50 protein-coding genes and 1 tRNA gene (1 of these 51 only partly in view) are annotated in these 57671 nt (G+C 51.0%); 24 read left to right on the forward strand and 27 right to left on the reverse strand.

From position 1 onward, the window contains the following. Positions 1-68 precede the first annotated feature (68 nt). The 4 genes from GZZ87_RS12130 (at position 69) to rsmH (ending at position 3794) form a co-directional block, all read left to right on the forward strand. Entirely contained in the window at positions 69-701 is a 633-nt protein-coding gene (locus tag GZZ87_RS12130) for an MBL fold metallo-hydrolase (protein WP_162025087.1), read from the forward strand. Then, positions 698-1831: a bifunctional diaminohydroxyphosphoribosylaminopyrimidine deaminase/5-amino-6-(5-phosphoribosylamino)uracil reductase RibD gene (gene ribD / locus GZZ87_RS12135; RefSeq protein ID WP_162025086.1), complete on the forward strand. Its 1134-nt coding sequence runs from the start codon at positions 698-700 to the stop codon at positions 1829-1831. The genes GZZ87_RS12130 and ribD overlap by 4 nt, the downstream gene beginning before the upstream one ends. Positions 1832-2057: 226 nt before the next feature. Then, positions 2058-2663 (forward strand): RdgB/HAM1 family non-canonical purine NTP pyrophosphatase, encoded by a 606-nt coding sequence (rdgB, locus tag GZZ87_RS12140; protein ID WP_162025085.1) that lies wholly within the window; start codon positions 2058-2060, stop codon positions 2661-2663. Positions 2664-2750: 87 nt separating this feature from the next. Beyond that, positions 2751-3794 (forward strand): 16S rRNA (cytosine(1402)-N(4))-methyltransferase RsmH, encoded by a 1044-nt coding sequence (rsmH, locus tag GZZ87_RS12145; RefSeq protein ID WP_162025084.1) that lies wholly within the window; start codon positions 2751-2753, stop codon positions 3792-3794. Between the two features lie 269 nt (positions 3795-4063). Here rsmH and GZZ87_RS12150 read toward each other — a convergent pair whose 3' ends face one another. From GZZ87_RS12150 to GZZ87_RS12160, 3 genes are all read right to left on the reverse strand, one after another. Then, complete coding sequence (locus GZZ87_RS12150) at positions 4064-5401, reverse strand: hypothetical protein (RefSeq protein ID WP_244648215.1); 1338 nt, start codon at positions 5399-5401, stop codon at positions 4064-4066. Positions 5402-5421: 20 nt separating this feature from the next. After that, entirely contained in the window at positions 5422-7221 is a 1800-nt protein-coding gene (locus GZZ87_RS12155; protein WP_162025083.1) for a BCCT family transporter, read from the reverse strand. A 436-nt stretch (positions 7222-7657) separates the two neighbouring features. Further along, positions 7658-8236 (reverse strand): DUF5698 domain-containing protein, encoded by a 579-nt coding sequence (locus GZZ87_RS12160; RefSeq protein ID WP_162025082.1) that lies wholly within the window; start codon positions 8234-8236, stop codon positions 7658-7660. Between the two features lie 179 nt (positions 8237-8415). Between GZZ87_RS12160 and glsA the strand changes: the two genes are divergently transcribed. Continuing rightward, complete coding sequence (glsA, locus tag GZZ87_RS12165) at positions 8416-9567, forward strand: glutaminase A (protein WP_162025081.1); 1152 nt, start codon at positions 8416-8418, stop codon at positions 9565-9567. Positions 9568-9797: 230 nt separating this feature from the next. Here glsA and putP read toward each other — a convergent pair whose 3' ends face one another. Continuing rightward, the gene (putP, locus tag GZZ87_RS12170; protein WP_162025080.1) at positions 9798-11291 is read right to left on the reverse strand and encodes a sodium/proline symporter PutP; all 1494 of its coding nucleotides are present in this window, start codon (positions 11289-11291) and stop codon (positions 9798-9800) included. Positions 11292-11863: 572 nt separating this feature from the next. On the opposite strand from putP, the gene GZZ87_RS12175 reads away from it, so the two are divergent. Continuing rightward, on the forward strand, positions 11864-13039 hold the full coding sequence (locus tag GZZ87_RS12175; protein WP_162025079.1) for an aldo/keto reductase: 1176 nt from the start codon (positions 11864-11866) through the stop codon (positions 13037-13039). Between the two features lie 88 nt (positions 13040-13127). Here the strand turns inward: GZZ87_RS12175 and GZZ87_RS12180 are convergent, their stop codons facing one another. Then, complete coding sequence (locus GZZ87_RS12180) at positions 13128-14873, reverse strand: APC family permease (RefSeq protein WP_244648175.1); 1746 nt, start codon at positions 14871-14873, stop codon at positions 13128-13130. A gap of 65 nt (positions 14874-14938) precedes the next feature. Further along, the gene (locus GZZ87_RS12185; RefSeq protein ID WP_162025078.1) at positions 14939-16417 is read right to left on the reverse strand and encodes an NAD(P)/FAD-dependent oxidoreductase; all 1479 of its coding nucleotides are present in this window, start codon (positions 16415-16417) and stop codon (positions 14939-14941) included. A 146-nt stretch (positions 16418-16563) separates the two neighbouring features. Between GZZ87_RS12185 and GZZ87_RS12190 the strand changes: the two genes are divergently transcribed. Next, positions 16564-17079, forward strand: a complete 516-nt coding sequence (locus tag GZZ87_RS12190) for an adenine phosphoribosyltransferase (protein ID WP_162025077.1) — start codon at positions 16564-16566, stop codon at positions 17077-17079. 156 nt (positions 17080-17235) lie between these two features. Here the strand turns inward: GZZ87_RS12190 and hpt are convergent, their stop codons facing one another. The 4 genes from hpt to GZZ87_RS12210 form a co-directional block, all read right to left on the reverse strand. Further along, positions 17236-17778 (reverse strand): hypoxanthine phosphoribosyltransferase, encoded by a 543-nt coding sequence (hpt, locus tag GZZ87_RS12195; RefSeq protein WP_162025076.1) that lies wholly within the window; start codon positions 17776-17778, stop codon positions 17236-17238. Positions 17779-17801: 23 nt separating this feature from the next. Continuing rightward, positions 17802-19085: an NCS2 family permease gene (locus tag GZZ87_RS12200; RefSeq protein ID WP_162025075.1), complete on the reverse strand. Its 1284-nt coding sequence runs from the start codon at positions 19083-19085 to the stop codon at positions 17802-17804. A gap of 67 nt (positions 19086-19152) precedes the next feature. Beyond that, positions 19153-19788, reverse strand: a complete 636-nt coding sequence (gene upp, locus GZZ87_RS12205) for a uracil phosphoribosyltransferase (protein WP_162025074.1) — start codon at positions 19786-19788, stop codon at positions 19153-19155. 15 nt (positions 19789-19803) lie between these two features. Further along, positions 19804-21021, reverse strand: coding sequence for a uracil-xanthine permease family protein (locus GZZ87_RS12210; RefSeq protein ID WP_162025073.1), 1218 nt, complete (start codon positions 21019-21021; stop codon positions 19804-19806). Positions 21022-21294: 273 nt separating this feature from the next. Here GZZ87_RS12210 and GZZ87_RS12215 point away from each other — a divergent pair, with 273 nt between their 5' ends. The 5 genes from GZZ87_RS12215 to GZZ87_RS12235 all read left to right on the forward strand — a co-directional run bounded on the left by GZZ87_RS12215 (position 21295) and on the right by GZZ87_RS12235 (position 27606). Next, positions 21295-22110: an outer membrane protein OmpK gene (locus tag GZZ87_RS12215; protein ID WP_178106554.1), complete on the forward strand. Its 816-nt coding sequence runs from the start codon at positions 21295-21297 to the stop codon at positions 22108-22110. 211 nt (positions 22111-22321) lie between these two features. Continuing rightward, positions 22322-23104, forward strand: coding sequence for a DUF1080 domain-containing protein (locus GZZ87_RS12220; protein WP_162025072.1), 783 nt, complete (start codon positions 22322-22324; stop codon positions 23102-23104). 70 nt (positions 23105-23174) lie between these two features. After that, positions 23175-23537, forward strand: coding sequence for a response regulator (locus tag GZZ87_RS12225; RefSeq protein WP_162025071.1), 363 nt, complete (start codon positions 23175-23177; stop codon positions 23535-23537). 110 nt (positions 23538-23647) lie between these two features. Then, entirely contained in the window at positions 23648-25474 is a 1827-nt protein-coding gene (locus GZZ87_RS12230) for a metallophosphoesterase family protein (RefSeq protein WP_162025070.1), read from the forward strand. Positions 25475-25656: 182 nt separating this feature from the next. Next, a complete protein-coding gene (locus tag GZZ87_RS12235; protein ID WP_162025069.1) occupies positions 25657-27606 on the forward strand; it encodes a fructose-bisphosphatase class III in 1950 nt (649 codons plus the stop codon). Between the two features lie 157 nt (positions 27607-27763). On the opposite strand, the gene GZZ87_RS12240 is transcribed toward GZZ87_RS12235, so the two are convergent. The 4 genes from GZZ87_RS12240 to GZZ87_RS12255 all read right to left on the reverse strand — a co-directional run bounded on the left by GZZ87_RS12240 (position 27764) and on the right by GZZ87_RS12255 (position 30475). Continuing rightward, positions 27764-28693, reverse strand: coding sequence for a DUF1080 domain-containing protein (locus GZZ87_RS12240; protein WP_162025068.1), 930 nt, complete (start codon positions 28691-28693; stop codon positions 27764-27766). A gap of 213 nt (positions 28694-28906) precedes the next feature. Further along, entirely contained in the window at positions 28907-29404 is a 498-nt protein-coding gene (locus tag GZZ87_RS12245; protein ID WP_162025067.1) for a hypothetical protein, read from the reverse strand. Positions 29405-29531: 127 nt separating this feature from the next. Further along, positions 29532-29771, reverse strand: coding sequence for a hypothetical protein (locus GZZ87_RS12250; RefSeq protein ID WP_162025066.1), 240 nt, complete (start codon positions 29769-29771; stop codon positions 29532-29534). A gap of 257 nt (positions 29772-30028) precedes the next feature. Then, positions 30029-30475 carry a hypothetical protein gene (locus GZZ87_RS12255; RefSeq protein ID WP_162029020.1) on the reverse strand — a complete coding sequence of 149 codons (447 nt, stop codon included), beginning with the start codon at positions 30473-30475 and terminating at the stop codon, positions 30029-30031. A gap of 111 nt (positions 30476-30586) precedes the next feature. Between GZZ87_RS12255 and GZZ87_RS12260 the strand changes: the two genes are divergently transcribed. Beyond that, positions 30587-30988: a DoxX family membrane protein gene (locus tag GZZ87_RS12260; RefSeq protein ID WP_162025064.1), complete on the forward strand. Its 402-nt coding sequence runs from the start codon at positions 30587-30589 to the stop codon at positions 30986-30988. A 63-nt stretch (positions 30989-31051) separates the two neighbouring features. Here GZZ87_RS12260 and GZZ87_RS12265 read toward each other — a convergent pair whose 3' ends face one another. From GZZ87_RS12265 to GZZ87_RS12275, 3 genes are all read right to left on the reverse strand, one after another. Further along, complete coding sequence (locus tag GZZ87_RS12265; RefSeq protein ID WP_162025063.1) at positions 31052-31885, reverse strand: hypothetical protein; 834 nt, start codon at positions 31883-31885, stop codon at positions 31052-31054. A gap of 90 nt (positions 31886-31975) precedes the next feature. After that, a complete protein-coding gene (locus tag GZZ87_RS12270) occupies positions 31976-32506 on the reverse strand; it encodes a peroxiredoxin-like family protein (RefSeq protein WP_162025062.1) in 531 nt (176 codons plus the stop codon). A 30-nt stretch (positions 32507-32536) separates the two neighbouring features. After that, entirely contained in the window at positions 32537-33385 is an 849-nt protein-coding gene (locus GZZ87_RS12275) for a septum formation inhibitor Maf (protein WP_162025061.1), read from the reverse strand. A gap of 331 nt (positions 33386-33716) precedes the next feature. On the opposite strand from GZZ87_RS12275, the gene GZZ87_RS12280 reads away from it, so the two are divergent. Next, positions 33717-34070, forward strand: coding sequence for a RidA family protein (locus GZZ87_RS12280; protein WP_162025060.1), 354 nt, complete (start codon positions 33717-33719; stop codon positions 34068-34070). A 406-nt stretch (positions 34071-34476) separates the two neighbouring features. Here the strand turns inward: GZZ87_RS12280 and GZZ87_RS12285 are convergent, their stop codons facing one another. Beyond that, the gene (locus GZZ87_RS12285; RefSeq protein ID WP_162025059.1) at positions 34477-35151 is read right to left on the reverse strand and encodes a hypothetical protein; all 675 of its coding nucleotides are present in this window, start codon (positions 35149-35151) and stop codon (positions 34477-34479) included. Positions 35152-35743: 592 nt separating this feature from the next. Here GZZ87_RS12285 and GZZ87_RS12290 point away from each other — a divergent pair. Then, positions 35744-36358, forward strand: a complete 615-nt coding sequence (locus GZZ87_RS12290; RefSeq protein WP_162025058.1) for a hypothetical protein — start codon at positions 35744-35746, stop codon at positions 36356-36358. Positions 36359-36564: 206 nt separating this feature from the next. Here GZZ87_RS12290 and GZZ87_RS12295 read toward each other — a convergent pair whose 3' ends face one another. Further along, positions 36565-39468 (reverse strand): vitamin B12-dependent ribonucleotide reductase, encoded by a 2904-nt coding sequence (locus tag GZZ87_RS12295; protein ID WP_162025057.1) that lies wholly within the window; start codon positions 39466-39468, stop codon positions 36565-36567. 323 nt (positions 39469-39791) lie between these two features. Here GZZ87_RS12295 and GZZ87_RS12300 point away from each other — a divergent pair, with 323 nt between their 5' ends. The 5 genes from GZZ87_RS12300 to GZZ87_RS12320 all read left to right on the forward strand — a co-directional run bounded on the left by GZZ87_RS12300 (position 39792) and on the right by GZZ87_RS12320 (position 44395). After that, positions 39792-41024, forward strand: coding sequence for a cysteine desulfurase (locus tag GZZ87_RS12300; protein WP_162025056.1), 1233 nt, complete (start codon positions 39792-39794; stop codon positions 41022-41024). 49 nt (positions 41025-41073) lie between these two features. Further along, entirely contained in the window at positions 41074-41499 is a 426-nt protein-coding gene (gene sufU / locus GZZ87_RS12305) for a Fe-S cluster assembly sulfur transfer protein SufU (protein WP_162025055.1), read from the forward strand. Positions 41500-41700: 201 nt separating this feature from the next. Next, the gene (locus GZZ87_RS12310) at positions 41701-42345 is read left to right on the forward strand and encodes a class I SAM-dependent methyltransferase (RefSeq protein WP_162025054.1); all 645 of its coding nucleotides are present in this window, start codon (positions 41701-41703) and stop codon (positions 42343-42345) included. After that, positions 42342-43358: a hypothetical protein gene (locus tag GZZ87_RS12315; protein ID WP_162025053.1), complete on the forward strand. Its 1017-nt coding sequence runs from the start codon at positions 42342-42344 to the stop codon at positions 43356-43358. Before GZZ87_RS12310 ends, GZZ87_RS12315 begins: the two co-directional genes overlap by 4 nt. A 14-nt stretch (positions 43359-43372) precedes the next feature. Continuing rightward, positions 43373-44395: a 3-oxoacyl-[acyl-carrier-protein] synthase III C-terminal domain-containing protein gene (locus GZZ87_RS12320; RefSeq protein ID WP_162025052.1), complete on the forward strand. Its 1023-nt coding sequence runs from the start codon at positions 43373-43375 to the stop codon at positions 44393-44395. A 3-nt stretch (positions 44396-44398) separates the two neighbouring features. On the opposite strand, the gene GZZ87_RS12325 is transcribed toward GZZ87_RS12320, so the two are convergent. The 6 genes from GZZ87_RS12325 to GZZ87_RS12350 form a co-directional block, all read right to left on the reverse strand. Further along, positions 44399-44644, reverse strand: coding sequence for a dodecin (locus GZZ87_RS12325; RefSeq protein ID WP_162025051.1), 246 nt, complete (start codon positions 44642-44644; stop codon positions 44399-44401). Positions 44645-45118: 474 nt separating this feature from the next. After that, positions 45119-46657, reverse strand: coding sequence for a uroporphyrinogen-III C-methyltransferase (gene cobA / locus GZZ87_RS12330; protein ID WP_162025050.1), 1539 nt, complete (start codon positions 46655-46657; stop codon positions 45119-45121). A 111-nt stretch (positions 46658-46768) separates the two neighbouring features. After that, a complete protein-coding gene (hemC, locus tag GZZ87_RS12335; protein WP_162025049.1) occupies positions 46769-47629 on the reverse strand; it encodes a hydroxymethylbilane synthase in 861 nt (286 codons plus the stop codon). A 126-nt stretch (positions 47630-47755) separates the two neighbouring features. Further along, the gene (gene ilvC, locus GZZ87_RS12340) at positions 47756-48784 is read right to left on the reverse strand and encodes a ketol-acid reductoisomerase (RefSeq protein ID WP_162025048.1); all 1029 of its coding nucleotides are present in this window, start codon (positions 48782-48784) and stop codon (positions 47756-47758) included. A 56-nt stretch (positions 48785-48840) separates the two neighbouring features. After that, the gene (ilvN, locus tag GZZ87_RS12345; RefSeq protein ID WP_162025047.1) at positions 48841-49314 is read right to left on the reverse strand and encodes an acetolactate synthase small subunit; all 474 of its coding nucleotides are present in this window, start codon (positions 49312-49314) and stop codon (positions 48841-48843) included. Between the two features lie 37 nt (positions 49315-49351). Continuing rightward, positions 49352-49428, reverse strand: a tRNA-Val gene (locus tag GZZ87_RS12350). Between the two features lie 243 nt (positions 49429-49671). Here GZZ87_RS12350 and GZZ87_RS12355 point away from each other — a divergent pair. Next, positions 49672-52656, forward strand: a complete 2985-nt coding sequence (locus tag GZZ87_RS12355) for an ATP-binding protein (RefSeq protein ID WP_162025046.1) — start codon at positions 49672-49674, stop codon at positions 52654-52656. Positions 52657-53017: 361 nt separating this feature from the next. Beyond that, positions 53018-53818 (forward strand): nitrilase-related carbon-nitrogen hydrolase, encoded by an 801-nt coding sequence (locus GZZ87_RS12360; RefSeq protein WP_162025045.1) that lies wholly within the window; start codon positions 53018-53020, stop codon positions 53816-53818. A gap of 232 nt (positions 53819-54050) precedes the next feature. On the opposite strand, the gene rpe is transcribed toward GZZ87_RS12360, so the two are convergent. Next, positions 54051-54710, reverse strand: coding sequence for a ribulose-phosphate 3-epimerase (rpe, locus tag GZZ87_RS12365; RefSeq protein ID WP_162025044.1), 660 nt, complete (start codon positions 54708-54710; stop codon positions 54051-54053). A gap of 223 nt (positions 54711-54933) precedes the next feature. On the opposite strand from rpe, the gene GZZ87_RS12370 reads away from it, so the two are divergent. After that, positions 54934-56088: a PEP-CTERM sorting domain-containing protein gene (locus GZZ87_RS12370; protein ID WP_162025258.1), complete on the forward strand. Its 1155-nt coding sequence runs from the start codon at positions 54934-54936 to the stop codon at positions 56086-56088. Positions 56089-56317: 229 nt separating this feature from the next. On the opposite strand, the gene GZZ87_RS12375 is transcribed toward GZZ87_RS12370, so the two are convergent. Continuing rightward, positions 56318-56704 (reverse strand): VOC family protein, encoded by a 387-nt coding sequence (locus GZZ87_RS12375; protein ID WP_162025043.1) that lies wholly within the window; start codon positions 56702-56704, stop codon positions 56318-56320. A 112-nt stretch (positions 56705-56816) separates the two neighbouring features. On the opposite strand from GZZ87_RS12375, the gene GZZ87_RS12380 reads away from it, so the two are divergent. Beyond that, positions 56817-57671: the 5' portion of a MoxR family ATPase gene (locus tag GZZ87_RS12380; RefSeq protein WP_162025042.1), read on the forward strand. It continues 117 nt past the right edge of the window; 855 of the gene's 972 nt are visible here — the first part of the coding sequence; it begins with the start codon at positions 56817-56819; its stop codon lies beyond the right edge, outside the window.

The following is a 57671-nucleotide window of genomic DNA, read 5'->3' on the forward strand; positions in this document are numbered from 1 at the left end:
GATTTCATCCACCCTTATAGCTTCTTCTGGGTTGAAACCCTGCCTCCACACTGCATCGTCAATTGTTTATGATTATCGAATCTCAAGAACTGCCACCGATTGGAACCAATGCATTTGCTCTGATTGAGCCAACGCGCAAAGAATGCGTCATCATTGATGCGCCTCAAGAGGCTTACAGATGGGCCACTCAAGTGGCGCAGAAGCACGGATGCAAAATTGTTGCGCTGATTCTGACGCATGGCCACTGGGATCATATGATCGATGGCAACAAATTCGCTGCAGCCGGTATCCCGACTTATGGGCATGCGGCGGATACTGAAATGTTTGAATCACCCTCGAAGATGGCGAGTTATGCGATTCCTGGCTTGGAAATGTTGCCGGTGCCAATCGATCACTGGATTCGCGGTGGCGATGTGCTCGATTTGCTAGGAGCAAAATTGGAAATCCGTCACGTGCCGGGTCATTGCCCAGGTAATATCATGGTGTATGTCGAAAGTGAGCAGGCGGCCATCGTGGGCGATGTCATTTTTGCAGGTAGTGTAGGTCGCTATGATTTACCTGGTGGCGATATGTCTGTGTTGGAGATTTCTATCAAAACTCAGGTCTATACGCTGCCGGATGCGACAGTCATCTATCCTGGGCATGGCCCAAATACCTCCGTCGCTCAAGAAAAGCGCAGCAATCCATTTGTGCGCGGATGACTCTCGCGGATCAGCCTCACGAAGTCTTCATGGCTCGTGCGCTTGAACTGGCGCGGCGAGCGTGGGGGCAGACGCACCCCAATCCGATGGTGGGTGCGGTCATTGTGGAGCAGGGACAGATTGTCGCCGAGGGCTGGCACCATGCCGCAGGCCAACCGCATGCGGAGATCGAGGCGTTGCGTGGACTGGGGCGGAAGCCAGCAGGGGGCGCAACAATTTATGTAACACTGGAGCCGTGCAGCACTTGTGGACGCACTGGCGCGTGCACAAGTGCGATTTTGGAGGCTGGCATTCGGAAGGTCGTGGTCGGCGCAGTCGATCCGAACCCAGACCATGCAGGGCAGGGGCTCGCATTGTTGCGTGAGGCCGGGGTCGATGTGGTCGAAGGCATCATGGCTTCAGATTGCACCGATCTGAACCTGATTTTTAATCACTGGATCGTGCAGCAGCGTCCCTTTATTGCCGCGAAGATGGCGTTGACCCTAGATGGTAAATTTGCCGCCGCTTCTGGACATTCACAATGGGTGACCGGCGAGGCCGCGCGTGCGGATGTGATGCGCTGGCGACGTTATTTTCCCGCGATTGCCGTCGGTGCGAATACGGTGCTGCGCGATAATCCGAGCCTGACGAGTCGTATCGACAACACGGTCTGGTGCCCGATTCGTTTTGTTTTTGATCGTAGCCTAAAAACGGTGAGCGATGCAGATTGGCCGCAGCTTTATTCTGATGTGCACAAGGGGCGCACGATTGTGCTGTGTGGACCAGCGGCCGATGTCGAACGGCGTGGTCGACTCACAGCGAAGGGTGTGTTGGTGTGGGAATTACCCAAAGCAGCAGGGCATTTGGATTGGGAGGCGTTCCGTAAGCGTTGCGCAGATGAAGGCATCTGTGGCGTTTATGTTGAGACCGGTCCCGTGTTGGCTTCCAGTTTGATCGAACTCGAGCTCGCGGACTATGCATTTATCTATCAAGCTCCGAAGTTTATGAGCGACAGTGAGACGCCAGGCATCGGTAGTGCGCGCGATACACAGTCGATGCGTGAGGCATTCCAGCTCAACGATGTGCGCCACGCAATTTTAGGCGAAGATATTCTTACGCGCGGTAGCCTCTCCTCGTGTGAGGCGAGCTAAGTTCGCCTTGAAGCTGATAACTAGGCAAGTCGGTGTTTGTATCTTGAGGTGTAGGACGTGCCTCTCGAAGAGGGCGCGTTTCAGAGACTCAAGGCATAGGTTGAGTGGTATAAATTCTTATTCGTGTTGATTCGTGTCCATTCGTGGTTCCAACTACGTTTTTTCGGAAAATCCTTATCCACGTTCATTTAACGTTTATTTACGGTTCAACTAATTTGTAATCACTATGTCAAAGCACTCTCTCATTATCGCCACAGGCAACGCTCACAAAGTCGAAGAATTCGAACTGCTCCTCAAGGGGCTAGACTTCGATGTGGTATCGGCGAAGACCTGCGGCGGCATGCCGGAAGTCGACGAAAATGGCTCAACCTTTGCGGCAAACGCGCAGCTCAAAGCCGAGGCGCTACGGGCGCAGGCACCTGCCGATGCATGGGTAATGGCGGACGACTCCGGCCTCGAAGTCGATGCACTTGATGGCGCACCAGGGATTTATTCTGCCCGCTACGCTGGTGTAGATGCCAGTGATGGTGACAATGTTGTCAAACTACTCGACGCCATAAAGGACGTGCCCAAAGAAGCGCGCACTGCGCGCTTTCGTTGCGTGCTGTGTGTGATTGATCACGAAGGCTATATCACGCATTATGATGGCAGTTGCGAAGGACGTATCGATACGGAAGTGCATGGCGACGGCGGCTTCGGCTACGATCCGATTTTCATTCCAGATGGCTATAGCGAGAGCTTCGCGCAACTCGGTGATTCGGTGAAGAGTCAACTCAGCCACCGCGCAAAAGCTGTCGAATGGATGCGCACGATTTTAGCGGAGCGCTCATAGTGCTTCGGATCTACTAAATGTGTGGGTTTGGGCGGGAGGGCCGGCCTCTGGGCTTGCCGCTTAAGAGACGCCGCGCATGTTTGGGGTATGACAAGCGAAGAGACTCCTCAACCACACAAGCGCCGCGTGCGTTATAAGGGCAAGAACCCGCGTCGCTTTGAGGATAAATACAAAGAGCTCAACCCTGAGCGCTACGCAGATACGGTAGCGCATGTGCTCGCTGGTGGTAAAACACCTGCTGGGCAACATGTGCCGATTATGGTCAGCGAAATTATGCAGGCACTTGCAGTCCAATCCGGTGAGCGTGCTGTCGATTGCACGCTTGGTTATGGTGGTCACTCGGCCGAACTCTTGAAAGCGGTGCAGCCCGGTGGTTGCTTGATCGGAGTCGATCAAGATCCCATTGAGTTGCCAAAGACAGAGGCGCGTCTGCGCTTGGCGGGTTTTCCAGAGGAATCTTTGCATTGCGAACGCACGAACTTTGTCGCCCTGCGGGGCGTGCTAGGGAAAGTCGGCTGGCACGAGGGTGCCGATGCCATTCTCGCCGACCTAGGCGTATCTTCGATGCAGATCGACAATCCCGCACGCGGCTTCAGCTTTAAGCATGAGGGCCCGCTCGATATGCGAATGAATCCGAACAAGGGCATATCCGCTAGCACCTTGCTCGAAAAAATCGGCGAAGAAGCACTTGAGGCACTTTTACGTGAAAATGCGGATGAGCCCAACGCGGCAAGTTTGGCCACCGCGTTGGCTGGACAGGTATTTAAGACGACTGGAGCGCTTGCGCGTGCGATCGAGCAGATACTGCCCGAGTCCTTTGATGAAGATAAGGTAAAAGCCACGCAGCGCCGGGTTTTTCAAGCACTGCGTATTGAAGTGAACGACGAATTCAAGGTGCTCGATGGCTGGCTACGTGGGCTACCGAGTTGCCTTCGAACGGGCGGTCGAGTTGCCGTTCTAACCTTTCATAGTGGAGAAGATCGTCGTGTTAAAAAAGCATTCAAAGCGGGATTACAAGATGGGCTCTACAGCGCAATTAGTGAGGAGGTCATCCGTGCCTCCTTCGCTGAACAGCACGATAACCCGCGCGCCTCGTCAGCTAAACTGCGTTGGGCAGTGAAGGCGAGTTAGAGCTGGGCGCATCAAGTATTGTGACTTTCAATATGGCGATCTGATCACCGAGAAGGCACAATCTTCTGGATCTTGAGATTGAAGTCGTAGGCGGCTTCCCGCTTGGAGGTAGTGGTTTCAAGGGCCGTGTCGGTCGAACACCTACATTCGACAGGCTCATGTCAGGCAAGGAACTCGACTACGCTTTTCACCAATCATGATACGCGCCAGTATAGAGCGCGACAATGCGCATTAGTTAAAGTTTGAGTATTCTCGGAGAATCGCCGTTCTCAAAAATAATAGCCAAAGTTGATGTTGAATCGTGACTGCCAATCATTGTCAGGGTTCGCGCCGAAGGTGGTGAATTCATCGCCGCCGACGAAGTAGTTGCCATTGGAGAAGGCGAGGTCGGTATAAATATACCAACCTCCTCTGGCCCATGCGGCCCCGAGGATAAAGAGATCGCTATCGTTGAAGCTGCCTTCTGTTTTCATTAGGCTGCTGTATTCCACATAGGGCGTAATTGAATCAAGCCAATCGATGCGCGAGGTTTCATAGAAATAGCTGAGTGAGACCGCTGGAATCCAAGCCTCAGTAGCAACGGGCCAAGCGAAATTATAAGCACCTAGGTCGATCTCCTCGTCGGTCACGTCGCCTGATTGAACCTGACTTTTGCTCACGTCGTATTTGTAATAGGTGATTTGCGGTGTTAGTTTCCAGTTGTTCCATTGGAAGATCGCATGCAGCGAACCCGCATAGAGTTCACCGTCATCCTGATCGCCATTGCTCTGCAGTTGTCCTGCCTGTAGCGAGGTGCCGAGGTCGGCATCAACCTCACCCAAGGTAGTGGAGTAGATCGCGCGTAGGTTGAATTGATTGCGTTCTTCGTAGCCGTTTCCTGTTTCGTCGACAACGTCGTAGGAATAACGTGCGCTATCTCGACTGGAGCCGCGTCCTTGCCACTCTGCCGAATAATAATATGCGAGGTCGATCGTCCAATCGCCAGGATGCGTCGTGTATTTAATGCCTAAGTCCATGTCGTCCGCTAATCCGACATAATAATGCTGATCGAAGAACCAGCTCTGCGACACTCCGTAAGGGCTCGGGCCGAAGGGCACTCGGTTGAGTCCGACTTGCACTTGCTTGTCATCTTCAAAGTTGTATCCTAACCATCCAGTGTGTAGGAAGTTGTAGCCGTCATAGAAACGATATTCAGCCTTACCAATGACGGGGCCATTTACGTAATCGATATTGATACGGAAGGTGTCTAACTCGAAATTTCCACCATCACCTCCACGGCTTGGACCGTTTGAGTTTGGATAATCTCCGATGACATAGTTCGCGCGTATGGCGCCGCCGATTGTGAAATCTCCGATTTGTATCTTGGTTGGAGTTTTATCCTGCGCTGCGGTTAATTGGATTTCGGCTTGAGTGGCGCGCTCATTTGCCAGTGTTTCGTTGGTGGTTGCCACTTGGAGCGCGCTGCGAGCAGCAGCGAGTTCCTGCTCTAGTAGGCTCACTCGCTCGATGAGCTCTGCTTTGGTTTCGGCTTGGGCTGGCAGGCTAGATAATCCGATGAGTATCAGTAGGGCGATGAGGCATCGCTTGGAGGATTGTGTGAATCGCATATGAGTTTCAGTTGAGTCGGTTATTGATCTGATTGTTTCGTCAGTAATTCATCGTGCACTTCGATGATCGCTTCGGTTATTTTATGTTCCGCATGCACATCTTCTAATTTATCTAGCACCGCATCTTCCATATAAGCTTCTTCGGAGAGGCCCATGTAGAGCGCGTAGACGACCAATAATAAAACGACGGTAAATGGTAAGCCTGTAGAGATCGAAGCGGTTTGCAAAATCGAAAGCCCGCCTCCAAGCAGTAGCACGGCAGCGATGACACCTTCCATGACCGCCCAAAATACGCGCTGTGGCACGGGAGATTTCAATTTTCCACCAGATGTTAAGTGGTCGACGACCAGTGAGCCCGAGTCTGACGAAGTGACGAAAAATACTGTCACGAGCACAATGCCGACCATCGACAGCACTGTGGAGAAGTTGAAGTATTCCAGCATCGCGAATAGTGCCGTGGATACGTTTTCGCTGACTGCTCCGAAAATATTGGCTTCGCCGCTGGCCTGTAGACTAATCGCTGAACCGCCCAGAACGGACATCCAGATAAAGGATAGAATCGTTGGGACTATCATCACACCGAGGATAAACTCACGCACGGTGCGGCCTTTGGAAATACGAGCGATGAACATGCCGACGAAAGGCGACCAAGATACCCACCATGCCCAATAGAAAATGGTCCATGAACCTTGCCAATTCGTATCGCGGAATGTTTCCGTCCACATGCTCATTTCGGGCAGATTCTCAATGTAGAATCCGATGCTCTGCGTAAATCCGCTTAGAATATAAATGGTCGGTCCAGCTATGAGTAGAAATAATAAGAACAGCGCCGCGAGTCCCATATTGAGTTCGCTCAGTCGCTTCACTCCCTTGTCCAAGCCTGTCATGACAGACGCCGTTGCAAAGCCAGTGATCACGACGATTAGTAACACTTGCACGTTTGTGCTGATCGAGACATCGAAGAGGTAATTAAGGCCGGCGTTGATTTGCGTGACCCCCAAGCCCAACGATGTGGCGAGGCCCATTAACGTTGCCAGCACTGACAGCACGTCGATTGCATTTCCCCAGAAACCATAGATGCGATCACCGAGAATCGGGTAGAAAATGGAGCGAATGGTGAGCGGAAGGCCACGATTATAGGCAAAGAATGCTAATCCCAGCCCGACGATTGCATAGATCGCCCATGGGTGTAATCCCCAATGGAAAAAAGTGGTTCCCATCGCCGCTTGAGCTGCTTCTGGAGTGTTGCCTTCGATGCCATTAAACATGGGTGAAGGCGAGTCGTAGTGATATATCGGCTCCCCCACACTCCAAAACATTAGCCCAATGCCCATACCAGCGCTCAAAAGCATGGCATACCATGCGGCTGTTGAGAATTCAGGCTTCGCCTTATTACCGCCTATCCGGATTCTTCCAAGACGACTAAATGCAAAGAATGCTGCCGCCACGATAAATACGTTTGCCGACAGGATAAAAAACCATCCGAAATTCATAGAGATCCAAGCCAACATACCATCGGCAGTGCTGGCTGCTTGGTCTTTAAACATGATCGTTAGGACGATGAAGATCGTCAAAATAAAGACCGATGCAAAAGTGACTTGAGGATGTATGTCGAAGCCGAATCCATTCCAGTTTCGATCGCCCGGTTCGCGCGAGGGTTCACCGTCCAGGAGCGTAGCGGTCGGGCGAATTTGAAGCCCACGAAATTTTTCGCGCTCTTCAATCGCTTTTTTACGAGCGACTTTTTCAGCATGATGCAGCTTTTCTGCCAGCGTCCGCTTCTCAGCCCCTTTCAGGGATGTTTGCTTTTTATCTTTCATGTCAATATTTTGAATGTTTGTGAGTGGTGATCCTACTTCCACATTTTGAAATAGGGCACCACGTGCCACTTAGATGTTGTCGCAAAAGCATCGTCACCATTGAGGATGACGATTTATGCGTGCTGCTATCATTGCGCAGAACTCCCTTTAACACTGGTAGAACCAGCCAAACCGTCGGGCATAATCGAGCCATTTTGTGGACACACTGAAAAGTGTTGTCTGCCCATAGCTCGCCTATGCGAACACCTAATAAATGGCGCTCGTCTGTCTCTACCTTCGCCATTGCGTGAGGTTCGGACTGTTTTAAATAAAAGACGGAATTAAGACTAAGTTAAATGGGTTCGTAGGGAAACGTGTGTTTCAGACTAGATGCTCTATCAAACAGGCGGATAAGGACTTTGCAACCCTCATCATCTGCCGATCTTAGATCAGAAGCTCATTTTCGCTTAATGATTCCACCCACGAATGCGGACTCTGGTCCGGCCATTTGATTGCCAAATCGCCGAACTCTAGTCGGAGTTTCGCAGAGATAGAAAACTTCAGGGTCGATGCTCTGCACGAGCTGCAGCGCTCGCGTCAATAGCTTGCGCTCGCAGACAATCTGTAGTTCGGAGACGGGGCCAGTGGCTCCTGTGCCCTCAAATTGTGTCACACGAAAACCGTCTGCTCGCAGCACTTGTTGTATCTTTTCGGCGTTTTTTCCAGTAATTACGCGTAGGACGGCGTGCCCGAGTGCAAGCTTGCGCTCCAGAATAATGCCGACGACATTGCCTGTGGAAAAGCCGAGCGCATAAAAGATGAGTAGCCATGGTCGGGCGAGCACGGTATTGACCACGGTCGCAATTACGATCAACCAGATCGTCACTTCGAATAGTCCCAAGACAAATGCCAGATAGACGCGACCTTGCACTGTCGCGATCATCCGTATCGTGCCGATCGATACATCCAGCACTCTTGAGAGAAAAACAATAAATGCGAGCACTCCAAAAGGGAGATCGTTAAAATCAAGTTCCATGAATGTCCGAAGCTATGCTGATGTGCATGTGTATGCCAAGGAGCAATCTACATCGATCGACCCATACCTATCGATGGTTTAAGCGCCGGATGCTTTAATCATTCACTCTTTGTTGTCAGCGTTTACAATGATGATGTTTTGACTTTGCCTTAGACTTGAAGGAGTCGTATGCTTGTCACATGAGAATTGCATTTAAACTTCGTCGTATTTCACTTCAAGCAATATGCACCTTGGGGGTGCTTCCGCTGCTTTGCGCTCAATTCGTTCAAGCTGCTTCGGCACTCGATTTCATCAATGCCGTAACTGAAGAGTTGAACGGGCCAGTCGTGGTCGAAGACGTCACTTCTTCCGACCCTGTGGCGCCCGTAGCACCTGTGGCACCTGTGGCGGCCGAAACACATCGACTGCAGCAAGTGGTGGATGCGGCTTACCATAAATATAAAAATTTGAATGAAGGTGCGAATGCGGATTACATTCCAATTCTAACGACAGTGCCGAGTGATCTCTTTGGTATCGTGATCGCCACTCGAGAGGGACAACTGTATACCGTCGGAGATATCGATTACAAATTCTCGATTCAATCGGTCTCCAAGCCCTTTACTGCAGCGCTCGTGATGCAGGAGCAGAGCCCTGAAGCCTTACTCGAAAAAATCGGAGTGGAACCCACGGGCCTACCGTTTAACTCTAAAATGGCTCTGGAGCTCTACCCAGCGCGCAGCGTCAATCCACTGGTGAATGCCGGTGCGATCGCTGCTGTGAGTCTGGTTGAGGCGAATGGCGAGCAGCAACGTTGGTCACGCGTGCACCGTAACCTTGAATTATTCGCTGGAGCCGATCTGCCGCTGTTGGAAGCTGTCTATCAATCAGAATATGATACCGCATGGAGCAACCGTGGTATCGCTAACTTGCTGTATAATTACGGACGGCTTTACTGTGCACCAGAAGAAGCGCTACGCGTTTATACCAAACAATGCTCCGTCGGCGTCAGCGCTAAAGATCTAGCAATCATGGGAGCGACACTCGCCAATAGTGGAACCAACCCGTTGAGCAATCTAAAGGTGCTCGATGCGAAACATGTCCCAGAGTTACTTGCGCTAATGGCAACTGCTGGATTTTACGATGAATCTGGAGAGTGGATGTTTTCCGCTGGTTTGCCAGCCAAGACGGGAGTCGGTGGCGGCATCGTCGCAGTCGTGCCAGGCAAGTTTGCAATCGCCGCCTTTTCGCCGCGTTTGAACGAGGCCGGAAACTCCATCAAAGCCATGAAAGCGATTCGCTATATCGCTGGTGAACTCGGTGTCGGCCTCTATGGGGCAAACCCAGAAGACTGAGTTGCTTTTGGGGAGGGACGCTTCTGCGCCGTTCGCCGAGCTTCAGCACAGAACTAAAGCACCAGCACGCTGCAAGACGAAGCTCGTCCCTCCCGAATGGGTTGAGCTAAAAATCAAGATTCTTGATGCGTGACGGTATCGCAGGAGAAGCATGCACGGTTTCATCGCACTCGGCATGGCTCTGTATGAAATGATAACCTACAGCAGTTCCACTGAATGACGCTGACTCTTTAATCTCGCGGGATAGGACGAAACTCGCCCTCGGTGTGCGTCCTGCGACTGACTAGCACGATGGCCAGCCAAGCGAGTATGAACCCCGGGATAATTTCGTAGATGCCAGGGCCACCCAGAAAGGAACTGCTCCAGCCCATATTGATCCAGGCGATCACCGTCACGGCACCTGTGAGCATACCAGCGACTGCGCCTGTCCCGGACATTTTCTTCCATGTCAGTGATAGGATGATCAATGGACCAAAGGCTGCGCCAAACCCCGCCCAAGCATTGGACACAAGTTTCAAAATTTGAGAATTAGGATCGTCGGCCATGAGTGCAGCAATCACCCCAACCAACACCACGCTGACTCTACCGACTGTGACCAGGTGCCCTTGGCTCGCTTTCTTATTCATGAACAATCGATAGAAATCCTCCGTGAGCGATGAGGAGGAGACGAGCAATTGACTCGAGATCGTTGACATAATCGCGGCTAGCAATGCGGCATAAAGGCAACCAGTGATCAGTGGATGAAAGAGTAAATTGGCCAGCACGATGAAAATCGTTTCACCATCACTGATGGTGATGCCACTGCGCTCAACATAAGCGCGTCCTAAGATGCCTATACCGACCGCACCGAGTAGCGAGATGAACATCCAACTCATTCCGATATTACGAGCTTTGGCTACATCTGCCACTGAGCGAACCGCCATGAAGCGGACGATGATGTGGGGTTGTCCGAAGTAACCGAGTCCCCAGCCGACAGCCGATAGAAACCCAAAGAAAGTCAGTCCGTCGAACAGTGATAAATAGTGCGGATCAATCGCATTCAATTGCTCGACAGTTGTAACGAGTCCATCGTTTTGGCCAGTGGTGAGAATGACTAGTGGCATGATCACTAGCGCCAGCATCATGATGCAGCCTTGGACGAAGTCAGTTAGGCTAACCGCCATGAATCCTCCGATGACTGTATAGACCAGGACAACACCTAGCGTGAACCAAACGCCGAACGTATAGTCGCTCATAAAGCTCAAATTGATCAGATCACCAAATGCGCTTGCAAATAATTTGCCTCCACCAACGAGGCCTGAGGCTGTGTAAACGACGAAGAACACTACGACGATCACCGCCGAAACCGTGCGTAGCGACATCGCCTTAGAGGGGAATCGGTTGGCTAAGAACTGTGGGATGGTCAGCGCATTGTCATAGCGTTCCGTTTGTTCGCGCAGGCGTGGTGCTACCACCATCCAATTTAGCCACGCACCGACCAATAGGCCGATTCCGATCCACGCCTCAATCAACCCGGCCGCAAAGAGCGCTCCGGGTAGTCCCAGTAACAGCCACCCGGACATGTCGGACGCGCCCGCAGATAAGGCCGCCACTGCAGGGTGCAATTGCCGCCCACCTAGCATGTATTCTTCAGAACTAGAGGTTGATTTTCTCGCAGCGTAAAAGCCGATCGCGATCATCAAACCGAAATATAAAAAGAGACTGATCCAAATGCCAACTTCCATGTGTGTTTGTGTTGTTTGACTACTGATAAAGGTGATGACCCTCGCATGCTCTGCGATTAGGAACAAGGGTCTATTTCAGGTTCTTCCTCAAAGGTGGGACAGGTGTGCCATGAAGTATCGTAGCGGACTCGCGCTATACTCACGCGCATCATGATTTGTGAAAAGTGCATTCATGCTATTTCGCTATCTTGCTGTAGGGGCTTTGCTTGCGAAGACCGCGCAAAGGCCACACGCATAGGAAGTTGTAAAACTTTAGCTGCCTTCGCGGGTGCCGCCCTTCGACAAGCTCTGGGCCTTGAGCCTGTCGAAACGGCAAGCAGCACCCCTACGCCAGATTCTTCGATTTCACAAATCACAATACTTGATGCGCGTGAGTATATCTGTCCTCTATCGCTTATCGAGCGACGTAGGAGCGGGGTGGACCACTACAAGGACTCTCGTTCAAAATAGACGAGACTGGCGTCGCATCGCGATCGCTATCTTATATCAGCAGCGAGCTGGAAAAGTTTGAAGTCGAGATGTTCAGATCTAGTTTGCAATGTTTGCCGCTCAGAGTTCTCTCTTTGCTCAGGATGAGTATTAAAAATCAAAAGGCGACGATGCGCTACCGCCGTTTCGGTCAAACGAACCAGTGGCTTTCCACAATCACACTTGGTGGTATGCGTTACCATGATGGTTGGTCTGGGCCTCGCGATCAGCCTTCGACGAAGATGATAGATCAGTGCGCCGATATCGTCACGCGTGCCTTTGCGCAGGGCATCAATCACATCGAAACTGCACACGGCTACGGTAAGAGTGAGCATTGCCATGGCATCGCGCTCAACGACGTGCTCAGTTTGAAGCGTGATAGCTACCATCTGATGACAAAGGGTGCGGCGAATACGGCTGAGGAGATGCGTCGCCTCGTTGAGGAGCAGTTAATCGCTCTGAAGACCGACTTTATTGATCTCTATGGCTGGCACGGTATCAATACGCCTGAGAAATTGGCCATCGCAACGAAATCGGGTGGGCCGGTTGAAGAGCTTCTTAAAATGAAGGCCGAGGGTATTCTCGGTGATGTGGGGTTTTCAACGCACGGGCCGTTAGACGTGATCATCGATGCAATTGCGACAGGGCTGTTCAGTTTTGTGAATCTGCATTATTACTATTTCATGCAGCGCAATCGTGGTGCGGTGGACTATGCGGCCGCGAAGGGCTTGGGCGTGTTTATCATTTCTCCGAACGACAAGGGAGGGAAGCTTTACGAGCCATCTTCAAAATTGTCACAGCTGTGTGCTCCGTTAACTCCAATTCAGTTTAATGCGCGTTGGTGCTTGTCGAACCCTAATATTCATACCCTTAGTTTCGGATTGAGTGAGCCTGAGCATGTCGAGGAGATGTCTGGGATCTTTCCATTTTCGGTGCCGCTCTCTAGAGACGATCAGGCTATCGCACAGCGCATGAATGGCGCGGTGCTCGATGATCCTGAATCTGCATGGGATGGTTACGAACTGTTAGGCGACGCGTCGGGGATCAATATACCAGAGGTGCTCCGCATGCGTCGTATGTGGAAATGCTACGATCAAACCAGTTTTGGTGAGATGCGTTACAATATGTTTGAGGACAAGGGTGATTGGTTTCCTGGTTGCTTTGCTACGCCGGATGCAGTCGATCAAGTCGACCCAAGCCAAACGATAGCAGAAGTCGATGTGAAGCAGTTCCTCAACGAGACGCACGAGCGCTTCTACTCGCCAAAGAAAGAGGAGTAGCGGGGGAGCGGAACCACTTCGGTTTACTCACCCTAGACGTCGTGCTTCCATTCAATTTTAAGTTGGTATGGCGATCTGTTTCTAAACGCTAAATAATTAAACGGACGCCGCCTAGATGGGCTAAGTTGTAGGGGAATTCACTTTCGGGGGATCCGATAAACATCAGGTTCGATGGGATCTGCCATTCCTTCGATAACTCGGCTATCAGTTCAGGGCCGAAGGTGCCTTCCCTTACCACCAATTCAACATCGATTTCGGGGTATGCTTCGTCCAGGAATTGAACGTCTTGTTTTAATTTCTCTGGAGCGTCACCGCCCTTTGCAGTGATATTGACGATCTTGACCCGATTTGTGTGTTCATTTCGTCGGATGTAGAGCATCACCCGATTCAGGTTACACAGATTGTCACCACGAGTGAAGAAGATGATCTGTTGTGATTTAATGGAATCGATTTGTTCATTGATGGTTCCCATGGCGCGACCCATTGTCGATGAAATGGTGGCCATGACCGCACGAATAACAAACAGCCCCAATTCAAATATGGCGACACGGCCGAGCATGAAGCCGACGACAATCAGTGTCGGCACTAGGTATTCGAAAAACACCGCGAGGTAACTCGGATTCAATAGCGCATTACCCACCAGCGCGGAGAGCACGCCGAAGAGGCCTAATAGCACCGAAATCCAACTTGCGCGATGAGGCCTGGCAAGTTTTGCGCGCTTAATTTTTAGCAAAATATTGCCGATCGCAAAGAGGGCCATGACCGCGAGGAATGAAATCGTATAAACGCCAGCTAAGGCCTTCAACTCACCGCCTGTGCTAAAATAGACGGAGATGCAGAGAATGAAAAATACAATCAAGATGCGGTGGGTCGTGCCTCGCTTGTTTGTCTTTAGTAAGAACTGGGGTAGGCAACGGTCTAGCGCCATGCGATGAACCAAGCCATTGACGCCGACAAAGCTCGTCAGCACCGCTCCGCTGAGCACAAGCACCGCATCCACGGATATGACCAACGCGAGCCAATTACCGCTGGCCAATGTGCCGAGGTTAGACAGTAGCGCTTCTTGTTCTTGGAATATGGTATCCATGGGCAAGAGCGACAGCGCCATCAGAGCAATTAGGGGATTAATAATCGAGACCGCGAGCCACATGTTTCGGAGTGTTTTAGGAAACACGCCATCGGCCTGTTCTTCCACGAAATTAGCAGAGCTTTCAAAGCCTGAAATGCCTAACATCGCGGCGCAAAAGCCGAAGAAAATAGCCTGCTTCCAGCCACCTTCGACCGGAATACTCATATTTAGAAACAGAGTTTCCGTGCCGTTCTGAAAGAGCCAGAAGCAGCAGCAAATGATCAACAGTGAAATGGAGAAGAGGTGAAAAAGAAAGATCCCGATCGCGACCTTCGAGGATTCGGCGATGCCCCAAATCGTAAGGAACATAAAGAACGCCAGTAAACCGACCGTGGCGATTTGAATATTAATTGAGCTGAAGATCGTATGCGCGTAATGTGCTGCTTCACTCCCTGAAATGACGGCCGTTGCCATGTAAGAAAGCACGGTCAGGCAAGCAGCGAACGATGCCTTAAACTTGCTGGTGGTATTGAGCAGCGCGTTGTAGGCTCCACCGTTCAAAGGCAACGCTCCGACGACTTCGGCATAGATCGAACGATAAAAATAAAGCACGGCCGAAACAATCAGCAAGGCCAACGGTCCCCATCTTCCAGCATAGAAAATTGCCAATGCCGAAACATAGAGGCAGGAGGATGTGATGTCATTGCCGCAAATGGCAGTTGATGCCATTTGCCCCAGCTTAGTGTGTTCTGCGGCCTTTTTCATTTGTGCTGCAATGTATATTTACTCAGTCGCGATGCAACTAATTGGTTGTGTATTATTGCTAGGCGCTATGCCCTTGACTCGTCTCCTCGAGTCGATCCGCGTGGCATATTGCCCGCTCTTATTGCGACATCGGTGTGCAAGAAGCGTGCTGCGTCTGCCGAGGCTTTCACTTTGATCGCACTTCTGGCTAGCATCTCGACTTTGAACTCGAGTAGGGCTTTTGTGACCGATCCTTTAGTCGTGATGTTTGTCTTGTGAATGGAACGAGCCAATGAGAGGGCATCGAGTAATGCTTGGTTCGCTCCTTGCCCTTTGAAGGGACTCATCGGGTGGGCGGCATCTCCAATGAGTGTCACGTGCGAATTCTCAGGCAACAGGTCACTCGTTAAGAGCTCACGGTCGTAGGCGGGGTAGCCGGAAACCAGAGCCACAGGTGTCTCTGCGATAATTTGAGGGATCGGGGTGTGCCACGCTGGGCATCTGCGAAGCGCTTCCTCTTTGAGTGCTTGGGCTCCTTGTCGGTTGAGTGATTTGGCCTCTGTTTCCGGTAAAGGAAAACTGAGCTGCCACATGATGGTGCTTGCCGAATACGGCATCATGTAAATACGTTCGTTGCCATTGGCGGTTTGAAACACTGTTTCTCCATTCAACAGCGTAGAGTCTTCGATGTTTTCTAAAGGGCAAATCCCCAAAATTACAATGCAATCTAAGTAACGTAGCGGCGTCGCCGCGTCGCCGATCAATTGCTGTCGAACCGAACCACGAATACCATCTGCGCCGACCACTATGTCTGATTGAACCGTTTTGATCGAGTCATCATTCCCCACCTGGAAACGAAGGTTCACATGCGCCTCGCACTCTTGGTAATCCAGGAACTTATGATTCCATTGAACCATGTCATGGCCTCCTAGAGCCTTGAGTAGTTGGTTGCGTAGTGACTGCCGAGGGACGTGCACATTGCGCCGCCTCGGGGAGGTATTTGAACTAGGTTTTCCCCATTTTCTCAATCCCCACTCTCCAACCACTTCACCGTCTGTCTTATGCACGACATGTTTGGTGGAGGTGATGCCTTCTTGCAGTTCAGAGATACCAAAGCCCTCAAGTGCTTTGCTGGCTTGTTGCATCGTCAACCCGTAGCCTTGAGAGCGTTGCTCAAAATGATCATCGCGTTCGTAGATCGAAAAAGGGATGCCGCGGTGTCGACAGGCCACCGCCAGAGCTAGTCCGCCGAGACCACCACCAATGATCGCAATGTTGGGGTAGCTCGTATTCGGTAGAGTAACTGCGCTAGATTCTTTTAGGCCTGCGCCCTGGCATTCATCGCAGTCATCAATGTGATCCACCAGTGGAGTGGGCTGCTCAGAGGCGGTGCCCCCTGCAGCTGCCAGTAGCGCTCGTTTGTAGCGATTTCGAGCTCGTTTCGTAGGTCGATGACTCACTTTCCCTTCTCCATGACAGGCCTGACACACCGTCCAATGGGAGAGGCCTGAGCTATCGGTATCTGATGCGTGGCCGATACTAGGGCACTTCTCGTCGTTGTTCATCTCGTCCCTCATAAAGCAAAGGGCAGATGAATAAGCAAGGGGGCAGACCATTTATCTGGATTGCTACTTAATCTCAATTCGATGGACTTCGTCCTTTATCGGACGAAGTCCATCGCCGTATGCTACATTTTTCTCAGAGATTAATTATGAATATCGAATCCTACATCCGCACGACGCCAGACTTTCCGAAGCCGGGCATCATCTTTCGCGATTTCACGCCTTTGCTCGCTGACGGCCCTGCTTTTAAAGCTTTGATCGATCAGTTAAAAGAACGTTACGTGGGGAAGCCGATCGATGTGGTGGTTGGTATCGAAGCGCGAGGATTCGTTTTAGCGTCTGCGTTGGCCTACGCGTTGGGCGCTGGCACGGTGCTTATCCGTAAGGAGGGTAAACTACCACATGAAACACATGCACAAGAATATGAGCTAGAGTATGGCTCCAGTGTGCTGGAGATCAGTCGCGACGCCTTTCAGGAGGGGCAACGCATCTTGGTGGTCGACGATGTGTTGGCGACTGGTGGCACCGTGGGTGCTGCGCTCAAACTAATCCAAGGCCACTTTTCAGTCGCAATCGAAGCGCTCGTTTTCTTGATGGAACTAGATGATCTAAAGGGGCGTGAAAAATTGTCGGATTTACCGATTCATTCCGTTTTCCACTACTAGGAATCGGCAAGGTGGATAATTTTTTGATCTGATTGGTAGCGTGCAGTTTTAGCGAGCGTTCAGTGCATCGTGCAGATACGATGGACGTTTGCTAAAGTTGCACGCTACGAATTTTGGCAAGTGACAAGGCTCTTGTCCGTGCAGAACGCGCAAGTCCTACTCAACGGGACCTTCGTAGATGCCGATGTAAGGCACGTTGCGGAACTTCTGAGCGTAATCGAGCCCATAGCCGCAGACAAATTCGTCTGGGATATCAATGCCGCAGAAATCGATAGGGACTTCGACTTTTCGGCGAGAAGGTTTATTGAGCAGTGTGCAAATACGTAGCGAAGCAGGGGTGCGACCTTCGAGCATACGGATCACTTTACTAAAAGTGTTCCCAGTATCGATGATGTCTTCCACCAGCAGCACGTCGCGATCGGTAATGGACTCGTCGAGATCCATCACCACTTTTACATCACCTGAGCTGATGGTGTCGTCACCATAGCTGGAGATCGTCATGAAGTCGGTGACCATCGGGCATTTGATTTCGCGCACTAGGTCGGCCATAAATATAAACGACCCACGCAAGAGACCCACGACGATCAGTTCCTTGTCGGAGTCTTTATAGCATTCAGTGATCTCGCTACCAAGCTTTGCTACGATTTCGGCAATTTCTTCTTTTGAAATTAGTGTTTTTTGAAGTCCTTGTTCGCCCATATTCTTTGTCTGTTGAAGGTGTGTTAGTTGGCAACTGTGACGGCCAGATTGATTGCAGATAGTAGGCCGACAACCCACATCACAGGGGAGACTCTTTTCAAGTCACCACAGCAGACGGCAATGATCACATAGGATAGGAATCCTACGGTCAGACCCGTTGCGATGCTGAACGTCAGTGGCATGAGGATCATTGTCAGGAACGCAGGCACTGCGTTTTTGAAGTCGATGAAATCAATCTGCTTGATATTCCGAAACATGAAGACACCGACGATGATCAGCGCTGGGGCAGTGGCAAAGGCAGGCACTGCTCCGATGAGAGGTGCGCAAAACAGGCCTACGAGAAAGAGGCAACCCGTAACGACGGATGCGAGTCCGGTGCGTGCGCCATCAGCGATCCCAGCCGCCGATTCGATGTAGGTTGTCGTCGTGCTGGTGCCCATTAGCGAGCCAGCAATCGTGGCCACAGCATCTGCTTCAAGCACCTTGTCGATATGCTTGATCGTGCCATCTTTTTCGACATGCCCGGCTTCATACGAGCAGGCGACGATCGTGCCGATCGAGTCAAACAAGTCCACGAACATGAACGAGAAGATCGCACCGGCCAGACCCCATTTTAGGGCACCGAGAATATCGAGCTGAAAGGCCAGTGGTGCGAGACTTGGCGGAGCTGAGAAAACACCGTCGAGATGCACCTCGCCCAATAAAATGCCTGCGATAGTCGCCGCAAAGATGCCAATCAATATTGAGCCTTTTACCTTTTTAACTTCTAGAATGGTGATCAGCACTAGGGCGCCAAGTCCAATCAGAACGGGGCAGGTGAGTTGACCGATCGAAACGAGCGTTGCGGGGTTATCGACGACTAAGCCGAGGTTCTTTAAGCCGATGAAAGTAATAAACAGACCGATACCTGCTGCAGTCGCAATACGTAGAGATAATGGAATGGCCGACACCACTTTTTCTCGAATCCCCGCGAGCGTCAGTATCAAGAAGGCGACGCCGGACACGAATACCACGCCCAATGCCGTTTGCCAAGTGAGGCCTTGGCCGAGCACCAGTGTATAAGTAAAGAAGGCATTGAGCCCCATTCCCGGAGCCATGGCAAAGGGCACTTTAGCCCAGAAGGCAACTAACAGCGTGCTAACACAGGCCGCGAGGCAGGTGGCTGTAATCAGAGCCGGTTTATCCATGCCTGCCTGACTGAGGATCATCGGATTGACGAAGATGATGTAGGCCATCGTCAGGAAGGTCGTGAAGCCGCCAATGACTTCTGTTCGAACCGTAGTGTTATTTTCTTGGAGCTTAAACATATCTTTTTTTAGGGATTATCCTCTTACTTTTTTAATACTTAGTATGTTGCATTCATCAATAGTCATTTCAGGTGCCAAACAAGCGGTCGCCTGCATCGCCGAGTCCTGGTAAAATGTAGGCGTCATCGTTGAGCTTATCATCAAGGGCCGCCGCAAAGATTTCGATGTCTGGGTGCGCGTGTTGGAATGCTTCGACGCCCTCGGGGGCTGCCACGAGGCACATGAACTTGATGTTTTTCGCGCCGTTTTTCTTCAGTAAATCGGCAGAGGCGATTGCGGAGCCACCAGTGGCTAGCATCGGATCGACCATCATAAACATGCGCTCTTCTGCATCCGCCATTGGCTTGAAATAATAGGTCACCGGCTTGTGCGTCTCATGGTCGCGATATAAGCCGAGGTGGCAAATCGCGCAGTTTGGAATCAGGTTGAGCACGCCATCTACCATGCCCAAGCCCGCGCGCAGTAATGGCACGAGCACGACCTTGTGACTGTCGATCACATGGCCCACGGTCGTCTCTAGTGGAGTATCTACCTGCACTGTGTGCACTGGCAGGTTTTTTGTGATTTCATACGCGAGCAGTGTGCCGACTTCGTCTACCAGTTCCTTGAATACTTTTTTTGGTGTCGTTTTGTCGCGAATGTAGGTCAGCTTGTGCTGAATCAACGGGTGATTCGAAATCGTTAATGTTGGAAACCTCTTCATAGTCGTGTCCTCGTATTAGTCGTTATCCGGATCGTCCGGTAAGATGATGTGTAGCACTAGATTGGCAATCATACCCACGAGAGCGGCTAGGCCAATACCCTCGATTGTAATGTTGCCGATTGGAATTTGGACGCCGCCAAGCCCGCAGACTAGAATCAGTGCTACGATGATCAAGTTGCGGCTGCGGTTGAAGTCAAGCTGTGCGTTGGAGATGGTGCGGATGCCAACAGAGGCGATCATGCCAAATAGGATGAAGCTGACGCCTCCCATGACCGCCACCGGAATCGTCTGGAGAAAGCTGCCGATGGGGCTGACGATGCCGAGAAGGATAGCAAAGACCGCAGCAATACGAATCACCGCTGGATTGTAGTTCTTGGTTACCGCTAAGACGCCCGTGTTTTCAGAGTAGGTCGTGTTCGGCGGGCCACCAATGAAGCCCGAAAAGATCGTCGCCAAGCCGTCTCCCAGTAAGGTGCGGTGTAAGCCTGGTTTTTTGAAGAAGTCCTTCCCGACCACAGCGCCGTTGGTCGTGATGTCGCCGATGTGCTCCATTACGGAAACGATCGCGATCGGCATAATCGCTAGAATTGCGTTCAACTCGAAGGTTGGAAACACGAAATTATCTGGGCCGATAAACAAGCTGTCAGCGCCTTGCATGGCTGAATAATCCACTCGACCCAATATTGCGGCGACTGCATAGCCCGCAAAGATTCCAATAAGGATCGGCACCAGTTTGAAGAACCCTTTGATGAAGCAAGAGACTGCGATGATCGTCAGTATCGCCACCATGGATAGTAGCCAATCGGACGATGCCATGCTCACGCCTATTGGGGCGAGTGATAGGCCGATCACCATGATTACCGGGCCTGTGACCACTGCCGGGAACAAGCGCTTCATGAATGTTACGCCACCGACTTTGATCACTAGCGACATTAGCAAGTAAACCACCCCTGCGCAGATTACACCTCCCAGTGCTTCCGGTAGGCCGCTGCCATCTGCACCGGCAACCGTCTTAATGGCGCCGATAAATGCAAAACTGGATCCCAGAAATACCGGAACCATGCCTCCTGTTACGCCATGGAAAATAAATGTCCCGATGCCCGCCGCTAGTAGCGCTACGCTCGGATCCATACCCGTTAAGGCAGGCATCAGCACGGTCGCACCGAACATTGCAAAGACATGCTGAATGCCTAGCACCAGCTTCTTGTTCCAACCTATTGTGTTATCATTCATGATTCATTTTTGCTTCGATTGTGGCAGGAAACTAGCGGCTCTGATCGCTTAAGAACAAGTAAACAGATGAATAAGTTGCTCAGATCGGTATTTAATACTCCGGGCTAATGCCACGTATCGGCATACCTTATGTCATGCCAATTTACATGATTGGATCAATTTTGATGATAACTGTGCTTATATGGTTCTGAAGTAGTCGTTAATTGTAATCTTCAAATTTGACAGCCGAACGAATGGGGTTGCCATGGGCGTTCGCGTTGTTCCAGTGGTGGGATGAAAGAACTAAAACAAGTTTGTCGTGTTTCATTATTAATGGCGTTAGGTGCATTTGGAGTGCAGGGGCTGAGCGCGCAGGAAGTCGAGGAGATTGGCACTGACCACAGGCAAGGTTTTTTGTCCGATGTCGTGCTATGGCAGGATGCTAGCCTAACCTACCTTTATGGTAAGGGATTTGAAGTCAATGCAGACGAGCAGCAAACTGCGACCATCGAGCATGCCAGTGGCTTGAGCTTTGGTGATACCTTTCTGTTCGTTGACTTTACTGATTATCGGGATTCAAGTGATGATAGTAGCTATTACGGTGAGTTCTCGCCTCGTTTCAGTGCTAGCAAAATCGCTGATGTCGATGCTAGCTTCGGACCGATTAAGGACGTCTTGATCGCGACCACCTATGAGTTCGGTAAGGGGGATGTCGAGAGTCTTCTCTATGGTCTTGGTGTCGATCTCGATGTGCCTGGATTCAACTATTTCCAACTCAATCTTTACTATCGCGATCCTCAAAATAATAATTCGCGTGGCTGGCAGTTGACGCCGGTGTTCTCCTACACGATGCCAGTGGGCGAGTCCGAGATCGTGATTGATGGCTATATCGACTATGTGTTTGCTTCTGAAAATAACGACTACGAGGAAAACCTACACATCAATCCACAGATCAAATACAACTTGGGTAAGTTGCTCTGGGGTGATGAACACCGTCTCTTTATCGGTGTCGAATATGATTACTGGAGCAACAAATATGGCATCAAGGACAGAAGCTACTTCAAGACGGATCAGAGCGCTTATAGCTTCTTGTTACAATACTACCTGTAAGTCCGTCTCGGCCTTCGGTTGTTCTGCTCCATGAAGTAGGGCAGTCTTCAGATCTTCATTTTTACGTATCTGCCACTGACTCAGCAGATGTTGTGAGTCGACTTGAGTGTCGTCTAACGTGATATTCAACTTGCCGTGATCGTTGGTATGTTGTTTGTTGTGCGCGGATCTGCCAGTCCGGCCTTCAATCTATACCCCAGATATCGAAAATATGAGAAGCATCTGTTTACTACCCCTCTTTCTCGCTCTCTCGCTTTGTGCGGGCGAAGCTGGATTCAAGCCTCTGTTCGACGGTAAAACCTTGAATGGCTGGAAGGCTGCTGGTAGCTCAGGTGAGGGCGATACGGGAGCTTTCTCAGTCAATGCTGATGAGGCGGCGATACATGTATATGCTGGGCGTGAGCAGGGCTCCAAGCAAGTTACAGATTGCTTGGTTTCAGATGCCGAGTTTAGCCATTATATTCTTAAGCTTGAATACCAGTGGCAAGAGCATCGTTTTGCTCCGCGCGTGGATTGGGATCGTGATGCCGGTTTGTTATTTCATGTCCATGGAAACCTCCAGAAAGTCTGGCCGCTGAGTATGGAAATGCAGATTGGCGAGTCTGCTGGCGATAAGCCGGATGCGAAGGGGAGCGCGGGGCGCTTCCATACTGGCGACCTTTTTGTCCTCGGGAAGCAACTGTTCGCTGATACGCCAGCGGTTGGCAAGTTTTACGATTCGGATGTAGCGCCTGTGACGGGGAAAAGTATTCGGACTGGCTTAGGTCAGGAGAAGCCAAAGGGGGAGTGGAATGAGATGGAGATCCGTATTCATGGCTCAGAGAAAGCAACCTTCATCTTGAATGGCGAAGTGGTTTTAGAAACCTTCAACCTAGTTCAGACTCAGAAAGACGGAACCACGCTTCCGCTGAATAAGGGGCATATCGGTTTACAGGCAGAGTGGGCTGAGCTCATGTATCGCAATATTCGCATCAAAGAGTTGCCGCAGGAATAATCTCCATCGATTTCAAGATTGGATTCGTTTGTGCTTTTCTTCTGTTTGTATCTGTCTATCTAAGCTGATTATGAACGTCCTACTACTTGAAGATGAGCCTGACCTATCCGCTGTTGCCTGTGAGCAAATTGAAAGCCGCGGCCACACCGTGTTTCCAGCACTTGATATCGCCCATGCCAAATCGATACTTGAGGACGATAATATAAAGATCGATATTCTGATTGCCGACCAACAGGTGCCAGACGGAAATGGATCTCATTTCGCTATCGAGACCAAGCGGGGGGCTAGTGGCATCAAAGTGGTCGTCGTCTCTGGTCAGTTAAGTAGCACGGATGTCGAACAGCTCGAAGCGCATGGTGTCGATTACTACAACAAGCCATCGCTGTATTCCGATATTGTAGAGGCTTTGATCCGCAAGCACTTCGGATCATAGCAACGAAACTTCGTCTTCAAGCCTGTTTGGCTACAGCGACTTGCATCCTTTTCCGGGGTCTTGTGTCGTTCTAGCTTCACTTCTGTAAATACGTCTCATAGCTTCAGGCTATGATTTCTGGTCTTTTCCCGCGAGCAGGCTTGTGTCTGCTTGTGGCATTCGCTGGCTTGCTTCCTCGCGTTCAGGCGCATGAAGAGCAACCGACAGGGTTGGTGCCTCCGCACAGCACTTGGCTGTTTGATGACGATGGCGAAGCCGACGAGGGGTGGAATACTGATGGCTTCGACGAGAGCGACTGGCAATCAGGAGCGGCTCCACTGGGCTATGGAGAAACATACCTCGCGACCGACACACTCCAGGGGCAGCAAAAGGATTACTTTCTGCGGCATAGCTTTAGTGTTAAAAATCGTAATGCCGTCACCAGCCTTACACTTCGTGCGCGCTACGACGATGCTGCTATCGTCTTTCTAAACGGAGTCGAAATCTGCCGCACTGCACCGATGAAGGGCGGGAAAGTGCCATCCCATGAGGCCAAGAAGTTTGAGACTTTTAGTGAACTACCTGCCGAGGCTCTGCGAAATGGCACCAACGTTCTCGCGGTGCATTTACTAAATATAAACAATAAGAGCTCCGATATCGTATGGGATGCGGCATTACTGGCTGGCTCACAAGAGGTCGCCCCCTCGGACTCGTCGGATGATATCCTGCGCGGGCCTTACCTCCAGAATGCGTCTGAGCACGGTATATCGATTCTCTGGCGCACCAAGCAACCTGCACGCGGTCATGTTCGCTACAAGCAGCAGGGCACGGACGACAGCTTCTTTCGTGAAGAGGCCATTCCGACCACCGAGCACCGCATTCGTTTGGAAGGGCTGCAAACCGGCACCACTTACGAGTATCAAATCGTATCACAAGATGAGACGCTTGCCTCTGGCGTTCACCAGTTCCGCACGCTACCAGCGCAATACCAGGCAGTGCCGACGCGTATCTGGATTATCGGTGATTCTGGCACTGGTAACAGTAATGCCATGAACGTTTACCAGGCTTATCAAGACTTCGCGATAGATCGCCCAGCCGACCTTTGGTTGATGCTAGGCGACAATGCCTACGCACACGGCACTGACCAACAGTTCCAGAATGCGGTGTTTAATATCTATACGCCGATCCTACATAATACCTGCCTCTGGCCTGCGGTCGGTAACCACGAGACCCTGTGGTCCAGGATTGATAAGAATCCTCTCACTAATAATCAGGCTGACCCTTACCTCGCGATCTTTGAAATGCCCACCCAGGGCGAGGGCGGGGGGCTGCCTTCTGGTTGCGAACTCTACTATAGCTTCGACTACGGGCGCACGCACTTCATTTGCCTAGACTCTCAAGTCAGTAGTCGCAGTGCGGACGGCGCAATGTATCGCTGGCTAGAGGCCGACCTCATCGCCGCGACTGATGATAAATACGACTGGATCATCGCCTATTGGCATCACCCGCCCTACACGCACGGCACGCACAACTCGGACACAGAGACACAGCATATCGAAATGCGTGAAGTATTCTTGCCTCTACTGGAAGCGCACGGAGTGGATCTGACCTTTGGTGGGCATAGTCACACATACGAGCGCTCGCTCCTCATGCAAGGCCACTATGGGCGGAGCTCGACTTACGAGCCCGACGTTCATGCGCTTAACGTCGGCGACGGTCGCCCCCATGGTGACGGAGCCTACCGCCAGTCCGAGCACGAAGGGCGCGGCACGGTTTATACCGTCGCTGGTAGCTCCGGAAAAACGGGTCCCTTCCGTGCGCCACACTTGCCCTTTATGGTCGAGAATCACTCTACGCTTGCCTCCGTAATTGTCGATGTGGACGGCCGCAGCCTCCATGTAACGACTCTCAGTGATCAGGGAGAGGTGCTCGATACCTATCGCATGCAAAAGGATTAGAGCCTTTGTTTCGCTATATAGAATCGAGTGAGTGGGGAGCTGTGCTGGGCGGGGAGCCGCTATTTAGGCCTTATATGACTTGCTCTGATTGCAGTTCTATTATGGTATATGCTCACACTCTGTTACTATAATCAAGCTGTTGCCCGCAGCATAGAAACGACTACCCACACTCGCTAGACTCTATGACCAACAAAGCCCTTTCCTTTAAGCGCCCAGAAGAAAACCTATCCTCACTCGAATTACTCGCAGCAGAGTTCTCAAATACGGATGCTGCCATTGCAGAGATCGCCCGCCTCGCTGCGGTGCAAACACTCCCTCGGGGTGCGATTCACATGATTAGTGATATTCATGGTGAAGATAAAAAATTACGGCACGTCATCAACAATGCCTCAGGGACACTTCGTCCGCTTGTTGAGAAAATGTTTGCTAAAAAAATGACGAGCGAGGAGCTCAAGAGCTTTCTGAAAATCACTTTCTATCCCGCAGAGGTCACTGATCAACTGGAACGGGATTTAACTGATCCATTTGAGCTGAAGGAATATGCACGTAAGATTCTGAACCCGCAGTTCGAGCTACTCCGGCATCTGATGGGCAACTACAGCCTGAAGTTGGCGACTGAGATATTACCAGCGGACTACCAGAACCTGTTACTGGAGATATTGCACGCGCCGACACGCGAGCGTGGCAATCAGTTTGTCGAAGCGATTATTGACGAGCTGCAACGCCAAGGACGTGTGCTACACCTCATACATATTGTCGGACGTTTGATTCGTAACCTCGCCGTGGATGAGTTGATCATCGGTGGCGACTGTTGGGATCGTGGGCCACGCGGTGATCGCGTTGTTGATTATCTGCGTTTGCAACCCAACGTATCATTCATTTGGGGAAATCATGATGCACTTTGGCTGGGTGCTGCGCTTGGTAATGACGCACTCATTTGCACCGCCTTAAGAGTGTCACTGCGCTATCGTCGAATCAGTCAGCTGGATGAGGGGTATAGTGTCCCAATGACGCCTCTGGAGCATCTAGCGCGTAAAATCTACTCAGATGACCCTGCCGAATTCTTCATGCCTAAAGGTGACGGCCTCCGTCCCATCGAACTGGTCGCTCGGATGCAGAAGGCGATCGCGGTGATGCAATTTAAATTGGAAGGCCAATTGATTGAGCGTAATCCGCAGTGGAAGCTTGATCATCGTCGACTGATGCATCGCATTGACCTGGACCATGGCACGATCGAGATCGATGGCGTCGTTTACGAACTGCGCGATAAACGCCTGCCTACCGTTGATCCAGAAGATCCATACACCTTGACTAGTGAGGAGCAGGACTGTCTCGATCGCTTGAAAAGTTCCTTCCTCAGTAGTCAGAAAATGAGAGAGCAAATGAGGTATATGGTCGGGCATGGTTCGATGTATTTGCAACGCGGAGACTGCCTTATCTTTCATGGCTGTGTTCCCGTCGATACCGAAGGTAACTTCTTGGATCTTGAAATCGATGGTCAGAACTTTTCGGGTAAAGCCTTGTTCGAAGAGATTGAGGTTGTTGTTCGCAGGGCACTTGAGAAACGAAAAACACCTGACCTCGATTTTCTCTGGTATCTCTGGTGTGGCCCTCGCTCTCCACTTTTCGGTAAAGACCGAATTGCCACACTAGAGAGAGATCTCATTGCGGATAAAACACCTCATCGAGAAAATAAAGATCCTTACTTTGATTTGATACATGAAGTTGGTTTTTGCGATAAAGTGCTTGAAGAGTTCGGCGCCGACGCCGACCAGGGATTGATCGTGAATGGTCACGTTCCCGTTAAGCTAAAGCAAGGGGAGTCGCCGATCAAGCGTAGTGGTAAGGCGATTACGATCGATGGTGCCTTCTCCGAGGCTTATGGGGATCATGGATACACCCTGGTTCTCGAGCCCGGGAGGATTGTTCTCGCAGAGCACCACCATTTCGAATCCATCGAGTCCGCGATCAAAGACGGTGTCGATATCGTTCCTAAGACTCAGGATATACGTGTGTTTGACGATCCGCAGCGAACGCAAGATACCGAGCGTGGTCAGCGTATCAATTACCGTATGAAAGAATTGAATCGTCTCATCGAGGCTTACAGGAGCAATCGACTACACGAGCAGTAGGAGGCGATTGTATCATATGCTAGACGTTCAAGTCGGTGGCTTCCTTTTTGGTTGGCCACCCGTTTAGATGAAACGATGACGGTCGACCATCTACATTCGACAGGCTCATGTCAGGCAAGGAACTCGACGACTCGAATCGTTTCTTTGATAAGGCTATTTAATCCTTATTCAGGAACGTCTCGGCTGGAATGATTTCTTCAAATTCCTTGATCTCAATGTTCTTATAAAAGATCTCAGCAGTTTCCGATTGGAAGCCAATAATTCCAGCGGCTGGATCCAGATTAAATGCCATGTTGACGACCTCGCCATTGAGCTTGTGGATGGCATACTCCCCACCCATTACGATGAGTTCACAAGTGTTCCACTCGTCGTTCAACGCATTGAAGTTCCTTGTGATTTTGGCATTGTGTAGCCATTTTTTCCCCTTGTATGACTTCTGTTTCGTATACAGGACACCACCTTCGTCAGGGTGGAGGTATTCGCTGGTCTCGGTGTTGAAATACCAATCATACGTCTGACCAGGAGGGCGGATTAAGTCGCCTGTGCGGTTGCGATCTTCATTTGGCACATAGTGGATTTGAAATTCTACGCCAGTTGGGAATACTTTATCATCGGAGATGTGGTAATAGACCCCTGCGTCATATTGCCATTTGGCAAAGTAGTTCGCCTTTTTCTTTCCCCACTTATAGTCGAATTTGAGGTGGTATTTGTCGTAAGATTTTTTGGTATACAACATACCGATGGTAGCATCAGTCCCTTCATCTAGGTCGATCTCATCAGGCCAGCTATCATCGAAGACATGAATCATCCCGTCCTCAATTGCGAAAACACGCTCTCCTAAAGCCTGGTCGCCATCTTTTAATTTGATATACCACCCCTCGTAATTCTTGCCGTTAAAGAGAGGGGTGAATGGCGCTTCCACACCCGCAAGTTTATCTGCCTGATATGTTACGTTCTCTTTGACGGCATCAGCTGATGCTTGCGAAGCTCCTAGGAGCAAGGATCCCAAGGAACAGGCAACTACGGATAGGAAATTGTCAGTAGACAGCGTGAAACGGCGGCAGGAGAAAGAAAGGGTGGGGCGCATAGTATATAGTGTGAGGGATATTGGGTGTCGTGTGCTAGCTGCTGACGGCATGACACACGTTGAAATGATCACTCGCGCTCTGATGCTATGCAAGGAAACAAAAAAAGCTCTGTGTGATACACAGAGCCATTGTTATCCCTTGGGACTTATTTCGATATGTTCATCACTGGATTTGAGCAGTTCTGCTCTCGTCGAGGAGGGGGAGCCTCGTGGCTATGCCGCGCCTAACCACGGTTCAGCGTCGAGCAACGCAGCGATTGATGGCCAACCGCCTTCTTGTTGTCCCTGAAGCACGTAGAGATACAGTGCCACTTCTTCCGCAGGATAAGTCTCGCGCATCGCAGTGACGGCACTGTTGAGCAATTCTGTATCCATGACCTCCGGGAATTTTTCAACCATGCCTTCGCCGTCATGGGCGATTTTCATGCGATCCAAGAAATCAATTAACATCGCTTGGCGACCACGCATCAGCCAGATTTCAAGAACTTGCATAGCAATCGGCTCGGCTGGCTTGCGGGCACAGGCAGCTGTCAGTAACTTGACCTGCTTTTCTGGCGACTGCTTCGTAATAAAGACCGGGCGCATTTTCTGCTGCTCAGCGAGGCGCTCAACGACTCCCTTGTAAGACGCACGGTCTTCTTGGCGGAGATAAGTAAAAAGTGTTTCTGCTAGACTAGCTGGGATTGTTTGAAAAATTTGATATGCAAGCATACGCAGAGAACACTTTATCTCGCGGCCCTGCGGCAATGCTAAAATACATCGATTAGTCGTTAATCCCCAAAAGGTCGGGGCCCCAGGAAGTCGCACGGAGCGATTTTCGTCCGACAACTCACTCAGTTTATTGCTTAGCTGCGGCCTCGGCCGCTAGCTCAGCCTCGAACTCGGCCTCCTCTTTTGCGATCATACCTTCTTCAGTTTTATAGAAGGCTTCTAAGGCAGCTGCTTCTTCGGCTGCCTTCGCCGCGGCCTTTTGAGCTTCAAGTTTTTCAACTTTTGCCTCCTCGCGAGCTCTGCGCTTATCTATTTTTTTCTGCTCTCTATCGCGTCGTTTCTGATCTTTGCTCGGTGTGAAGGCCATGGTGTATCTTTTTGAAGTTCTTGTGGCAGATGAATCCTGCTCGATGTAGTGACGGGAGCCGTCATACCGTGTCGGCCGTCTAAAACAAGCGAAAAGAAGAATCGGGCAAAAAATGTGAAGAAAATGGTATCTATGCGGCAGACCAGAACCGTCCGTTAGTCGAGCTGGTGGAGCCGAAAAGGGACATACTGTATTGGCCTGTGATTGGTGGGCGAGTCTCTGCAGTCACTCAGTTACATGAAACCTATGCTCTGATGTCATGCCCGCGTGATCTGGAGTCGTTTCGGCCGTGAGCGTCTGTGTCGTATGAGCTGTAAGCTCGCGATCACAGCAAAGAGAAGGGCGATGCCGACGAGCTTGTTCGCTGGGTGTGTTCGTGCAAAGAATTCTATATACAGCCCCGTCAACATCGTGCCGAGTAATAAGCCGTTCGCCAGCCACAGGAGCCATGCTTTATCTTTTATGAGTAAGACGATGCCGACGATGAGGGCAGCCATGATGGCTAGTTCCATGTATCCAGTAAATAGCATGAATGGCACTGGGTCTAATCCTAGCTTAGGACTGAAGTCAGCGAAGCCCTTTACGCTGATCGCATTGTGTGTGATTTTTGGGTATGCAAAGTAGAGCAGCATGGCTGCACTCAGTAGAGTGAAGGGCAGGTCTACAATGTAGAGTGATTTTCGGCTGATGTCTTTCATTTTCATGAGAGCCGTAGGGATCGAGGATATTCCAACCCACTGAGTCGTGCCCGAATCCAACCAAAGCAAACTAGCTGCTTCGTTTGCTTTGGCAGAGAAAGCAGTATGATAGCAATTATGAAAAAATTAACGAACTCACAACTGGCTTACCATGGTCTGCGTATCGCATTTGGTATTAGTTTTATGGTGCATGGTGCAGTCCGTTTTTCGGATCTCTCAGGTTTCGCCACGAAGATGGCCGGGCAATTTGAATCCTCGATACTCGCTGGATTTCCCGCGTTGAGCTTTGCTTACATCATCCCATTTGCGGAGGCCTTGATTGGGCTCGCTCTGTTGATCGGTAGCAAGTGTGTGCGTTGGGGAGCCTTTGCCGGTTGCTTACTTATGGCGGGAATCATGTTTGGCACCTGCATGCTCCAAAAGTGGGAACTTTTAACCTCCCAGTTGCTGCATCTATATTTGTTCTACATCATCCTGAACAATCCAAACACTGCGGATGTGTCAGGAAAGTCTGCTTAATCTGTAATACAAAGGGGGCATGGTATGAACCATGCCCCCTGTAAAGTTGTATTCTGATTGAGTCTACTCTGCTGCGGGAATCGGGTCGAAGAAGCGGGCTCCTTCGGGGGGCGACATGTTCGTGCTACCTCGCTCGATAAAGGCGACATCGCTCACATCTGTGTAGCGCATCTGCTCTCCAATGACTCCGTCCGACATCGCGTATGTGATGTGTCCACCTGCGATTTTTAGACCACCCACGTCCTGCAGGTTATCTAGAGAGATAAACTTTTCTACGGGGATACCGCCCTTGAAGACGAGCGGATTGGTGACGGTGTAATAGGTTCCTCGAACTAGTTTGGTTTCGGGATCGATGAGTAATACATAGTAATCATCCGGAGACTCGCCGGCACTTGAGTCATAGGTGAGTTTGACTTGGCTGTAGTCTTTGCCTTCAAAACGTTTTGTTTCCTCGAGCAGTTCAAAGGTGATCTGGTCGTCATCAAAAACAAAAGGAATGCCGAGGAAGTAGGTCGGTGTCAGCGTCCAGAACTGAACCGGAGGCATGAACGTGGCATCGGCCGGATATATCCAGTAACGGCCGTCTGCGGCTCGTCCAAAGGACGTGTCACTGTTAGGGACTGTGTGGACGGCAGCAAAACTCACAGGATCGACGATCTGGATGGAGTCGACAGTCGAGTCGCGATCTGTCATGTGATAGGTCCAGCGGAATTTGAACAGGCCGTTGTTACGCCACTTTTCAATACCACCGTGGGCATTGATCGATTCTAAGACGAGTTCTTTGCCTGGGCTGATTACTACGGCGGCTTCGTTATTGGAACTTGCGGGTTTGCAGGCGCCCAGTGCGAGCAGTGTGCTGAGGGCGGTGATCGTTGATAGTGTCTTTAGTTGTTTCATAGCTGAGATGGTTACGCAGTTCGTAGTTCGGAAATATTACGGACTGCACATGACGGTGGATGAAGTGCTTTTAGTTTGCGAATGGTTGGATTACTGCCCGTAGGTTCCGCGAATAGGATAGTTGTTTTCCTGGATCCAAATAACTGTATCTAGCACCTCTTTGAGGTCGGAGCGGTTGAATGGAGTGTTGGACTGATCAATCAATTGAATTTTTCCTTCAGTATTAATCGCGAACAGTGCGGGCTCTGGGAAAAGATGGTCGACTTCATCCGCGGAACGAGGTTCTGAAATCCAGAGACCGAGGCGTTGCATTTGTTCGAGACTCAGACCATAGGCAACCTCAAGGTCGAGCGCTTCAGCCAGAACCATGGCTTCTGCCTGCCCAGCGGAGTCAGCAGAGGCCACGATGATCTCCGCTTTTGCTTCGAGGAATTTAGCTTTGAAAGCACTTAGTTGCTTCAAATACTTGTGGCAGATCGGGCAGTGGAGGCCACGGTAGATGAAAACAAGTCGCCAGTTTTGCGAGTCGTCTGCTTTTCCGAGCGTGGCCTTGCCGCCTCCGACGAGTGAAAGTGTGATTTCTGGAAGGATCCCTCCTGAGTCTAGTTTTTGTGATGCCATCTGTTTTGGTTTTATTTGATAAATTGAATTTTAGTTCGGGACTTCTTCGAGGCCTAGCAACTTGCGTTTGCTTGCATCTTTAAGGTGTTTTTCGGACCAGTATTCGGAATTCATTAGTCGGTGTGTGAGTGTTGCATGGGTCACTCCGGCAGGTTCGTGCTCTTCCCAGCCACGAATAATGTGTGGGAATTTCGTATCGAAATGGATGACGAGTTTACGCCCTAGCTTGGGGTATTCGACCGTGTAGGAGGATTGCTTTTTGCCTTCTTTCAGCCTGGCCAATGCATCTTGTGGTTCGATGGGGATGAGCATCCATCGGGTGAGGATCGCTCCTGGGACGAGTTGTAGTTTGCCGACTGGTAGGCTCATGGGGTCGAGGCGTAGCCGAGTCCACAATTCATCTTCCAGCCAATAATCTCCCAGCGTAAAGTCCTGATCACCGTCTTTTTGGAAATAGGAGCGGAGCTCAATATCCCAGCCAGTCTGAGTTTTACCAATTTGTTGGAACACCTGTCCGCACCAGTCTTGGATGCTTGTGTTTGTTTTGAGCGCATGCGGGTAGCGTTCCATGTCGATTGGTTGAAAGGTGCTCGTCATCACTCGGTAGGTATAGATGCCAGTGTTGAACGCTCTTTGTGCGTTTAGCTTAAGTATGTCGGTGCTGGAGCCGGTCCCGAATTCGTGTTTAACATGCTGATCGACAAGAAAAGGCTCGGTGACAAATATGAGTTCTGCATGACCCGGGTGTGATTCGCCGTAGCGCATTTGTTTGAGCTCGTAGCGGTTGATTTCGGCACCAGAAAACCAAAACTCGCGCACCTGTGCATTCGCTTGATTGAGTGCAAAAAGAGAGAGTAGTGTGATTTGAAGTAAGCGCATGTTGGTCAGATTAAATAGAGGCTGAATTCATTTCAATTGTGCTGATTCTATTCAGCAATTTAGTGTTAGAGACGTTCAGAGGAGTATTATTCTTAAAAATGTTCAGATTCGTCCGTTTAGTATCTCTTTGATCGAATGCATCGTCGGCATGGGTAAGCCATCGCGCGCCTTGCATCTTAATCGGACCTCGCGCATTCGGGCCTTGGCTAAGGAGAGCTACTGCACAGATCGTGCCTCAAAGCTTGAATTCTCCTCCTGTGATATGAACAAATTTGGTTCTTATCTGTGCTTTGGCCTTTTGTATCTTTCTAGATATGGTTCACTTCACGGTATGAGCATTGAGCGACAAGAAACAAAGCAGCGTATGAGCCGTATCGTTATTCATAATGATACCGTCTATTTGTGTGGGCAAGTGTGTGCTGACGCCACCAAAGACATCTCTGAACAGACTGAGACCATGCTTGAGAAAGTGGATGCGCTGCTACTGCAAGCAGGCTCGGATCGTGAGCACATGCTCTCGGCAACCATCTACGTGCGAGATATGAAAGATTTCGGCGCTATGAATGCAGTCTGGGATGATTGGGTGCCTGAAGGTTGTGCGCCCGCACGCGCCTGTGTGGAAGCACGTATGGCACGTGCTGAACTGCTCGTTGAGATCTCAGTCATTGCCGCAGTCAAGCAGTGATCCTGGCAGTGTCGCTATCCTGATGCTCGCCTGCGGGCACCCGATTCTTTGGTCAGTCCATATTGACCTCTTTGCGACGCCAGACTGGCAGGCATTCACGTGACGGTAACGCCGCCGTTAACGCCGATCCCTCTCGCGTAGCGGTTGTAAAAAAAATCCGAGCCAAGGAAAGATAAAGCACTTGCCCAGAGTAACCGCAGTAGACTCGCTCGAATCCATATCCAGACGGAGCTGGTCAACCCCAGTTACGTCTCCAAAAAAAACGACAGCCTCTTAGACCGAACATCACTCAGGCGGGGTTGCCGGTCCGCTGGTGTTCAGGGTGCAGCATTCGTTGTAATTCGCCCTAGAGTGCCGGACGCTTCGTTATCCCCAGTGGTGCCTGATGCCAGATTCTATTCGTCGACTAATTTTGCATCTTTAGCACTTGATCGGGTGCTCGAAATACTTGCTCTGCGACTTCTTCCATTTGGCTGTAAGGTTCGCCAGTTGCAAAGCTGAGGTAGATGTAGTAGGTGATGACTATATAGAAACTGTTAATACTGCCTAGTAAGGTTGTGGTGACCCAGTCTGCTGTTTGGTTTGGGAGTTTAAGGATGGAATGCAGGAAAACGAAGAGACCGACATTCACTACTATAAAGCCGGCTAAATAAGCTTGCTGGAGTAAGAATATTTTTAACGTGGCTCCCTCCGTCACACGATTACAGAGGTTGATTGCTTTAAATGCTCCAACTCCTTCACCGATCACAATGACTTCTATAAAACTATAGCGTAGCGAAAGATAGAGCGTGAAGTAAGCAATCGCAGGGATGATGACTTTTCCATACATCGGTAAGATATGGCCGTATCGGCTGGTAAACCAGGTCATGATCAAGACCGGCACCAAAATGATGCACTGCGCTACGATTCGGCTCAAAAGAACGGATCCGCAGCGGGTTAGCGTGGTTCGAGCCACTTTCATAAAACTAGGGTGATGGCCGTTTGAAATTGCTAAGCAGGTGCTAATGCAGCATGCGATCCATATAGATGCTGGGATGTATAGGATGCTTAGCACCATACTATAGAATAGGGTGAGTGACATGTAGTTTTCCTCAAAACCACAGAGGCTAAATACGAACCAGATACAGGTGTCATAGAGTGGATTCGCCAGTCCACATTCAAAAAACACGAAGCTAAATGGCAGGACGAAAAAAAGAGAAAATACCGCCAGAAATGAAGCACTTTGTAGATATAGGCGGAAGCCTTGGACTAAAGTATAAAAGAAATATCCCACAGCGCTAAGTCAAACGGTCATAGGACGATTGCCAAGACAATGCGTGAGTTCAATTTGTTTTTTATACCTTACTGTTTAGTCTGAGCGATATCCCTAGGGCATGCGTCAGGTTCTCTATACGTGGCACTCGTGTGCGTAGTGACTTTAGTTTGACACTATTGTTTGATCAATAGCTAGGAGTGGAGTGGGGTGCTGTTTGCTTATTCGTGTGATTGATGGGCGTTTTCGTGTTCTAGGTTTGAACGATGTCGATGTCTACTTGCCACTTATTATGGAACTGTAAAAAATGCTATAAACGGGTTGTTGAATTGATAATATAGGTTTATTTCATACATAGTATACGTGGTTTCAGTTTAATGCTGAGGTTCCTTTACGACTCCCCCAAAAAAAAGTTCGATTGATGACATTCAAAGCCGCCTGCTCACTATTCGCTTTATTTGCCACTCAGTTTCTAAGTGCTGAGGTGATTGCTGATTACAGTGCAGATTTCAGCCTTAAGAAGCTCAAGCCAGGTTGGGCTTACCAGTGGAATCCTGAAAATGTGAATATCGACCAGCAAGACCAATACATAGATTTAGAGGTTGTTAAAAACTACTATGCTGTGGATGCCGACTATCCTCCTTCAAAGAAGCAAAACAAAGATGCCCCTCATCCAGATGGTAAGTGGCTCACTGCGAGGCGAAACTCGGTGTCTTGTGGTTATGGAACCATTGAATCTCAGGATCAACTAAATCACTACGTTATCCTCTCCTACACTGTGCAGCCTGGTGAAGCTGGCTCAGGGAGAATCATTAACAGTGAGGTTCTCCGAAAGAATGAGACTGGTAGCAATGAAATTAGGATCTATGTGAATGATCGGCTCATCGGGACAGATATTTTAAAGGGAGTGGGCAAGCAGGCATTTAATGTCGAACTTGGGCTGTTGGAAGTGAGCGACACCGTTTATTTGGCACTTGGTCCGAATGGTAAGAGAGCCGGCGCTGTGAATATTACCTTCCAAATTGATACCGAGTAGTTACGCCATATCGATTCAGATAGTGATGACTGCGATATAGGCATTCCTGCCTGTTGCGTGTGCTATAAGTGACTCACTCCGACGGGATAGAAATGAGTGTCTGTTTCACTATGCAAATATGCCTAGGTGAGGTTTTCACTTTTGATTGTAAGATTGAACAAAAAAAACGGGCGACTCGAATGAGTCGCCCGTTGTCGTTGGGTTGATTAGCTGCAGCCTAAACTCGTGCCGCAATTTAAGCAGCATGCGCAGGTGCCAGTGACTTTCACTTTACCTGATCCACATTCGGGGCAGGTGAGGTTGCCTTCTGATTGTGTGAGCAGTTCTAACTGTTGTTCGTCTAGTTTTGGGGCCTCCTTTTCAATCGTCGAGCTGCTTGGGTTTTGGTGTTCGAAGGCGTCGTCCATTTGGGCGAGGGGGCTCATCTTTTCTTTATAGCCTGGGATGAACTCCATGCCGAGTTCGCGGGCAACGTAGTCGATCACAGATTTCGCGAATGGGATGTGCGGATTCTTCGTCATACCCTCAGGCTCGAAGCGAACATGGCTGAACTTCTTAACGAGTGTTTCGAGAGGCACGCCGTATTGGAGGCAGAGCGAAACGAGCGTTCCGACGGTATCCATTAGGCCGTTAATTGTGGAGCCAGCTTTTGCCATTTGGATGAATACTTCCCCAGCTGTGCCGTCGTCAAATTTACCAACGGTGATGTAGCCTTCGGTGCCTCCCAGTGAGAATTTATGAGTAATGGATTGGCGCGTGTCGGGTAGCTTGCGGCGATACGGTTCGGTGACGACTTGCACCTCTGGCTTCTTCTCTTCGACAACGTCCTTTGTGGTCTTGATTGGAGCAGAGCGTTTGGATCCGTCGCGGTAAATGGCGATACCTTTAATGCCTTTCTTCCATGCGTGGATATAGACTTCACGTATTTCCTTAATAGTGGCCTCTTGTGGTATGTTGACCGTTTTGGAGATCGCACCAGATAGGAAGGGTTGCACGGCAGACATCATATCGATGTGTGAGGTGTAGTGCAGGTAGCGCTTGCCGTGTCCGGAGCGGAAGGCAGAGTCAAACACTTCCATGTGCTCGTCTTTGAGGCCGGACTTCAGTTCCTTGCCGTTGACTTTGATATTTTCGACGGTGCCATATTCTTTAACGTGGTTGCAGACTTGATCAATGCTGGCTTGGTTGTAGCCCATCGTTTCCATGGCGAGTGGGATCGATTTGATGGGGATGGTCATCATACCGCCGCCTGCGAGTGTCTTGTAGGCAACGAGGCCGATGGCTGGTTCGACACCAGTGGTGTCGCAGTCCATCAAGAAACCGATGGTGCCGGTTGGGGCGAGCACGGTGACTTGTGCGTTGCGGAAGCCGTAGCGCTTGCCGAGGTCGGACGCTTCCTTCCAGGCCTTGACTGCGAAGTCGACGAGTGGCTTGGGAGAGTTGTGGTCGAGTGATTCGGCGTGGCTCTTGTGGAGTGCGATGACGCCTTGCATAGAGGCGACGTTGTCTGCCTCTGGTGGATTCGGCACACCGTAGTGAGCGGCTTCGTGATACCCCGCGAAGGGGCCTTTGAGTGCCGCGAGTTCGGCAGATGTCTTGTAGGCGATGCCTGTCATCGCTGCAGTGATGGCTTTAGCGAGACCGAGGCCTGAGTCGGATGCATAGGCATAGCCGTAGGACATGAGCAGTGCGCCGAGATTGGCGTAGCCTAAGCCGAGTGTGCGGAACCAGTGGCTGTTGTAAGTAATGCCTTCGGTCGGATAGGAGGAGCGGTCGACGACGATCTCTTGCGCGATGATGAAGATCTTGGCGGCGGCTGCAAAGCGCTCGGCGTCGAGACCGTTCGGTGTGCGGAACTTCATCAAATTGAGTGATGCTAGGTTGCACGCGGAATTATCAAGGAAGAGATACTCGCTGCACGGGTTGGTGCAGTTTTGACGGCCTGAGCCTTTACAGGTATGCCATTTGTGGATGGTGTCGTCAAACTGCATGCCTGGGTCGCCACAGATGTGGGTGCCTTCGGCTATTTTATCGAGCAGGTAGGAGGAGTCCTTTTCCTCGCAGGGCTGACCGTCGGTGACGCGGCGAGTATAGAACTTATTGCCGTCGATCGCGGACTGCATGAATTCGTCGGAGGTGCGAATCGATAGGTTTTCGTTCTGGTATTTAATCGAGCCGTAAGCGTCGCCGTTGAAGGATGGATCGTAGCCTTGTTCGATGAGTGCCCATGCTTTGCGCTCTTCGACCTGTTTGGCTTCGATGAATTCTTCGATGTCGGGGTGCCAGTCTTTGAGCACGTTCATCTTTGCCGCTCGGCGAGTCTTGCCGCCACTCTTTACGACGCCGGCTACGGCATCGTAAACGGAGAGGAAGGAGAGCGGGCCAGAGGGCTTGCCGCCGCCAGAGAGTTTTTCACGAGTCGAGCGGATGCTGGAAAGGTCGGTGCCTGATCCAGAGCCGAATTTGAACAGCATCGCTTCGGCTTTGGCCAAATCCATGATCGAGTCCATGTCGTCGTCGACGTGTTGGATGAAGCAGGCGGAGCATTGTGGATACTCGTATTGGCTCTCGGCGCGCATGACGACGTCGTGTTCTTGATCCCAGTAGTAGTTGCCCTTGCCGGAGTCTTTGCCGACACCGTAGTTCTCGTAGAGGCCGAGGTTAAACCACACCGGAGAGTTGAATGCGCCGTATTGGTTGACAAGCAACCACTTGAGCTCTTCGTCAAATACTTGAGCCTGCTCCTTGTCTTTGAAATAGCCGTCTTTGAGTCCCCATTTTGTAATTGTGCCTGCGACGCGGTCGACGACCTGCTTGAAGGAGGATTCACGACCGTTGGTGAGCGGGTCGGTGCCGTTGTCGATATCGCCGTAGAAATATTTGGAGGATAAGATTTTGGCGGCAAGGTCGGAGAATGCGGCGGGCACCTCGATGTTATCCTGTTTGAAGATCGCTTTACCTTTATCGTCGGTAATTTCGGCAGTGCGGTAGCTCCACTCGATGTCATCATAGGGATGAACCGTGTCAGAAGAGAAGGTGCGCGGGATGTTTAGGGTGTGTTTGGGAGCCTTTGAGGCAGTAGAATCAGGTGTGTCGGTGTTTTTTTTCATTTGGTCGTCAGTTAGGAGTGATTACTATATGTAGTGTTAGTTGTTAGGGGTTCAACTAAACCTAGTATGTTGATGGCTCTTTTGGGGAAATTACGCACCCTCCAATTTTAATTTCTGAGCGCTTTTGAGGTGAGCTGATCTAGGGAATAAGACTGGCTTATCTTTTTATGGGTTGCGTGGCTTGATCGTTGCACGCTTGGCGCGTGAGTGTGTGCGGCGAATGGGGCGTCGTTGCGGACAGACAGGAGCGTCTGTGACACTTGAATTGAGAATAAATGGGATTTACAATTGAGATTCTTTGGTAAGTCGGTGACCTTGCTGCCGTGACTGATGCACTGACATTCGACTACCGCCGCGTGCGGACTGATTTTCCTATCCTCGCTACGGAAGTGCGCGGCAAGCCGTTGACTTATTTGGACAACGCCGCCACTTCGCAAAAACCGCTCGCTGTCATTGAAGCGCTGGACCGTTACTACCGTGCGGAGAATTCCAATATCCACCGTGGCGTTCATTATTTAAGTGAGCAGGCGACGGATGCCTACGAGGCGACACGCGCTAAGGCGGCTGCGTTTGTTGGGGCTGCGGATCAGGACGAGATCATTTTTACACGCGGCACAACCGAAGGTATCAATTTGATCGCACATGGGTTCACCGAATCGGTGCTGCAGGCTGGTGACGAAATTTTAATCACGCACTTGGAGCACCACGCTAACATTGTGCCATGGCAAATCGCCGCGCAGAAGACGGGTGCTATCTTAAAAGTGGTTCCGGTCGATGATCGTGGCGTGCTGGATATGGAGGCCTTTGAGGCGCTCCTATCGGAAAAGACGAAGCTTGTCTCGGTGGTGCATGTCTCCAATGCGCTCGGCACGATTAATCCAGTCAAAGAGATTATTGCGCAAGCGCATGCGCTCGGCGTGCCCGTGTTAGTGGATGGTGCGCAATCGACACCACACATGCCAGTGAGTGTGGCGGACCTGGGGTGCGACTTTTTCGTGCTATCAGGCCATAAGATCTGTGGACCCACTGGAATCGGTGTGCTGTGGGGCAAGCGTGAGTGGCTCGAAAAATTGCCGCCGTATCAGAGTGGTGGCGATATGATCGAGAAGGTCGATTTTGATGGCACTACCTACAAAGGTATCCCAGGTAAATTTGAAGCCGGCACGCCGCACATCGCAGGTGTGATTGGGCTGGGTGCGGCCTTTGATTATTTGACCGGCCTGGATCGTCAAGGTGCGTTGGCGCATGAGTTGGCATTGCTGGAGGCTGCGACTGAGCAGTTGTCTGCGATTGATGGTTTGCGGATCATCGGCACGGCTCCCGAGAAGGCTTCGGTGATTTCATTCCTGATCGACGACATTCATCCGCATGATATTGGCACCTTCCTCGATGCGGGGGGCGTTGCGATTCGAGCTGGGCACCATTGCACGCAGCCATTACTGAAGCGTTTTGGTGTGCCCGCGACGGCGCGTGCGTCGTTTGCATTCTATAATGACTTTGAAGATGTGGAGCGCTTGGTCGCTGCGTTGACTAAGATGAAGCAGTTTTTCTGCTAATATTTTTAGCCTATCAGCCATTAATAATTAGTCATCTAGCGAAGCGACCATGTCCGACGATCTGCACGACCTGTATCAAGACATCATTCTTGATCATAATAAGCGACCGAGGCACTATGGTGTCTTGGAAGGCTGCACGCACACGGCGGAGGGCTATAATCCGATCTGTGGTGACAAGCTGACTGTGTATTTGATCGTGAAGGATGAACGTATCGTCGCGCTTCAGTTTGAGGCGGCGTGCTGTGCGATTTGTAAATCATCGGCTTCGATGATGACTGAGGCCTTGTTGGGCAAAACCTTGGATGAAGCAGCAGTGATGGAGCAGCGCGTTGCTGAGTTACTATCAACTGACATTGAAGTGGATTTATCAGTCGATGGTGAGATCGCTGCGCTGGCTGGTGTGCGTAAGTTTCCTGCGCGTATTAAGTGCGCGACATTGCCGTGGCACACCTATCAGTCTGCGTTGAAGGGGTAGCGTCGTGCGACTCGTGCGACTCGCGCGACATTCGTGTGCGGGAGGGCTGGCCTTTGTGCCTCCATCAGTTGCTGATCAAATGGCTTATAATATACATGTGCCCAGTCTTGAGAAGTTGGAGTCATAGCAAGCATGGCTTTCCTATAGATACTTTCCTCTGGCTCGTTTGACAGGCCGATACTTTAGGGCAGCCTACAAACGATGATCCGGTGCGTTACTCCAGAAATACTCGACTCGCTTGAACCCGAGCATCCAGATGCGATCGGGAGTCGTCGTGATTTGCGTATCATTAATCGACTGATGGGGAACCGTTCTTGGCTGCTGCGGCAAGTGGCTCAATTAACCGACAGTCGTCGTTATTTGGAAATCGGAGCGGGGCAGGGGGCACTCGCGAAGGACTTGATTACACGACTGAGCCTGACTCGCTATACCGCACTCGATTTCGCACCGCAACCTGATGATTGGCCTGCGACTGCGCATTGGGTGCAGGGCGATCTTTTGAGTGCTGATTGTTTTCAGGATGCGGATGTTCTCATTGCGAGTCTGATTCTGCATCACTTTACGGATGATCAGTTGGGAGTGATCGGCAAACGAATCGAAGACTCTTCGGTTCAAACCATGCTCGTTTGCGAACCCTGCCGTCGTGGTCTTCACAAACTCCAATTGGCTGCGGGTCGACTGATTGGCTTTAACCATGTCACACTCCACGACGGAGCGGTGAGCATCGACGCTGGATTTCGTAGAGCAGAGTTACCCCAGCTATTAGGTCTCAATCCGAAGGCCTGGCAGCTGTCGATTGAGGAGAACTGGATGGGTGCGTATCGTATGTCCGCTAGCCGTATATGAAGTCGATCACACTAGTTGGTGCGGGGCTGGCTGGGTTGTCGCTTGGTAATACGCTGCAGCGTGCGGGTGTTCCTGTTATATTGCATGAAGCGCATACGCTTCCGCGCCATCGTGTCTGCGGTGAATTTATCTGCGGCAAAGGAGCCGCCTCGTTAGAACGTCAAGGTTTAGGAGCTGCGATTCAGGGGGCACTGGAGCATCGCAGTATCCAATGGTTCATGCAGGAGCGCCCGATCCTTGCGTCACAGTTACCAAGCCCTGCTTATGGTATTTCACGTTATACCACCGATCTGCGACTCGCGAAATCCTTCCGCAGATTGGGTGGTCAGTTGATCGAGCAGTCCCGATTCTCTTCGACCGCTGAAGAGGGGAAGGTGAACTGTAGTGGTCGTTCCACGACAAAGTCCGACTGGATTGGTTTGAAATTACATACGACCAATTTGGTGACTTCTGCGGATTTAGAACTCCATCTTGGGAATCAGGGATATATCGGTTTGAGTGGGATTGAGGACGGCCGCACAAATATCTGTGCGCTGTTTAAGCTGAGGCCTGAAATTCGGGCGCATAAGGAAATCGTGCTACTTCAGTATCTCCGTGCCTGTGGATTGATGACACTTGCAGATCGGATCGAAGCGAGTGCGATCGATCCCAGTAGTCATGTGGGCGTCGCAGGTATCAACTTTAGTCAGATTCCAGATGCATCGAGTTCCGGCCTGCATCTCGGCGACGCCTATAGCGTGATACCGCCCTTCACAGGAAATGGCATGTCCATAGCCATTGAATCCGCAGAGATTGCCTTCCCGTATTTGCATGATTACGCGAAGGGGGACATCGTATGGCAACAAGCGACTGACCAGATTCAGCAAGCCTGTCGCCGCCAATTTTACACGCGTCTCACCGTAGCCCGTGCACTTCATCCTTGGATCGAATCTCCCGCTCGGCAACAAATTTTGGCACGCTTGAGCGCAGCCAAAGTCTTGCCGTTTAAACTCCTGTATCATCTGACGCACTAGTCCACGAACTCACTATGTATCTTCAATCAATCGCACACGCGACACCTGACCTTGCAATCACTCAATCAGAGTCTTGGGACATCCTGCAGCAATCGGATGTGCTCACGCGTCTTTCCGATCGCTCGGCGACGTTGCTCGAAAAAATCTTGTTAGCCGACTCGGGGATCGCACAGCGGCATCTGGCCGTTGAGTCCGTCGAATCGCTGTTTACGTTAGATGCTGAGGCGCTCAATCACAATTTCGAAGCGCGTGCGCCCAAGCTTGCGGGGAGCGCCTTGTCGAAGGCACTTGCAAAGGTGGGACTCAAGGTGACAGAACTCGATGCGCTCCTGATTTGCACCTGCACTGGCTATCTCTGTCCTGGGCTCACTAGCTATGTGAGCGAGCAACTCGGCCTGCGCCCGAATGCGTATCTGCAAGACATTGTCGGTCTTGGCTGCGGTGCGGCGATTCCCACACTTCGATCTGCGGCTGGCTTGATTGCAGCCAACCCTCAGGCAAAGGTTGCGGTCGTCGCAGTCGAATTGTGTTCATCTGCATTTTTTCTCAATAATGACCCAGGTGTATTAATTAGTGCTTGTCTGTTTGGAGATGCTGCATCGGCTTCGATATGGAGTGGTGACACATCGACGACAGGGTATTGTATTCGAAATTTCGATACGGTGCATCGGCCTGAGCATCGAGAGCTGATACGATTTGTTAACTCCGGAGGGAAACTCTGCAATAAGCTACATCGTAGTGTGCCCGAGAAAGTGGCTGAATCTGTCCTGCATCTATACAAACAGAACTCAGTTTCAGCCCATACGCCTATAGTGAACCATACTGGTGGACGCGATGTGATTGATGCCTTGGAGCACGGCATCGGTGCGGAATTGACTCCGAGTCGTAGGACGCTGCGAGACTATGGAAACACCAGTAGCCCATCGGTGCTCATCACTCTCGAAGCAATACTAGAAGCATCCAGTCCGGATCGTTTGTGGCTGACCTCCTTCGGTGCTGGCTTCGCGGCACATAGTTGTGTGCTGGAGCGACGCTAGAGCTTAGCTCTTCTTCTCTTCGAGCGTCTCAGGGGAGTCTTCCGATTCCAGCGTGAAGCCGATTTTTACTCCCACTTGCCAGTGGTCGACTTTACCGTCGACGATATGTCCGCGAATCTCTCCGACTTCTAACCAGCGCATGTTGCGGATGCTCTCCGAAGCTTTAGTGACTGCATTTTGCGTCGCGTCTTCGATCGATTCTTTTGAAGATCCAACGAGTTCGATTTTTTTATATACGTGATTACTCATAGGCACGAACCTATGCCAAAAGCTTGTTTGAGTCTAATTGGAACTTAAGTTTTTCGGAGGACGCCGCGTTTGGAAGTTTGAATTGGACTAGGCTAGCAATGCAAAAAGCTCTTAGTGGGAGGGTTGGCCTCCGCGCCGACCGCCGAGCATAGGTGCTGATGTTGAGTGCTGATGCTCGGCACTTGGACACTGTAAGACGAGGCGGAGCTCGTCCCTCCCCAAATGTAAAGAAGCTCTTAGTGGGAGGGTTGGCCTCCGCGCCGACTGCCGAGCCTAGGTGCTGATGTTGTGTGCTGATGCTCGGCACTTGGACACTGTAAGACGAGGCGGAGCTCGTCCCTCCCCAAATGTAAAGAAGCTCTTAGTGGGAGGGTTGGCCTCCGCGCCGACTGCCGAGCCTAGGTGCTGATGTTGTGTGCTGATGCTCGGCACTTGGACACTGTAAGACGAGGCGGAGCTCGTCCCTCCCTAAAACTACCCTTTCAGATGTTCAGTCAAATCGGCGACGAAGTGGTCGAGGCTGGCTTGCTTGGATTCAAATCCGACAGGGAGGTTGAGCTCCTTTAATGTCTGGGTTGTCATCGGGCCGATGCTGCCGAAGGTTGGCTTTGTGGCTTCTGGCTCTAGTGTGAGTGCTGCGGCTTGATCGACGAAAGATTTTACCGTTGAAGAGCTGGTAAACAGCACCGCATCGGCACCTTCCTTGCGGAAGCGTTCAGCGGCAGGGTGTTGGCTCAGATCGGTCTTGCTGGTCTTGTAGAGTGGCAAGGTGTCGACGATTGCACCGCCTTCGGTTTCGAGGCGTTTGACGAGTGTCTCGCGGTTTTGGTTGCCGGTCACGACGAGCATTTGAATGCTCTCGATCCCTTCATTTTTGATGAAGGTGGTTGCGAGGGCGTCGCCATTTGCCTTTGCGGGAACCAAATCGACTTTGAGATTATGCTTCGCGATTTCACGCGCGGTGGCGGATCCGACTGCAGCGATACGCATTGGCCCAAGGCAGCGAATGTCGTCGAATGCTTTATAAAACATATCAAAGAACGACTTTACGCCATTTACACTGGTGAAAATGATCCACTCGTAAATGGCGATACCGGCGAATATTTCTGCCAGTTGCTGCTGGTTGACGTCGGGCTTGACTTCGATGAATGGCAATTCGATGACCTCGGCGCCGTTGCTTTCGAGCATGGCTGTGAGTTGGCCGGCTTGGTCGCGTGCGCGTGTCACAACGACGCGCTTGCCCATCAGCGGGCGGCCTTCGAACCATTCGGTCTTCGTGCGTTGTGCGACGACTTGGCCAATGATGATCATCGCAGGTGTGCCGAGTCCAGCCGCTTCGATATCGTCAATGATGCTATCAACGGTGCCGTAAACGGAGCGCTGGCGATTGAGCGTGGCCCATTGGATGACGCCGACCGGCATTTCACCCGACATGCCACCAGCTTTGAGTTCGCCCAAGATACGTGGCAGTTGGCCGAGGCTCATGTAGAGGCAGAGTGTGCCCTTGCCTTTGGCGTGTAGCTTAAAGTCGATGCTGATCGTGTGTTTCTCTGGGTTTTCATGTCCGGTGAGAAACGTGATCGAGGAACTATAATCGCGATGGGAGAGGGGGATGCCTGCGTAAGCGGCGGCTGCGAGTGCTGCGGTGACGCCTGGGACAATCTCGAAGGGGATTTTGTCAGCCTGTAGTTCTGCGAGTTCTTCACCGCCACGCCCGAACACAAAAGGGTCGCCGCCTTTGAGGCGCACGACTTGTAGGCCTTTGTGTGCCCGATCGACTAAGATCTCTTCGATCTCATCTTGGGGGATCGAGTGCATGCCTGAGCGCTTGCCGACATAGACCTTTTCTGAGTCGGGGCGTGCCCATTCCAACAGCTTTGGGTTGGCAAGGTAGTCGTAAACGATGACGTCTGCGGCTTCGATCAGTTCGCGTGCGCGCACAGTGACGAGACCTGGATCGCCAGGGCCTGCGCCGATGAGAGTGACTTTACCTGTTGTTTTTTGAGAAGACATGTTTTGAGAATTAAAAATTGAAAATTAGGAATTACGAGGGGACAGCCGGAGATGGCGTAGCAATTGAGGGCGATGCCATTCTAGTGATCGCGGTTCGCGCAAGCACGACCCCTACGAATTGAATTGAAGGTCGTTGAAGATGGATTCGAGAATTGGCTCGATGTCGTCGAGTGAGTCGAGCTCGAACTCGAAAGAGGTGTGTCCGGTTTCCGGATGAAAAATATAAAAGGTGCCGTCTGTATAGTGTGCGCCGACGGGTGTTTGGCAGCCGCCTCCGAGTTTACGTAGAAAGGCACGTTCGAGTTCGACGGCGAGTTTGGTCTGTTCGCAGAACAGGTGCTCGTATTTCGGCAGATCGGCTGCGCGGCATTGGATGGCGATCGCAGCTTGTCCTGGTGCGGGCACGACTTGCTCGATGGGGAGCTCGACGAATTCGAGTCCTTCGTGGGCGGTGATGTCGAGGCGATCAAGTCCTGCGGCAGCGAGTAGGGTGGCATCAGCTTCGCCTTCGGTGATTTTACGCAGGCGTGTGCCGACATTGCCGCGAATGGTGGTCCATTCAGCATTGTCGCGGATCAGCCCGAGTTGTGCGCGGCGGCGTGGGCTACTGGTAGCGATGGCCGTTGGCTCTGGGCAGTCGGAGCGGTGCACGAGCACATCGGTGGCACGTGCGCGTGGCATATAGCCGGCAACGTGTAGGTCTGCCTGAAACGCGGTTGGCATGTCTTTGGCGCTATGCACTGCTAGTTGAGCGCGGCCGTCGAGTAGGGCGTCTTCCAGTTCTTTAGTAAAGAGGCCGATGCCGCCACGTTTCTCGAGCGACCAACTGAGTCGCTCATCCACCTTGGTGGTGAGATGTAGTTCCTCGAAGTGATCTTCGGGGAGCTTCGCTTGTAGCCATGCGAGCACCATCTCGGTTTGCTTGAGTGCGAGTGGACTTTTGCGGGTGGCGATATGTATTGGTGTGGCCATGAACTGGTGAACATTGAACGCTCAACTCTGAACGTCGAATATAGATGATGTGAGTGTAACCAAAGAAAAAGCGGCCGACGGTATGAAACCGACGACCGCTTGAAATTTTAAAAGAAGCTATAAAGCTTAATTGTAGGCAGCTTGAGCGCCACCGATGTTGCGCTTCTTGACCCAAGGCATGAGCGAACGGAGGCGTTCGCCAGTTTCTTCGATCTGGTGCTTTTTGCCATCTTCGATGAACTTGTTGTATTTCGGGTAGCCTGCTTTGTATTCAGCAACCCATTCCTTGGTGAACTTACCAGTTTGGATGTCCTTGAGGATTTCGCGCATCGCTTCCTTGGAAGATTCATTGATGACGCGTGGGCCACTGATGTAGTCGCCCCATTCTGCAGTTTCAGAAACTGAGAAACGCATGCCAGAAATACCAGACTCAACCATAAGGTCGACGATGAGCTTCAACTCGTGCAAGCACTCGAAGTAAGCCATTTCTGGTTGGTAACCTGCTTCAACAAGAGTTTCGAAGCCAGCCATGACGAGTGCCGAAGCACCACCGCAAAGAACAGCTTGCTCGCCGAAGAGGTCAGTTTCGCACTCTTCCTTGAAAGTTGTTTCGATCACACCGGCACGTGCGCCACCTACACCAGCTGCCCATGCGAGCGCGATGCCGTGTGCTGCGTCGGAGGAACCTTCGAGAATGGCGATCAGTGCAGGAACACCCTTGCCTTCAACGAATTGGCTGCGAACAACGTGACCTGGGCCCTTAGGAGCTACCATGATGACGTCGACACCTTCAGGAGCCTTGATGAGGTCGAAGTGAATCGCGAGACCGTGTGTGAATGCAAGTGTCTTGCCTTTAGTGAGGTTAGGAGCGATGTCTTGCTCGTAAATCTCTGGCTGCTTCATGTCCGGCACTGCGATCATGATGACGTCTGCCTTTTGAACAGCTTCAGCAGTTTCGAATACTTCGAAACCTTGGCTCTTAGCGACATCCCAAGACTTGCTGCCGTTGTAGAGGCCGATGATAACATTCTGGCCGCTCTCTTTGAGATTTTGTGCGTGGGCGTGACCCTGTGAACCGTAGCCGATGATGGCTAGTGTTTTACCTTCGAGGACGCTCATATCGACGTCAGATTCGGTATAGACTTTTGCAGGCATATTTATCTTTGATTGTGGGAATACTTTTTCCCGGATTAAAAAAAGGATGGGCGGAATTATCCGCGTTTGAGAGCTAGGTTACCAGTGCGTGCCATCTCGACGATGCCATAGGGCTCGATAAGATTTAGGAAGGCTTGAACCTTATTAGCATTACCAGTCATTTCGATATTCACGGAGTCGGAAGCAACGTCGATAATCTTCGCACGGAAGATGTCGCAGACTTGCATGATTTCGGATCGTTGAGCTGCTGGTGCATTGACCTTCAGGATCACGAGCTCGCGCTCTGTTGCTTGACCGCTAGAGAATTCAGTCACTTCCAAGACGTTGATGAATTTATTCACCTGCTTGATGACTTGATCTAGCGCTTCGTCGTCGCCAATGATTGTGGCGGTGATACGTGAGAACCGATCGTCGATCATAGGTCCCACATTCAAAGTTTCGATATTAAAGCCGCGACCACTGAACATGCCAGCGATACGAGCGAGAACTCCGAACTTATTTTCAACGAGGATAGATATGATGTGGCGCATGATAAAGGAGCCTCGCGGCTCAAACTTGATAGGAAAATGGTAGACGGAGAGGGATTCGAACCCACGACCCCCTCGGTGTAAACGAGGTGCTCTAACCAACTGAGCTATCCGTCCTCAAGTTTGGAAAGTCGAGAAACATGGTGTGGATGAATGGTGAATCAAGCCTTATTTTGAGGTAATGTCACTTTTCTTTTCATTTTGTCTATAAAAGGTAAATTTTTTAAGAAGAGTTGCTTTCTCATGGTTAGTAAAATGGGATGCACGATTATGACCATAGCATCCGCAGAAGGGAGATCGATTTGTAGTTAGATGAAGCGGCGGGATCTGAGATTTTGGGTTAATTATTTCCTAGCATTCTTGAGTGTTGCTTTTGCCGCTCAAGTGGCAGTGGTGGTCGCAGATCCGCAGTTTGGCGATCACATTAATCAGATTGCGCCAGTCTTTGGTGTGGCGATGGGCATTGTCTGGGTCGGTGGCCTACGGTATGTGCCCGCCGTTTTCTTTGGCGCGTTGTTGCCTGCGGTCTTTACGGGACACCACTTATTGATGATGTTGAGTGTGCCGCTGGCGGTGCTCGCATCTGCAATTCTGAGCCAGCGGCTCTTACATCAACTACATGTCCATATTAATATGACGCGCATTCGAGATGCACTGATTATTATTTTTTGTGGCATTCTAATTAGCACGTGTTTCGGGGCGATCATCGAATCGGTGTTTCAATGCCACAGCCATGGTGGTATCAGCTGGGAGGAGTTCACTCCATTATACTTAACCAATTGGTTGGCGGCTGGGGTGGGCTCCATCATTATCATTCCCTTTATACTGGCGTGGGCTGATCGGGACGGTTTTTCGTTGAAAGGGGCGCAATTTCTAGAAGTTGGCGTCTGGCTACTGACTTTGGTTGGTTTTGGGATGGTGACATTTCTAAATTGGGCACCCACTGACGTGCTACTTTACCCGATGGAACTTGCGATCTTTCCGATCATGGCATGGTCGGCGATTCGTTTTGGTCTACGAGGTGCCTCGGCGGGAGTGCTGGTGCTTGCGATGACTGCGGTATGGGCACTCGTTCCTGTTTTTGCAGAAGAAGCCAGAATGACACAGAGTCCCGCGAATGTCTGGATATTTGTCGGCATCGTTTCGATTACTTCAATTTGCTTGGCTGCGGTCATGACTGAGTTGCGTCATCGAGAGTCTCAGATTGCAGAGAACGAGAGCCGCTTACGCGCATTTACCGGAGCGCTACCTGATATCGCTTTCGTGCTGTCCGAGACGGGGAAGATTGTCGATGTGTTTTCTGCGAACGCGACTGTTGAGGCGAACCACCGAATCTCTAATTCTCAGAGTGTGGTTGATCTGCCTTTGAACGCAGTGTTTGAACCAGCGATTTGTCAGTCGTTTTTTGATACGATTTCAGTGGCGTTGTCGACTGGTGAAGTTCAAAGCCTTGAGTATTCTCTGGAGTCGGTTAATGCTGATAAACATTGGTTCAATGCACGGGTGTCACCGATGTATTCGGAGGGAATGAGCGCAGCGGATCGAGTCGTATGGGTGGCGTATGATATTACCTCTCGAAAGAGTGCGGAGGCCGATCTGATGCAGCGCGATGTCGTGCTCAATGCCACTGCCTGTGCGAACCATACATTGCTGACTACGGTTCATTTTGGTGAGGCGATCGAACGAGCGATGCGCGAAATTGGTATGGCACTAGGTGTTGATCGTAGCGTGGTATTTGAAATTACTGGCCATCCGGCTGAGTCCTATCATACTTGTAATCCGCGATTTGAGTGGTTGAAGGATGATTCTTATAAAAGTATTTTGAATCACCCTTCATCGAAGAATACACCATTTGAGGACTTTTTTCCTGGTTGGCATGAGCAGTTGCTGGAGGGTGATATCATCTGCCTTGAAGGCGTAAATGATCATCGTTTGAACCCTACTTTAATGCGTGACCTGGAGAGTGCGTCCCTACTCGTTGTGCCAATGTGGCTGGAGGGTGAGCTCTACGGATGTTTAATAGTTGATTATTGTAAGCAAAAGCATCACTGGAATGAGTCAGAGATCAATGCAGTGCGCGTGCTGGCTTCGAGTATTTCTGGTTTGATCATCATGCGTGAACGCGAGGAGGAATTGCGCGTCGCGCGTGATCAGGCGAATTCTGCGAGTATGGCAAAAGGCGATTTTTTGGCGATGATGAGCCATGAAATTCGCACGCCGATGAATGCGATCATCGGCTATACGGATCTCATGCTTCAGACCGAGTTAGAAGAAATGCAGGCTGAGCATGCGGCTATTATTAAGCGTAGCGGCAAGGCGCTGTTGAATTTGATTAATAACATTCTCGACTATTCTAAAATCGAAGCACGCACGCTGGAGCTGGAATCGAATCAGTTCGATATCGAGCAAGTGATATGCGAAGCGCTTGGCTATGTGCTGCCGATGGCGAATGAAAAGGGGCTTCGCGTCGATTACGATATCGATCCAGACGTCGGAGAAGTTTACATCGGGGATGCACATCGTATTCGGCAGATATTGATCAATCTAGCGAGCAACGCGGTGAAGTTTACCGAAAATGGCTCGGTATTACTGAGCGTGTGTATGAATCAATGGAAGTCGAATGAAGTGGCTGACACGCTATGCTTCGAGGTTCAGGATACGGGGTGTGGTATCGCGCATGACAAATTTGATCGCTTGTTTAAACCATTCTCTCAAGTCGGAGTATCGACGGCTCGTGAATTTGGTGGCACGGGCTTGGGCTTAGTGATTTGCCAGCGCTTGGTGGAACGTATGGGTGGAGAAATATGGGCGGAAAGCACGCTCGGCGAAGGCTCAAGCTTTCAATTTATAATACCACTTTCGCGCCCAGAGCAATTACAAGCGAGCGCCACGGCTAATAGTCATATCGATACGGACAGTTCAGACGTGGATCGACTTCAGGATGATTTTGCACAAGAGCACCCATTGAGACTTTTAGTCTGTGAGGACGATGAGGATAATCGATGGGTGATGAAAGAGCTGCTCGAAATTCTTGGTTACCAAGCGCATGTTGCGCATGACGGGGATCAGGCCATCGAGATCATGCAACGGGGCATTTATGATGTCGTGCTAATGGATGTGCGCTTGCCAGGTCGGAGCGGCATCGAACTGACGGAGGCGATTCGCAACGGTGAGTTTGAAGAAAATGACGCAGAGCAGTATATCATCGCCGTGACTGCATTTGCGATGAATGAGGATCGCGAACGATGCCTCGCCGCTGGAATGAATGACTATTTGAGTAAGCCACTCGAAGTGGCTCGTTTAAAAGATGCGCTGTCTCGAGCGCATTCTGCTTTAATTTCGTAAGATCGTTCGATTGCCTTCAGGGGGGAGACTGCGCTTTGAGTGACGTATGAAACTATATTCAGGAGTTAGGCGGAGGTCTGCGGCACGACTGACCTTGCCAAGTCCGTAGATGGCGTAGCAAATAAGGAGTTAGTCGTGAGTCGCTTAGGCTCAAGAATACCGTTGCCAATTTGGCGAACTGCAACATCTACATAATCCTAGATTCAGGAGTTAGAAGTTAGGAGTCAGAAGTTAGTCTTTGATTATGAAGCCTTTGTAGATTCTCCTATAGCCGCCAATTTGGCGAGCGTCTAGGGCTCCATAAAACACTGATGCTCAGCTTCTAACTCCTTCCTCCTGACTTCAAACGACTCTTTTAAGTATGAAAATAGCACTGGCACAATTTGAGGTTCACCGAGGTAATCCTGCTGCAAACTTGGAGGCGATCGCGGCATGGGTCGCTGAAGCGAAAGCGGGTGGTGCGGGGGCAGTTTTTTTACCGGAGATGTGCACGACAGGATTTGATTGGAAGCGATGCCGTGAGCTATTGCCTGAAGCGGCAGAACATCGTGTTCGGCTTGCGGCGCTCGCGAAGGTTAATGACATCGCGATTTGTGGCTCATTTCTAGAGCAAACCGAGTCAGGGTGTCCCGCCAATGCGCTGACATACTTTGAGCGTTCAGGAGCTGTGGCGGCGCATTATCGTAAGGTGCATTTGTTTACGCTGTTCGGTGAACAGAAACATGTGGAAGCAGGGGAGCGTATTGTGACCGCTGAAACCGAACTGGGGCGAGTTGGTTGTAGTGTCTGTTACGACCTGCGGTTCCCCGAGTTATTTCGAAAATGCGCGCTCGATGGTGCTGTAATTCAAGTTTTACCAGCAGCGTTTCCGCATCCACGACTCGCGCATTGGCGCACCTTAATCCAAGCACGTGCGATCGAGAATCAATCCTATTTCATCGCGACGAATCAGTGCGGTGTCGAAGGGCACGGATCATCCGTGGGAGAAACGCGCTATTTCGGCCACTCCATGGTGGTCGATCCGTGGGGAGAGATTTTGCTAGAAGCCGATGAATGCGAAGGCGTGCACTTCGTTGATATTGATATCGAGAAAGTTGCGAAAACACGCAGCGCGCTGACGGCGCTGAAGGACCGGCGTCCTGAGTTGTATGGCACTGACTAGTAGCCTATAACATTCAAAACTTCGCAAATCCTATGTTTTGGCTACAAACATCGAACATTGAACTTTTAACATCGAACGTCCAATACACATTGGAATGAAAGCGAATTTCTATTCAAAATTGGACGTTTCACGTTCGATGTTCGACGTTCATGCCGACCAAACTCCAAATACTTCAGCTCTTCGAAGTGTTTCGAGAAGCAGATAAATACGAAACAACGCGAGAGATAAGGCACTAGGCAGTGACCGACGCACTAAAGGCTTTGCGGTCTTCTGCTTTGAAAAATGCGGTGCCAGCCACGAGTGTATCGACGCCACGTGAAGTGCAGGATCCCGCAGTTTTGAGATCAACGCCACCATCGACTTCGAGGCGATAATTAAGCCCTAGTTCTTCGCGCCACTGGGCGAAGGTTTCAAATTTAGGCAGCACATCTTCGCGGAAGCTTTGCCCGCCGAAGCCTGGTTGCACCGTCATGAGCAGCACAATGTCGCATTCGGCTAGGAATGGTTTCGCGGCTTCTGCAGGTGTATCCGGGTTGAGCACGACGCCGCATTTGCAACCACGTGCCTTGATGCGCTGCAACGTCTCGGCGATCGGGTAGTCAGGCTCCACGTGAATCGTGACCTGATCGGCTCCCGCATCGATAAACGCGTCGACGAATTTGTCGGGATTATCGAGCATCAAATGGACATCAAAGAACAAGTCCGAAGCCGAACGCATCGCCTTAATTGTTTGTGGCCCGAATGTTAGGTTCGGCACGAAATGCCCATCCATAATGTCGAGGTGCACCCAGCTCAATCCAGCCGCTTCAATTTCTTTCAAGCTGCTTTTTAGGTCGGCGTGGTCGCCTGCAAGTATGGAGGGAGCTAGGATTTTTTCGTGTGAACTTTGCATGGACGGCATGCAAAAGCGGATTTCAGGCACTGGCAAGACCAGCGTTTCGCTTTTTATAATCTTAAAAATCCTTAGTCAGCTTGTGTCCGACGCGCCGTTGTCGTTTTGAAAAAGTGACTGACTTGGCGTTGTGCGTCTTGCTGGAGCGTAGCAATCAAGCACAAGTGTAAGCTTGAGGGGCGAGAGTTGTCCTGGCCCAGTGGGCGGTTCGGCAGAAACAGGCATGTGGGAATTCTCTGGCGACAACACCTACACGGGCACCACTAGCATCACAGGTGGTTCCACCTTAGTTGCAAAAAGTGCAACTGCATTGGGCGCAACCGATGCTGGCACGACGGTGCAGGACGGCAGTGTTCTGGATGTTCAGGCAAACATTGGCACTGAAGCCATTAGCATCTCAGGCTCAGGCGTCAGCGGCGGTGGAGCCTTAATCACTAGCACGGGCACCGGCACGGTCGGCGGTCCAGTCACCATGACGGCAGACAGCAGCATCGGTGGAGCTGGGACTTTGAATGTGAGCGGTGCGATCGGCGGTAGTCATACTCTTACTAAAGTGGGCACTGGCACTACGACATTGAGCGGAGTCAACTCCGTTGGCGGCGCGACTGTGAATCCGGGCACACTGGCTGTTAGTGGCGGATCGCTTGCGATTGAGTCCGGCCAACAGATTACTGTGGCAAGCGGCAACTTCAATGTGAATGGCGGTGCGGTCACCTCCGATACTGCGATCAACCTTTCCGGTGGCGACATGAGTGTTTCTTCTGGTAGCGTCACACTTACAGACCCAAGTCCTGGCGGCTCAACTTTCAACGTAATTCAGGGGGGCGGCACGGGTGCATTGAATGTCACTGGCGGCGATTTCATCGTGGCTGGTGCGACTGGCGCAACCGATACCATTGCGTTTAACGGTGAGATTAATATCAGCGGTGGAACGTTCAGCGCGGTTGGTGGTCAGGCTTTTGGATCGAGCAGTGCAGTGTTCAATATTGAAGGGGATGACGCGGTGATCACACTCGACCGCTTTAATAATTCTGGAGGTCGGACGGCGACCTTAAACTTTATCTTCGATGAAACGGGTGTTAGCACGATTTCCGGCGCTGGCTATGTAAGTTTGGCCTCAGCAGCACTAAACATCGACGGCCTACTCTATACTGGCGGCAACGCAGTCTTTGACCTATTTGATTACGGCAGTGTTGAAGGCATAGCTAGCACGGTGAACATTACTAACTTTGGCACCGAGGGGGTGGATTACATATTCACACAGAGCACGGTTGATAACATCGTGCGGTTAACGATCGTCCCTGAGCCGGCCACTTATGCGCTCTTGATTGGTCTGTTTGGCATGGCTCTTGTCGCCGTGCGTCGCCGTCGCAGCTAAACTTATAAGTTAGCCTGTAGCGCTGCGAGGATTTCAATCCATCGATCAATCAGATTAAATTTCAGAGGCTCGGCTATATTGCCGAGCCTCTTTTTATTGATAGCTAAGTGTTGGGGGCGTGCCCTCTTATCGGTTTTCGCCTACGCAATGTGATCATGAGTCAGTGACTCACTCGAGCGATGCCTGCGGAGCGGAATTCGAAAAAGTATATGCTGTGCTGTTTTCTGTTCTAGTGCTCGAGTATTTCTACTTCGTAGCCGTCGGGGTCGGTGATAAAGGCCATCTTTTTGCCATCGACGAATTTCTCGCGCCAGTTGCTGGGCCAGAGGTCAATTGTGAGGTCGAGGCCTTCGAGCATTTCACAGTAGTCGACGATGTTGTCGACGCGAATGCAGGTATGGACGAGGTCTTCTGGGACGTTGACCTCGTAGTCGGGGGAGTGGGTGAGCTCCAGATTGTGTGCACTGCCTAGTATCTGCAGGTGTGCGAGTTGGTTGCCGGAGGGCGATTTGTCGGTGCGGCGTAGGACTTGAAAGCTGCAGGTCTGGCAATACCAGTCGATGGACTTTTCAAGGTCAGAGACGCGGATGCGAGTATGGTCAAATGTAATAGGCATTAGTAAAATAAGTAGGAACATCTTAGACTGGTCAAGGGACAGTTGACAGGGCGCATTTGCGTCTAACTATGTATCCTTTGCATTTGTCAGTGATCCCGTATTTACACCCATTATGAGTCAGAAGTTTGAATCTAGCAGCAAGACGCTGCAAACCGTGCGTGAGCGCGTCGGCCAAGTGGTGGTCGGTCAGGAGAATTTGGTCGAGCGACTACTGTTAGCGTTGCTTTGTAATGGGCACGTCCTGTTGGAGGGCGTTCCGGGGGTGGCAAAGACGCTGACTGTCAATAGTTTGGCGCGTGCGATTCATGCACAGTTTAGCCGCATTCAGTTTACGCCGGATCTTCTTCCCGGTGATCTCACGGGCACGTTGGTCTATGACCCGCGTGCGCATACCTTTACTGCGGAGAAGGGGCCGATTTTTACGAATCTGCTGCTGGCCGACGAAATTAACCGTGCGCCGGCGAAGGTGCAGAGCGCCTTGCTGGAGGCGATGCAGGAGAAGCAAGTGACCCTGGGCAAGGAGACTTACGACCTACCGAAGCCGTTTCTGGTGCTGGCGACACAGAATCCGATTGAGCAGGAGGGCACGTATGCACTGCCTGAGGCGCAAGTGGATCGCTTTATGTTTAAGCTCAAAGTCGGCTACCCGTCGATGGATGAGGAGTTGATCGTGATGCAGCGTATGGCAAAGACGGCTCCGCAGTTGGAGATTGAGCCTGTGTTAACGATCGAGGAACTGATGGAGATGCGCTCGACCATGGAGACGGTCTTTATCGATGAAAAGGTGGAGCGCTACATTTTGCGCTTGGTGGATGCGACGCGTCACCCTGAGAATTACGATTTGGATCTCGAGCGCTATTTACGCTTTGGAGCTTCACCGCGTGCTTCGATTTATCTGTCGTTGGCGGCTCGTGGGCATGCGCTCATGCAGCAGCGTGACTATGTGATCCCGCAAGATGTGAAGGAT

The organism is Lentimonas sp. CC4, from assembly GCF_902728235.1.
Lineage (GTDB): Bacteria > Verrucomicrobiota > Verrucomicrobiia > Opitutales > Coraliomargaritaceae > Lentimonas.

What these genes read in the sequence shown, in the direction of transcription:
- GZZ87_RS12255 (WP_162029020.1), bottom strand. Translation starts at nt 30,475, where the DNA reads ATGAAAATGAAAGACATCAGCCGAAAATCACTCTACATTGTAGACCTG.
- GZZ87_RS12215 (WP_178106554.1), top strand. Translation starts at nt 21,295, where the DNA reads ATGAAAGAACTAAAACAAGTTTGTCGTGTTTCATTATTAATGGCGTTA.
- GZZ87_RS12280 (WP_162025060.1), top strand. Translation starts at nt 33,717, where the DNA reads ATGAGCATTGAGCGACAAGAAACAAAGCAGCGTATGAGCCGTATCGTT.
- ilvC (WP_162025048.1), bottom strand. Translation starts at nt 48,784, where the DNA reads ATGCCTGCAAAAGTCTATACCGAATCTGACGTCGATATGAGCGTCCTC.
- GZZ87_RS12320 (WP_162025052.1), top strand. Translation starts at nt 43,373, where the DNA reads ATGTATCTTCAATCAATCGCACACGCGACACCTGACCTTGCAATCACT.
- rsmH (WP_162025084.1), top strand. Translation starts at nt 2,751, where the DNA reads ATGACAAGCGAAGAGACTCCTCAACCACACAAGCGCCGCGTGCGTTAT.
- ilvN (WP_162025047.1), bottom strand. Translation starts at nt 49,314, where the DNA reads ATGCGCCACATCATATCTATCCTCGTTGAAAATAAGTTCGGAGTTCTC.
- GZZ87_RS12230 (WP_162025070.1), top strand. Translation starts at nt 23,648, where the DNA reads ATGATTTCTGGTCTTTTCCCGCGAGCAGGCTTGTGTCTGCTTGTGGCA.
- GZZ87_RS12275 (WP_162025061.1), bottom strand. Translation starts at nt 33,385, where the DNA reads ATGCGCTTACTTCAAATCACACTACTCTCTCTTTTTGCACTCAATCAA.
- glsA (WP_162025081.1), top strand. Translation starts at nt 8,416, where the DNA reads ATGAGAATTGCATTTAAACTTCGTCGTATTTCACTTCAAGCAATATGC.
- GZZ87_RS12240 (WP_162025068.1), bottom strand. Translation starts at nt 28,693, where the DNA reads ATGCGCCCCACCCTTTCTTTCTCCTGCCGCCGTTTCACGCTGTCTACT.
- GZZ87_RS12245 (WP_162025067.1), bottom strand. Translation starts at nt 29,404, where the DNA reads ATGCTTGCATATCAAATTTTTCAAACAATCCCAGCTAGTCTAGCAGAA.
- GZZ87_RS12160 (WP_162025082.1), bottom strand. Translation starts at nt 8,236, where the DNA reads ATGGAACTTGATTTTAACGATCTCCCTTTTGGAGTGCTCGCATTTATT.
- GZZ87_RS12295 (WP_162025057.1), bottom strand. Translation starts at nt 39,468, where the DNA reads ATGAAAAAAAACACCGACACACCTGATTCTACTGCCTCAAAGGCTCCC.
- hemC (WP_162025049.1), bottom strand. Translation starts at nt 47,629, where the DNA reads ATGGCCACACCAATACATATCGCCACCCGCAAAAGTCCACTCGCACTC.
- GZZ87_RS12150 (WP_244648215.1), bottom strand. Translation starts at nt 5,401, where the DNA reads ATGCGATTCACACAATCCTCCAAGCGATGCCTCATCGCCCTACTGATA.
- GZZ87_RS12325 (WP_162025051.1), bottom strand. Translation starts at nt 44,644, where the DNA reads ATGAGTAATCACGTATATAAAAAAATCGAACTCGTTGGATCTTCAAAA.
- GZZ87_RS12360 (WP_162025045.1), top strand. Translation starts at nt 53,018, where the DNA reads ATGAAAATAGCACTGGCACAATTTGAGGTTCACCGAGGTAATCCTGCT.
- upp (WP_162025074.1), bottom strand. Translation starts at nt 19,788, where the DNA reads ATGAAGAGGTTTCCAACATTAACGATTTCGAATCACCCGTTGATTCAG.
- putP (WP_162025080.1), bottom strand. Translation starts at nt 11,291, where the DNA reads ATGGAAGTTGGCATTTGGATCAGTCTCTTTTTATATTTCGGTTTGATG.
- GZZ87_RS12265 (WP_162025063.1), bottom strand. Translation starts at nt 31,885, where the DNA reads ATGAAACAACTAAAGACACTATCAACGATCACCGCCCTCAGCACACTG.
- GZZ87_RS12250 (WP_162025066.1), bottom strand. Translation starts at nt 29,771, where the DNA reads ATGGCCTTCACACCGAGCAAAGATCAGAAACGACGCGATAGAGAGCAG.
- GZZ87_RS12375 (WP_162025043.1), bottom strand. Translation starts at nt 56,704, where the DNA reads ATGCCTATTACATTTGACCATACTCGCATCCGCGTCTCTGACCTTGAA.
- GZZ87_RS12185 (WP_162025078.1), bottom strand. Translation starts at nt 16,417, where the DNA reads ATGAACAACGACGAGAAGTGCCCTAGTATCGGCCACGCATCAGATACC.
- GZZ87_RS12210 (WP_162025073.1), bottom strand. Translation starts at nt 21,021, where the DNA reads ATGAATGATAACACAATAGGTTGGAACAAGAAGCTGGTGCTAGGCATT.
- GZZ87_RS12310 (WP_162025054.1), top strand. Translation starts at nt 41,701, where the DNA reads ATGATCCGGTGCGTTACTCCAGAAATACTCGACTCGCTTGAACCCGAG.
- GZZ87_RS12285 (WP_162025059.1), bottom strand. Translation starts at nt 35,151, where the DNA reads ATGTCACTCACCCTATTCTATAGTATGGTGCTAAGCATCCTATACATC.
- GZZ87_RS12235 (WP_162025069.1), top strand. Translation starts at nt 25,657, where the DNA reads ATGACCAACAAAGCCCTTTCCTTTAAGCGCCCAGAAGAAAACCTATCC.
- GZZ87_RS12190 (WP_162025077.1), top strand. Translation starts at nt 16,564, where the DNA reads ATGAATATCGAATCCTACATCCGCACGACGCCAGACTTTCCGAAGCCG.
- GZZ87_RS12270 (WP_162025062.1), bottom strand. Translation starts at nt 32,506, where the DNA reads ATGGCATCACAAAAACTAGACTCAGGAGGGATCCTTCCAGAAATCACA.
- cobA (WP_162025050.1), bottom strand. Translation starts at nt 46,657, where the DNA reads ATGTCTTCTCAAAAAACAACAGGTAAAGTCACTCTCATCGGCGCAGGC.
- sufU (WP_162025055.1), top strand. Translation starts at nt 41,074, where the DNA reads ATGTCCGACGATCTGCACGACCTGTATCAAGACATCATTCTTGATCAT.
- rdgB (WP_162025085.1), top strand. Translation starts at nt 2,058, where the DNA reads ATGTCAAAGCACTCTCTCATTATCGCCACAGGCAACGCTCACAAAGTC.
- hpt (WP_162025076.1), bottom strand. Translation starts at nt 17,778, where the DNA reads ATGGGCGAACAAGGACTTCAAAAAACACTAATTTCAAAAGAAGAAATT.
- GZZ87_RS12175 (WP_162025079.1), top strand. Translation starts at nt 11,864, where the DNA reads ATGAGTATTAAAAATCAAAAGGCGACGATGCGCTACCGCCGTTTCGGT.
- GZZ87_RS12220 (WP_162025072.1), top strand. Translation starts at nt 22,322, where the DNA reads ATGAGAAGCATCTGTTTACTACCCCTCTTTCTCGCTCTCTCGCTTTGT.
- GZZ87_RS12315 (WP_162025053.1), top strand. Translation starts at nt 42,342, where the DNA reads ATGAAGTCGATCACACTAGTTGGTGCGGGGCTGGCTGGGTTGTCGCTT.
- GZZ87_RS12155 (WP_162025083.1), bottom strand. Translation starts at nt 7,221, where the DNA reads ATGAAAGATAAAAAGCAAACATCCCTGAAAGGGGCTGAGAAGCGGACG.
- GZZ87_RS12260 (WP_162025064.1), top strand. Translation starts at nt 30,587, where the DNA reads ATGAAAAAATTAACGAACTCACAACTGGCTTACCATGGTCTGCGTATC.
- GZZ87_RS12180 (WP_244648175.1), bottom strand. Translation starts at nt 14,873, where the DNA reads ATGAAAAAGGCCGCAGAACACACTAAGCTGGGGCAAATGGCATCAACT.
- ribD (WP_162025086.1), top strand. Translation starts at nt 698, where the DNA reads ATGACTCTCGCGGATCAGCCTCACGAAGTCTTCATGGCTCGTGCGCTT.
- GZZ87_RS12370 (WP_162025258.1), top strand. Translation starts at nt 54,934, where the DNA reads ATGTGGGAATTCTCTGGCGACAACACCTACACGGGCACCACTAGCATC.
- GZZ87_RS12225 (WP_162025071.1), top strand. Translation starts at nt 23,175, where the DNA reads ATGAACGTCCTACTACTTGAAGATGAGCCTGACCTATCCGCTGTTGCC.
- GZZ87_RS12130 (WP_162025087.1), top strand. Translation starts at nt 69, where the DNA reads ATGATTATCGAATCTCAAGAACTGCCACCGATTGGAACCAATGCATTT.
- GZZ87_RS12200 (WP_162025075.1), bottom strand. Translation starts at nt 19,085, where the DNA reads ATGTTTAAGCTCCAAGAAAATAACACTACGGTTCGAACAGAAGTCATT.
- rpe (WP_162025044.1), bottom strand. Translation starts at nt 54,710, where the DNA reads ATGCAAAGTTCACACGAAAAAATCCTAGCTCCCTCCATACTTGCAGGC.
- GZZ87_RS12290 (WP_162025058.1), top strand. Translation starts at nt 35,744, where the DNA reads ATGACATTCAAAGCCGCCTGCTCACTATTCGCTTTATTTGCCACTCAG.